52 protein-coding genes (1 of these 52 running past the window's edge) are annotated in these 55643 nt (G+C 67.0%); 23 read left to right on the top strand and 29 right to left on the bottom strand.

Annotation, left to right across the window (positions count from 1 at the left end; all coding sequences use genetic code 11):
• Positions 1–124 precede the first annotated feature (124 nt).
• Positions 125–1288, top strand: a complete 1164-nt coding sequence (locus AC1DZT_RS22735) for a M20 aminoacylase family protein (protein WP_478008938.1) — start codon at positions 125–127, stop codon at positions 1286–1288.
• 114 nt (positions 1289–1402) lie between these two features.
• The gene (locus AC1DZT_RS22740) at positions 1403–1936 is read left to right on the top strand and encodes a hypothetical protein (protein ID WP_478008939.1); all 534 of its coding nucleotides are present in this window, start codon (positions 1403–1405) and stop codon (positions 1934–1936) included.
• A 30-nt stretch (positions 1937–1966) separates the two neighbouring features.
• Here AC1DZT_RS22740 and moaA read toward each other — a convergent pair whose 3' ends face one another.
• Positions 1967–2968 carry a GTP 3',8-cyclase MoaA gene (gene moaA / locus AC1DZT_RS22745; protein ID WP_478009022.1) on the bottom strand — a complete coding sequence of 334 codons (1002 nt, stop codon included), beginning with the start codon at positions 2966–2968 and terminating at the stop codon, positions 1967–1969.
• A gap of 140 nt (positions 2969–3108) precedes the next feature.
• Entirely contained in the window at positions 3109–4047 is a 939-nt protein-coding gene (rocF, locus tag AC1DZT_RS22750) for an arginase (RefSeq protein WP_478008940.1), read from the bottom strand.
• A gap of 208 nt (positions 4048–4255) precedes the next feature.
• Between rocF and AC1DZT_RS22755 the strand changes: the two genes are divergently transcribed.
• On the top strand, positions 4256–6223 hold the full coding sequence (locus tag AC1DZT_RS22755) for a heme lyase CcmF/NrfE family subunit (RefSeq protein ID WP_478008941.1): 1968 nt from the start codon (positions 4256–4258) through the stop codon (positions 6221–6223).
• The gene (locus tag AC1DZT_RS22760; protein ID WP_478008942.1) at positions 6220–6672 is read left to right on the top strand and encodes a cytochrome c-type biogenesis protein; all 453 of its coding nucleotides are present in this window, start codon (positions 6220–6222) and stop codon (positions 6670–6672) included. The genes AC1DZT_RS22755 and AC1DZT_RS22760 overlap by 4 nt, the downstream gene beginning before the upstream one ends.
• Before the next feature lie 163 nt (positions 6673–6835).
• Here the strand turns inward: AC1DZT_RS22760 and ilvN are convergent, their stop codons facing one another.
• Entirely contained in the window at positions 6836–7396 is a 561-nt protein-coding gene (ilvN, locus tag AC1DZT_RS22765; protein ID WP_478001998.1) for an acetolactate synthase small subunit, read from the bottom strand.
• 67 nt (positions 7397–7463) lie between these two features.
• A complete protein-coding gene (locus AC1DZT_RS22770) occupies positions 7464–9236 on the bottom strand; it encodes an acetolactate synthase 3 large subunit (protein ID WP_478008943.1) in 1773 nt (590 codons plus the stop codon).
• 452 nt (positions 9237–9688) lie between these two features.
• Here AC1DZT_RS22770 and AC1DZT_RS22775 point away from each other — a divergent pair, with 452 nt between their 5' ends.
• From AC1DZT_RS22775 to AC1DZT_RS22790, 4 genes are all read left to right on the top strand, one after another.
• Positions 9689–10231 (top strand): DUF2852 domain-containing protein, encoded by a 543-nt coding sequence (locus AC1DZT_RS22775; protein WP_478008944.1) that lies wholly within the window; start codon positions 9689–9691, stop codon positions 10229–10231.
• Between the two features lie 81 nt (positions 10232–10312).
• Positions 10313–10762 (top strand): RDD family protein, encoded by a 450-nt coding sequence (locus AC1DZT_RS22780; protein WP_478008945.1) that lies wholly within the window; start codon positions 10313–10315, stop codon positions 10760–10762.
• 105 nt (positions 10763–10867) lie between these two features.
• Positions 10868–11698: an arginyltransferase gene (locus AC1DZT_RS22785; RefSeq protein WP_478008946.1), complete on the top strand. Its 831-nt coding sequence runs from the start codon at positions 10868–10870 to the stop codon at positions 11696–11698.
• A complete protein-coding gene (locus AC1DZT_RS22790) occupies positions 11699–12079 on the top strand; it encodes a VOC family protein (protein WP_478008947.1) in 381 nt (126 codons plus the stop codon).
• Positions 12080–12191: 112 nt separating this feature from the next.
• Here AC1DZT_RS22790 and pdxA read toward each other — a convergent pair whose 3' ends face one another.
• The 5 genes from pdxA to lptF all read right to left on the bottom strand — a co-directional run bounded on the left by pdxA (position 12192) and on the right by lptF (position 19098).
• Positions 12192–13187 (bottom strand): 4-hydroxythreonine-4-phosphate dehydrogenase PdxA, encoded by a 996-nt coding sequence (pdxA, locus tag AC1DZT_RS22795; RefSeq protein ID WP_478009023.1) that lies wholly within the window; start codon positions 13185–13187, stop codon positions 12192–12194.
• 46 nt (positions 13188–13233) lie between these two features.
• On the bottom strand, positions 13234–14565 hold the full coding sequence (locus tag AC1DZT_RS22800) for a peptidylprolyl isomerase (protein ID WP_478008948.1): 1332 nt from the start codon (positions 14563–14565) through the stop codon (positions 13234–13236).
• 83 nt (positions 14566–14648) lie between these two features.
• The gene (locus AC1DZT_RS22805) at positions 14649–16859 is read right to left on the bottom strand and encodes an LPS-assembly protein LptD (protein WP_478008949.1); all 2211 of its coding nucleotides are present in this window, start codon (positions 16857–16859) and stop codon (positions 14649–14651) included.
• On the bottom strand, positions 16859–17953 hold the full coding sequence (gene lptG / locus AC1DZT_RS22810; protein ID WP_478008950.1) for an LPS export ABC transporter permease LptG: 1095 nt from the start codon (positions 17951–17953) through the stop codon (positions 16859–16861). Before lptG ends, AC1DZT_RS22805 begins: the two co-directional genes overlap by 1 nt.
• Complete coding sequence (gene lptF / locus AC1DZT_RS22815; RefSeq protein WP_478008951.1) at positions 17950–19098, bottom strand: LPS export ABC transporter permease LptF; 1149 nt, start codon at positions 19096–19098, stop codon at positions 17950–17952. Before lptF ends, lptG begins: the two co-directional genes overlap by 4 nt.
• A 273-nt stretch (positions 19099–19371) precedes the next feature.
• On the opposite strand from lptF, the gene AC1DZT_RS22820 reads away from it, so the two are divergent.
• Entirely contained in the window at positions 19372–20844 is a 1473-nt protein-coding gene (locus tag AC1DZT_RS22820) for a leucyl aminopeptidase (protein WP_478008952.1), read from the top strand.
• Positions 20841–21314 (top strand): DNA polymerase III subunit chi, encoded by a 474-nt coding sequence (locus AC1DZT_RS22825; protein ID WP_478008953.1) that lies wholly within the window; start codon positions 20841–20843, stop codon positions 21312–21314. Before AC1DZT_RS22820 ends, AC1DZT_RS22825 begins: the two co-directional genes overlap by 4 nt.
• A 166-nt stretch (positions 21315–21480) precedes the next feature.
• On the opposite strand, the gene eda is transcribed toward AC1DZT_RS22825, so the two are convergent.
• Positions 21481–22122: a bifunctional 4-hydroxy-2-oxoglutarate aldolase/2-dehydro-3-deoxy-phosphogluconate aldolase gene (eda, locus tag AC1DZT_RS22830; protein ID WP_478008954.1), complete on the bottom strand. Its 642-nt coding sequence runs from the start codon at positions 22120–22122 to the stop codon at positions 21481–21483.
• A gap of 260 nt (positions 22123–22382) precedes the next feature.
• A complete protein-coding gene (gene edd, locus AC1DZT_RS22835; RefSeq protein ID WP_478008955.1) occupies positions 22383–24188 on the bottom strand; it encodes a phosphogluconate dehydratase in 1806 nt (601 codons plus the stop codon).
• 305 nt (positions 24189–24493) lie between these two features.
• On the opposite strand from edd, the gene AC1DZT_RS22840 reads away from it, so the two are divergent.
• Together AC1DZT_RS22840 and AC1DZT_RS22845 are read left to right on the top strand one after the other, a co-directional pair.
• A complete protein-coding gene (locus AC1DZT_RS22840; protein ID WP_478008956.1) occupies positions 24494–25759 on the top strand; it encodes an RSP_2647 family RNA methyltransferase in 1266 nt (421 codons plus the stop codon).
• Entirely contained in the window at positions 25759–26304 is a 546-nt protein-coding gene (locus AC1DZT_RS22845) for an RSP_2648 family PIN domain-containing protein (RefSeq protein ID WP_478008957.1), read from the top strand. Before AC1DZT_RS22840 ends, AC1DZT_RS22845 begins: the two co-directional genes overlap by 1 nt.
• A gap of 125 nt (positions 26305–26429) precedes the next feature.
• On the opposite strand, the gene AC1DZT_RS22850 is transcribed toward AC1DZT_RS22845, so the two are convergent.
• From AC1DZT_RS22850 to AC1DZT_RS22865, 4 genes are all read right to left on the bottom strand, one after another.
• A complete protein-coding gene (locus AC1DZT_RS22850) occupies positions 26430–27605 on the bottom strand; it encodes a vWA domain-containing protein (protein WP_478008958.1) in 1176 nt (391 codons plus the stop codon).
• Between the two features lies 1 nt (position 27606).
• Complete coding sequence (locus AC1DZT_RS22855; RefSeq protein ID WP_478008959.1) at positions 27607–27780, bottom strand: hypothetical protein; 174 nt, start codon at positions 27778–27780, stop codon at positions 27607–27609.
• Between the two features lie 31 nt (positions 27781–27811).
• The gene (locus tag AC1DZT_RS22860) at positions 27812–29188 is read right to left on the bottom strand and encodes a DUF2927 domain-containing protein (protein WP_478008960.1); all 1377 of its coding nucleotides are present in this window, start codon (positions 29186–29188) and stop codon (positions 27812–27814) included.
• 407 nt (positions 29189–29595) lie between these two features.
• Positions 29596–30435 (bottom strand): AAA family ATPase, encoded by an 840-nt coding sequence (locus AC1DZT_RS22865; protein WP_478009024.1) that lies wholly within the window; start codon positions 30433–30435, stop codon positions 29596–29598.
• A 201-nt stretch (positions 30436–30636) separates the two neighbouring features.
• Between AC1DZT_RS22865 and dksA the strand changes: the two genes are divergently transcribed.
• Both dksA and AC1DZT_RS22875 read left to right on the top strand, forming a co-directional pair.
• Entirely contained in the window at positions 30637–31059 is a 423-nt protein-coding gene (dksA, locus tag AC1DZT_RS22870) for an RNA polymerase-binding protein DksA (RefSeq protein WP_478008961.1), read from the top strand.
• Between the two features lie 123 nt (positions 31060–31182).
• Positions 31183–32382: an FAD-dependent oxidoreductase gene (locus tag AC1DZT_RS22875; protein WP_478008962.1), complete on the top strand. Its 1200-nt coding sequence runs from the start codon at positions 31183–31185 to the stop codon at positions 32380–32382.
• Positions 32383–32519: 137 nt separating this feature from the next.
• On the opposite strand, the gene AC1DZT_RS22880 is transcribed toward AC1DZT_RS22875, so the two are convergent.
• Positions 32520–32660 (bottom strand): hypothetical protein, encoded by a 141-nt coding sequence (locus AC1DZT_RS22880; protein ID WP_478008963.1) that lies wholly within the window; start codon positions 32658–32660, stop codon positions 32520–32522.
• A 140-nt stretch (positions 32661–32800) separates the two neighbouring features.
• Positions 32801–35545 (bottom strand): aconitate hydratase AcnA, encoded by a 2745-nt coding sequence (gene acnA, locus AC1DZT_RS22885; protein WP_478008964.1) that lies wholly within the window; start codon positions 35543–35545, stop codon positions 32801–32803.
• Positions 35546–35775: 230 nt separating this feature from the next.
• Here acnA and AC1DZT_RS22890 point away from each other — a divergent pair, with 230 nt between their 5' ends.
• Complete coding sequence (locus AC1DZT_RS22890) at positions 35776–36489, top strand: DUF1223 domain-containing protein (protein ID WP_478008965.1); 714 nt, start codon at positions 35776–35778, stop codon at positions 36487–36489.
• Between the two features lie 39 nt (positions 36490–36528).
• Here the strand turns inward: AC1DZT_RS22890 and AC1DZT_RS22895 are convergent, their stop codons facing one another.
• The 4 genes from AC1DZT_RS22895 to purB all read right to left on the bottom strand — a co-directional run bounded on the left by AC1DZT_RS22895 (position 36529) and on the right by purB (position 41217).
• Entirely contained in the window at positions 36529–37401 is an 873-nt protein-coding gene (locus AC1DZT_RS22895; protein ID WP_478008966.1) for a lysophospholipid acyltransferase family protein, read from the bottom strand.
• A gap of 22 nt (positions 37402–37423) precedes the next feature.
• Complete coding sequence (locus AC1DZT_RS22900) at positions 37424–38296, bottom strand: DMT family transporter (RefSeq protein ID WP_478008967.1); 873 nt, start codon at positions 38294–38296, stop codon at positions 37424–37426.
• A gap of 275 nt (positions 38297–38571) precedes the next feature.
• Positions 38572–39594: a flagellar motor switch protein FliG gene (locus AC1DZT_RS22905; protein WP_478009025.1), complete on the bottom strand. Its 1023-nt coding sequence runs from the start codon at positions 39592–39594 to the stop codon at positions 38572–38574.
• Positions 39595–39912: 318 nt separating this feature from the next.
• Positions 39913–41217: an adenylosuccinate lyase gene (purB, locus tag AC1DZT_RS22910; RefSeq protein WP_478008968.1), complete on the bottom strand. Its 1305-nt coding sequence runs from the start codon at positions 41215–41217 to the stop codon at positions 39913–39915.
• 173 nt (positions 41218–41390) lie between these two features.
• On the opposite strand from purB, the gene AC1DZT_RS22915 reads away from it, so the two are divergent.
• Together AC1DZT_RS22915 and AC1DZT_RS22920 are read left to right on the top strand one after the other, a co-directional pair.
• A complete protein-coding gene (locus AC1DZT_RS22915) occupies positions 41391–41720 on the top strand; it encodes a hypothetical protein (RefSeq protein WP_478008969.1) in 330 nt (109 codons plus the stop codon).
• 47 nt (positions 41721–41767) lie between these two features.
• Complete coding sequence (locus AC1DZT_RS22920) at positions 41768–42403, top strand: CDGSH iron-sulfur domain-containing protein (protein ID WP_478008970.1); 636 nt, start codon at positions 41768–41770, stop codon at positions 42401–42403.
• A gap of 95 nt (positions 42404–42498) precedes the next feature.
• On the opposite strand, the gene AC1DZT_RS22925 is transcribed toward AC1DZT_RS22920, so the two are convergent.
• The 3 genes from AC1DZT_RS22925 to AC1DZT_RS22935 form a co-directional block, all read right to left on the bottom strand.
• Positions 42499–42960 (bottom strand): DUF4265 domain-containing protein, encoded by a 462-nt coding sequence (locus AC1DZT_RS22925; RefSeq protein WP_478008971.1) that lies wholly within the window; start codon positions 42958–42960, stop codon positions 42499–42501.
• 8 nt (positions 42961–42968) lie between these two features.
• Complete coding sequence (gene dddP / locus AC1DZT_RS22930; protein WP_478008972.1) at positions 42969–44306, bottom strand: dimethylsulfonioproprionate lyase DddP; 1338 nt, start codon at positions 44304–44306, stop codon at positions 42969–42971.
• Between the two features lie 131 nt (positions 44307–44437).
• Positions 44438–45484 (bottom strand): hypothetical protein, encoded by a 1047-nt coding sequence (locus tag AC1DZT_RS22935; protein ID WP_478008973.1) that lies wholly within the window; start codon positions 45482–45484, stop codon positions 44438–44440.
• Positions 45485–45718: 234 nt separating this feature from the next.
• Here AC1DZT_RS22935 and AC1DZT_RS22940 point away from each other — a divergent pair, with 234 nt between their 5' ends.
• Positions 45719–47056: an ATP-binding protein gene (locus AC1DZT_RS22940; RefSeq protein WP_478008974.1), complete on the top strand. Its 1338-nt coding sequence runs from the start codon at positions 45719–45721 to the stop codon at positions 47054–47056.
• Between the two features lie 87 nt (positions 47057–47143).
• Complete coding sequence (locus AC1DZT_RS22945; protein ID WP_478008975.1) at positions 47144–48238, top strand: ABC transporter ATP-binding protein; 1095 nt, start codon at positions 47144–47146, stop codon at positions 48236–48238.
• 95 nt (positions 48239–48333) lie between these two features.
• On the opposite strand, the gene AC1DZT_RS22950 is transcribed toward AC1DZT_RS22945, so the two are convergent.
• The gene (locus AC1DZT_RS22950; protein WP_478008976.1) at positions 48334–49014 is read right to left on the bottom strand and encodes a helix-turn-helix transcriptional regulator; all 681 of its coding nucleotides are present in this window, start codon (positions 49012–49014) and stop codon (positions 48334–48336) included.
• A 182-nt stretch (positions 49015–49196) separates the two neighbouring features.
• On the opposite strand from AC1DZT_RS22950, the gene AC1DZT_RS22955 reads away from it, so the two are divergent.
• Genes AC1DZT_RS22955 through AC1DZT_RS22970 form a run of 4 tightly spaced genes read left to right on the top strand, consistent with a single transcriptional unit; the run spans position 49197 to position 51951 of the window.
• Positions 49197–49424, top strand: coding sequence for a twin-arginine translocase TatA/TatE family subunit (locus tag AC1DZT_RS22955; RefSeq protein WP_478008977.1), 228 nt, complete (start codon positions 49197–49199; stop codon positions 49422–49424).
• Positions 49425–49442: 18 nt separating this feature from the next.
• Entirely contained in the window at positions 49443–50279 is an 837-nt protein-coding gene (locus AC1DZT_RS22960) for a Sec-independent protein translocase subunit TatA/TatB (protein ID WP_478008978.1), read from the top strand.
• On the top strand, positions 50276–51121 hold the full coding sequence (gene tatC, locus AC1DZT_RS22965) for a twin-arginine translocase subunit TatC (protein WP_478008979.1): 846 nt from the start codon (positions 50276–50278) through the stop codon (positions 51119–51121). The genes AC1DZT_RS22960 and tatC overlap by 4 nt, the downstream gene beginning before the upstream one ends.
• Entirely contained in the window at positions 51118–51951 is an 834-nt protein-coding gene (locus AC1DZT_RS22970; RefSeq protein ID WP_478008980.1) for an ATP-binding protein, read from the top strand. The genes tatC and AC1DZT_RS22970 overlap by 4 nt, the downstream gene beginning before the upstream one ends.
• Before the next feature lie 188 nt (positions 51952–52139).
• Here the strand turns inward: AC1DZT_RS22970 and AC1DZT_RS22975 are convergent, their stop codons facing one another.
• From AC1DZT_RS22975 to AC1DZT_RS22990, 4 genes are all read right to left on the bottom strand, one after another.
• Positions 52140–53384, bottom strand: coding sequence for a peptidoglycan DD-metalloendopeptidase family protein (locus tag AC1DZT_RS22975; RefSeq protein WP_478008981.1), 1245 nt, complete (start codon positions 53382–53384; stop codon positions 52140–52142).
• Positions 53385–53430: 46 nt separating this feature from the next.
• The gene (locus tag AC1DZT_RS22980) at positions 53431–54105 is read right to left on the bottom strand and encodes a protein-L-isoaspartate(D-aspartate) O-methyltransferase (RefSeq protein WP_478008982.1); all 675 of its coding nucleotides are present in this window, start codon (positions 54103–54105) and stop codon (positions 53431–53433) included.
• Complete coding sequence (gene surE / locus AC1DZT_RS22985; RefSeq protein WP_478008983.1) at positions 54102–54887, bottom strand: 5'/3'-nucleotidase SurE; 786 nt, start codon at positions 54885–54887, stop codon at positions 54102–54104. The genes AC1DZT_RS22980 and surE overlap by 4 nt, the downstream gene beginning before the upstream one ends.
• A 156-nt stretch (positions 54888–55043) precedes the next feature.
• A protein-coding gene (locus tag AC1DZT_RS22990; RefSeq protein WP_478008984.1) for a PAS domain-containing protein crosses the window boundary here: on the bottom strand, positions 55044–55643 show its 3' portion. 687 nt of this gene lie beyond the right edge of the window; only the last 600 of its 1287 coding nucleotides appear in the window; its start codon lies beyond the right edge, outside the window; the stop codon is at positions 55044–55046.

A 55643-nucleotide genomic window follows, 5' to 3' on the forward strand; every position in this document is an offset into this window, starting at 1 on the left:
GGGGGCTTTCCGCCCCCTCCCCTCCGGACCGCCCCCGAGGATATTTCTGCCAGTATGAAAGGGGGAAGGGCGGGGGTTGCCGACGGGCGGTGATTGGCGGATCATCGGGCAAAGGAGTCGTCCCATGCCCGTCAAGAACCGATTTGCCGAACTGCTGCCCGAGATCACGGCCTGGCGCCGGGATTTTCACACCCATCCGGAGCTGATGTTCGATGTGCAGCGCACGGCCGGCAAGGTGGCGGATCTGTGCCGCAGTTTCGGCTGTGACGAGGTGGTCGAGGGTATCGGGCGCACCGGCGTCGTGGCGGTGATCAAGGGGCGCAACTCCGGCTCGGGCCGGGTGATCGGCTTGCGCGCCGACATGGATGCCCTGCCGATCCTGGAGAAGACCGGTCTCGCCTATGCCTCTGCCACGCCTGGGAAAATGCATGCCTGCGGCCATGACGGCCATACCGCCATGCTGCTCGGGGCAGCGCGCTATCTGGCCGAGACGCGGAATTTCGACGGCACTGCCGTCTGCATCTTTCAACCCGCCGAAGAGGGTGGCGGCGGCGGGCGCGAGATGGTGGCCGAGGGCATGATGGAGCGTTTCGGCATCCAGGAAGTCTACGGCATGCACAACATGCCGGGCATTCCGGTCGGCACCTTCGCTCTGCGTGAGGGGGCGATGATGGCTGCCGCCGACCAGTTCGACATCGTGATCACCGGGAAGGGTGGTCATGCGGCGAACCCGCATAACGGCGTCGATCCGGTCGTCGTCGCCTCGCACATCATCCTGGCCCTGCAGACCATCGCCAGCCGTAATGTCGACCCGCTGAAACAGGTCGTCGTCTCGGTCTGCGTGGTGGAGACCGACAGCCCGGCGCATAACGTGATCCCGACGACGGTGAAGCTGAAGGGCACCGTGCGGACCATGGATCACGGCGTGCAGGACCTGGTCGAAAAGCGCATCGGCGAGATTGCCGAGGGCACGGCCCTGGCCCTCGGCGCGCGGGCGGATGTCGATTACCAGCGCGGCTATCCGGTGACGATCAACGCCAGCCTGAACACCGGTTTTGCCGCCCAGGTGGCCGAAAGCATCTCGCCCTCGGTCGTCACCAATGTGGCGCCTTTGATGGCGGCGGAGGACTTCAGCTACATGCTCCAGTCCCGCCCCGGCGCCTATATCTTCCTCGGCAATGGCGACACCGCGAGCCTGCATCATGCCGCCTATAACTTCGACGACGATGCCATTCCCTTCGGGTCGAGCTGGTATGCCGGGATGATCGAGGCGCGGATGCCGGTGTGACGGCCAAGGTCCTGCGGGCGCTGGATTAATCCGGAGGCGGAAGGGGGAGGCGCTTGTCTTGCTGGCGTCTTTCTTCCGTCTTCCTTCCGTCTCTACGCGCGGGGCGGAGAGGGCGTGTTAACCATGATTTGGGGAATCGGCCTGGAGGGCACGGCGTTTGATAAAGTCAGCCCGGAAAGGGTCGAAATGAAGGATAGGCTTGAGGCAGGACATGGGTGGGCTCTTGTCATCCTGAGCCTCGTTCAGGTCATCGTCCTGACGTTCATCAATGCTTACTTCGCTGCGATGCTCAGCGAGAATGTCGATTACATTGTAAACTCCGCCGGGAATGTGTCCTGCACCGCTCTGGCCCCGATTTCCCTGCTCGGCCCGGTGCTTCCCTTCGTCTTTCTGGCGCTTGGCGGCGTGGCGGCGGTTCAGATGAGCCTCGGCAAGGGGTACTCCGCGACGGTGATCCTTTGCCTCCTGAGCATCGGACACATGGCGCTCATTGGCGCCTTGTTCGTTTTGGCCGAGACCTCTTGCAGCTTGAGCGGACAAGGCACACTCCGTTCGGAAGACTACGGTCCTCTCGGGTTCGCTGCTTTTTTCATAGCACTGGCGCTGCCCCAGCTGCCAGTCCAGGTGCGTCGGTTGTGGCGGTCGTGATTTGTGAAGGTCGGGCTCGTACCCTGGCCCTCACCCCCCGGTATGGCTCATGTGCCGTGACACCTGACCCGCCACCTTCGCGCGGGAATAGTCGAAGTCATGGCCCTTGGGCTTGCGCAGGATGGCGCTGCGGATGGCGGCCTCGAGGCCCGCGTCGTCGGCACTCGCCCGCAGGGGCGCACGCAGGTCGGCCATGTCTTCCTGGCCGAGGCACATGTAAAGCTCGCCCGTGCAGGTCAGCCGCACGCGGTTGCAGCTTTCGCAGAAGTTATGGGTCAGGGGGGTGATCAGGCCGATCTTCTGGCCGGTCTCCTCCAGCCGCAGATAGCGGGCGGGGCCGCCGGTCTTCTCGGCCAGTTCGGTCAGGGTGTAGCGGCTGGCAAGGCGGGCCTGCAGGTCCTTGAGGCTCCAGTACTGGTCGGCGCGCTCGACCGTGCCCATGTCGCCCATCGGCATGACCTCGATGAAGGTCAGGTCGTGGCCATCGCGGGCGCACCATTCGGCCATCGAAAACAGCTCGTCCTCGTTGAAGCCCTTCAGGGCGACGGCGTTGATCTTGACCTTGAGGCCGGCCTCCTTGGCCGCGGCGATGCCGTCGAGCACCTGGGCCAGGCGGCCCCAACGGGTGATCTCGGCGAATTTCTTGTCGTCCAGCGTATCGACCGAGACATTGATCCGCTTCACCCCGCAATCGGCCAGGGCTTGCGCATATTTGCGCAGCTGCGAGCCGTTGGTGGTGACGGTCAGCTCCTTCAGCCCAGCCCCAAGCTTCAGCCCCATCGCCTCGAAAAACGACATGATGCCCTTGCGGACCAAGGGTTCCCCCCCGGTGATGCGCAACTTTTCCACCCCCATCCGGATGAAGGCGGAACAGACCCGCTCCAGCTCCTCAAGGCTCAGAAGCTCGGCCTTGGGCAGGAAGGTCATGTGTTCGGTCATGCAATAGGCGCAGCGAAAATCGCAGCGATCCGTCACAGAGACGCGCAGGTAGGAAATCGCGCGGGCGAAGGGGTCGATCAGGGGCACGGTCATCAGGTGAAGATAGGCGGAAACCCCGGCCAGTAAAAGCCCAGCCCCTTCATCCAGACAGAAATATCCCACTGGGGGCGGCGGGGGGCGTGAGCCGCCCCCGCCTCGGGGGGTGCGGGGGGTGGAAACCCCCCGCTTCCTCCTCAGAAACTCCGCGTCGGCCGGTCGAAGACCTTGCGCCCCATCAGCGAGCCGACCAGATCCACCATCAGCTTGGCCGTCTTGCCGCGCTCATCCAGGAACGGATTGAGCTCGACCAGATCCAGCGAGGTCACAAGACGCGACTCATGCAGCAGTTCCATCACCAGATGCGCCTCGCGGAAGGTGGTGCCGCCGGGAACGGTGGTGCCGACCGCGGGGGCGATCGACGGGTCGAGGAAATCGACATCGAGCGAGACATGCAGCATGCCGCCCGCCGCCTTCACCGTCTCGAGGAACTCGCGCAAGGGCGCCACGATGCCGCGTTCGTCCAGCACCCGCATGTCGTTGATCGCGATGTCATGGGTCAGAAGAGCCGCATGTTCGGCCGGGTCGACCGAACGGATGCCGTAAAGGCAGATCCGTTCCGCCGGGATCACGCCGGGGAAGGGCGGGAAGGCGTCAAAACCCTCGCGCCCGGCGATATAGGCGACCGGGGTGCCATGCAGGTTGCCCGAGGTCGTGGTCAGGGGCGTGTGGAAATCCGAATGGGCATCCAGCCACAAAAGGAACAGCGGCCGCCCGACCGCAGCCGCATGTTCCGCCGCCCCCGAGACCGAGCCGAGCGCCAGCGAATGGTCGCCGCCCATCACGATGGGCAGGGTGCCCGCCTCCAGCGCCCTGACGACGGCAGAGGCCAGCACCTCGGTCCAGCCGAGGATCTCTGGCAGGGAATGCACCACCGGATTGGCGCAGAGCGCGGGCTTCAGCGCGGGCAGGGTCACATCGCCCCAATCCTCGACCCCATGGCCGAGGTCGCCGATGGCCTGGGCGATCCCGGCCACCCGATAGGCCGCAGGCCCCATCACGCAGCCGGCGCGGCGTTGGCCCGCATCGATCGGCGCCCCGATCAGTGTGGTCCGGGTCAGAGTGGGTGTGGCCATGTGATCCTCCATTTTGCCGCACTATCCCGGCAAGTCGCGCCCCGGTCCATGGCAATTCTGCGCGAAATCCGCCCCGCGCCTCGGCAAAATGCCCAAAACGCCGATCACATCACGCGGCGCACTGCCGCAGGCGGGGCGGGGCCTTGCCGCAGGCCATTGGATCGGCGCGCAATACTGCCTATGATCGCCGCAACAAGAGGAGAGGCCGATGATCGTAGAGCTTGGACATTTTGCCCTGATCCTGGCCTTTGTCGTGGCCTGTCTTCAGGCCGTGCTGCCGCTGATCGGGGCCGAGCGGCGCGATCCGGTGCTGATGGCGCTGGCCGGACCCGCCGCCACCGCGCAATTCCTGCTGATCGCGGTCAGCTTCGGCGCCCTGACCTATGCTTTCGTCACCGATGATTTCAGCCTGAAGCTGGTGGTCGACAATTCGCATACGCTGAAGCCGATGCTGTACAAGGTGGCCGGGGTCTGGGGCAACCACGAGGGCTCGCTGCTGCTTTGGGTGCTGGCGCTCAGCCTTTACGGCGCCTGTGCCCAGTGGTTCGGCGGAAATCTCCCGGTGCGGCTGAAGGCGCGGGTCCTGGCGGTGCAGGGGGCGATCGCGGTGGCCTTTCTGGCCTTCATGCTCTGGACCTCCAACCCCTTCCTGCGGCTGGCTTTTCCGCCGATGAACGGGCATGACATGAACCCCTTGCTGCAGGACCCGGGCCTGGCCTTCCACCCGCCCTTCCTCTACCTCGGCTATGTCGGCCTTTCGATGGCCTTCGCCTTCGCCGTCGCCGCCCTGATCGAGGGCCGTGTCGATGCCGCCTGGGGCCGTTGGGTCAGGCCCTGGACCCTCGCCGCCTGGTTGTTTTTGACCATCGGCATCACGATGGGTTCGCTCTGGGCCTATTATGAACTCGGCTGGGGCGGGTTCTGGTTCTGGGACCCGGTGGAGAATGCCTCCTTCATGCCCTGGCTGATCGCGACGGCGCTCCTTCATTCCGCCATCGTGGTGGAAAAGCGCGAGAGTCTGAAGGCCTGGACCATGCTGCTGGCGATCCTCGCCTTCGGCTTTTCGCTGATCGGCACCTTCATCGTGCGGTCGGGGGTCATCACCTCGGTCCATGCCTTTGCCAGTGATCCGACGCGGGGGATGTTCGTGCTGGCGATCCTTGCGGTCTTTGTCGGCGGGGCGCTGACCCTCTTCGCGCTGCGCGCCGGGGCGCTGGAATCGCGCGGGGTCTTTGCGATGGTCAGCCGGGAAAGCGGGCTGGTCGTGAACAACCTTCTGCTGACGGTGGCCTGTTTCGTGGTCTTCATCGGCACGATCTGGCCCCTGGTGGCCGAGATCCTGTGGGGTCGCGCCCTTTCGGTCGGGGCGCCTTTCTTCAACGCGGCCTTCATGCCCTTCGTGTTGGGCCTCGCGGTGATCCTGCCGGTGGGCGCGGTCCTGCCCTGGAAACGGGCGGAGCTCTCGCGGGCCTTGAAGCCCTTTGCCGGGGCGCTGGCGCTGGCGGTGGCTGCGGCGCTGCTGGCCTATGCACTGACCTCGGGGCGCTCTCCCCTCGGGCCTTTGGGGGTGGCGCTGGCGGTCTGGCTGGTGGCGGGGGCGGCGATCGACCTTTGGCAGCGCGCCGGACGTGGGGCTTTCGGCAACCGGATGGGCCGGCTGACCCGGCTGCCGCGCGCCGATTGGGGCCGCGCCCTGGCCCATGCCGGCTTTGGCGTGGTGATCTTCGGCGTGGTGGCCCTGACCTCCTGGGCGGTCGAGGATATCCGTGTGCTGAAAGTCGGCGAGAGCTATCCGCTCGGGCCCTATGAGGTGCAGCTGAAGGACATCCGCGACGAACCCGGCCCGAACTACACCGCCCGTGTGGCCGAGATGGTGGTGCGCAAGGGCGGCGCCGAGGTCGCGGTGATGCATCCGGCCAAGCGCACCTATCCGGTGGCCGGCATGGCCACGACCGAGGCCGCGATCCGCCCCGGCGTCTTTGGCGACATCTACCTCGTGGTGGGCGACCCGCAGGATGGCGGCGGCTATGCGGTGCGCTCCTACCTCAAACCCTTTGCCGACTGGCTCTGGCTCGGCGGGCTGATGATGGCGGCGGGCGGGGTGATGAGCCTGACCGACCGGCGTTACCGCCTGGCCGCAGGGGCACGCCGCCCGGTGGGAGTGCCCGCGGAATGAGGCGCCTTGGACTGGCCCTTGCCCTTGCGCTGCTCGCTGCCCCCGCCTTCGCGGTCCGCCCCGACGAGATGCTGCCCGATGCGAGCCAGGAGGCCCGGGCGCGCGCGCTGAGCCAGGGGCTGCGCTGCCTCGTCTGCCGCAACGAGAGCATCGACGATTCCGATGCCGATCTGGCGCATGACCTGCGGGTCCTGCTGCGCGACCGGATCAAGGCCGGGGATAGCGATGAACAGGCTGTGGCCTATATCGTCGCCCGCTATGGCGAGTTCGTGCTGTTGAAGCCCACGACCTCGGGCGCGAACCTGATCCTGTGGCTGGCAGGACCAGCGGCCTTGCTGGGTGGTGCTGTGCTGGCCTTCGTCGTCACCCGCAGGCGCGCTTCGGCGCCGGAGGCTGCGGGGTTGAGCGAGGCGGACAAGGCAAGGGTGGCGGAACTGTTGAAGGAGTAGGCGGGGGGCTTCCGCCCCCCGCACCCCCTGACCCAAGGGGGCCGTTGGCCCCTTGGGAAACCCCAAAAAGACGCAGGGGGAGCCGCGGCTCCCCCTCGCTTCGCCGTTTCTTCGCCCTTCGGGCAAACGGCTCGCACCCCAGCGGATATTTGCGTCGGGTGAATCAGGCGCCGCGCGACAGGGCGGCCACGCCAGTGCGGGCGATTTCGCGCAGGCCGAGCGGGCGCATCAGGTCGGCGAAGGCGTCGATCTTTTCCGGGGTGCCGGTCATCTCGAAGACGAAGCTTTCCAGCGTGGAGTCGACCACATTGGCGCGGAAGATCTCGGCCAGGCGCAGCGCCTCGATCCGGGCCTCGCCCTTGCCCGCGACCTTGAAAAGGGCCAGCTCGCGCTGCACGCTCGGGCCCTCGGCGGTCAGGTCATGGACCTCATGCACCACGACCATCCGTTCCAGCTGCGCCTTGATCTGGGCAATGACGGCAGGGGTGCCGCGCGTCACCACGGTGATCCGGCTCAGGTGCCCCTCATGGTCCACCTCGGCCACAGTCAGGCTTTCGATGTTGTAACCGCGGCCCGAGAAGAGCCCGATCACCCGCGCCAGCACGCCGCTTTCGTTGGCGACGACGACGGCGAGCGTATGGCTCTCGATGATCTCGCCATTGGGATCGCGCAGATCATAGGCCGAATGGCTCGACGAGCCGCGTTTGATGTTGAGAGCGTTCATCTCTTCGCCTCTTTCATTGGTCCATAAATATCCCGGGGGTGCGGGGGCTGGCCCCCGCTCCGCCAGATCACACCAGCACCGCGCCGCCGGCCTTGATGGCGCCCTTGGTGTCGGCATCGCCCAGCAGCATCTCGTTATGCGGCTTGCCCGAGGGGATCATCGGGAAACAGTTCTCGTGCTTTTCCACCCGGCAGTCGAAGATGAAGGGGCCGTCGTAGCGGATCATCTCCATGATCGCGTCGTCGAGATCGGCGGGGTCGGAGATCTGGATGCCCTTGCAGCCGAAAGCCTCGGCCAGTTTCACGAAATCCGGCAGGCTTTCCGACCAGCTGTGCGAATAGCGCTCGCCATGCAGCAATTCCTGCCATTGGCGCACCATGCCGAGGCGTTCGTTGTTCAGGATGAACTGCTTGACCGGGGCGCGGAACTGCATCGCGGTGCCCATTTCCTGCATGTTCATCAGCCAGGAGGCCTCACCCGCCACGTTGATCACCAAGGAATCCGGATGCGCCACTTGCACGCCGATGCTTGCCGGCAGGCCGTAGCCCATGGTGCCGAGGCCACCGGAGGTCATCCAGCGGTGCGGCTCCTCAAACCCGAGGAACTGCGCCGCCCACATCTGGTGCTGGCCGACCTCGGTCGTGATGTAGCGGTCCATGCCCTTGGTCAGCGCCTCCAGCCGTTCCAGCGCATATTGCGGCTTGATCGTCTTGGTCGAGGGTTTGTAGGACAGGCTCTTGACAGCGCGCCATTGCTGGATCTGGCTCCACCATTTCGGCAGGGCGGCGCGGTTGGTCTTGGACCCGCGGGCCCGCCACTGGCGCAGCACCTCCTCCAGCACCGAGGCCACGTCGCCCACGATGCCGACATCGACATGCACCACCTTGTTGATCGAGGAGGGGTCGATGTCGATATGCGCCTTCTTCGAATGCGGGCTGAAATCCTTCAGCCGCCCGGTGATCCGGTCGTCGAAGCGGGCGCCGATGTTGATCATCAGGTCGCAGCCATGCATGGCGAGGTTGGCCTCGTAAAGCCCGTGCATCCCCAGCATCCCGAGCCAGTTCTTCCCCGAGGCCGGATAGGCGCCGAGGCCCATCAGCGTCGAGGTGATCGGGAAATCGGTCTCGGCCACCAGCTCGCGCAGGAGGGTCGAGGCCTTGCGGCCGGAGTTGATCACGCCGCCGCCGGTGTAGAAGATCGGCTTCTCGGCCGTCTCCATCATCTCGACCAGACGGGCGATCAGCGCCTCGTCGCCGCGCACGCGGGGCTGGTAATGCGAGATCTTGCTTTCCTCGCGCGGCAGATAGGTGCCGGTGGCGAATTGCACGTCCTTGGGGATGTCCACGAGCACTGGGCCGGGGCGGCCGTGGGTGGCGACATGGAAGGCCTGGTGGATCGTCTCGGCCAGCTTGTCGGTGTCCTTGACCAGCCAGTTCATCTTGGTGCAGGGCCGGGTGATGCCGACGGTATCGGCCTCCTGGAAGCCATCGGTGCCGATCATGAAGGTCGGCACCTGGCCCGAAAGCACGATGATCGGGATCGAATCCATCAGCGCATCGGTCAGCCCGGTCACCGCATTGGTGGCCCCGGGGCCAGAGGTCACCAAGGCCACGCCGGGCTTGCCGGTCGAGCGGGCATAGCCCTCGGCCATATGGACCGCGCCCTGTTCATGGCGCACCAGGATGTGCTTGATGTCGTTCTGCTGGAAAATCTCGTCATAGATCGGAAGAACGGCCCCACCGGGGTAGCCAAAGACCACCTCGACGCCCTGATCCTTGAGCGCCTGCACCACCATCTTCGCACCGGTCATCTGCCGCATCGTCTTATCCTCTTTGGTCAACAAAAAGCCCCCGGGAGTCTTCGCGGGGGCGCATGGATACCTGATCAGGTTGCCGTTACCGGCCCATACGCCAACACCATACTTCTACAAGTGAGAGAACCATGTCCCGCCTCGTTTCCCGTCATTCCGTCTGGAGCGGGACACTATGAGCGGGCCAAGGGGGCGTCAACCGCAAATCGTACAGAATTATGTCGCGGTGGCGTGAATTTTTGTACTTATATTGCGAGTTTCCGGGTCTGCTGCGCAACTAGTGCAAAAATGACCGGGCAGGGGCGGCGCTGCGACCCGGGATTCGGCGGAATCTGGCTCAATGTAAATATCTGTAACATGAAGTCTTGAACGGGGCAGGGACCGGGGCCATCTTGGTCAATGTGAAAGGCATTCACATCGAAGCCGCACCCCGACGCAACCTTCGACCCGCAACCCGCAGCAACTCAAGGAGAGATCTGCCGATGTACAGCCAGCCTCATTCCCCTCCCGCTTCCGGCGGGCCGGGTGGCATCCTTACCATGGCGCGCAATGTGCAGGCCTGGCTTGACGCGCGTGGGCGCGGGGCCTGGATTGCGGCCGTCATCCTCGCCTTCATCTTTGTCTGGCCGATTGGCCTTGGCCTTCTGGCCTATATGATCTGGAGCAAACGCATGTTCAATCGTTCCTGCGGCGAGGGCCGCGACACCCGTGACGGCCGTGACGGTCGGGGCCCCTGGGCCAGCCATTTCGGCAGCCAGTGGGGCAGCCGCTGCGGCCATCGCCACATGGGGGGCTTCCGCTCCTCGGGCAATTCGGCCTTCGACGCCTACAAGGAAGAGACCCTGCGCCGCCTGCAAGAGGAACAGGAAGCCTTCCAGTCCTTCCTGCAGCGCCTGCGCGAGGCCAAGGACAAGACCGAGTTCGACGCCTTCATGGAAGACCGCGCCCGCAGTGCGCGTCCGACGCCCTCGGCCCCTTCGACCGATGTCGATCCTTCCGGCCCGACCCGCGACGGAAACTTCTGATCCGCGCGTACTACTTCTGCAGCCCCGGGTCCGGGGCTGCGGATGCAAGACGTTCCGCCTCTCTTCTGAAGGGAAACCCCGATGTACGCTGATCACCCCCAGACGATCCATGTGATCCCTGAGGACCGTCTGTTTGCCGATGTGGCGCCGCGGCGCGCCATTGCCTGGCTGATCGACACCGTGATGATTGCCGCGATCACGGCGGTGCTGATCCCGCTGACCGGGTTCCTGGCACTGTTCTTTCTGGGCGGGCTGTATCTGGTGGTGAGCTTTCTCTACCGCTGGATGGGCATGGCGCGCGCCTCGGCGACCTTCGGGATGCGGATGGTCGGCCTGACCTTCCGCGACCGGATGGGCTATCCGATCGACGGCGGCACGGCCTTTCTGCACACGCTGTTCTACACGCTGTCGGTCGCCTTCGTCTTTCCGCAGGTGATCTCGGTCCTGATGATGGCCTTCACCCGGGCGCATCAGGGTCTGTCGGATGTCGTGCTGGGCACCGCCCTGGTCAATCGAAGCGCCTTTCGCTGAAGGGCGCCTGTCCGGCGCGATCCTGTCACAATATCCTTACACAAGGCTCTTGGCGGCAGGCGCGGGCCTTGCTAACCTCCCGGCATTCCTCACCCGAAGGCCATCATGCGCCACACCTTGCCGATCGCCCCGCAGTTCTATGTGACGGCCCCGCAACCATGCCCCTATCTGGAGGGGCGGATGGAGCGCAAGCTGTTCACGGCCCTGCAGGGCGAACATGCGCAGCGGCTGAATGACTCGCTGTCCAAGCAGGGCTTCCGCCGCTCGCAGAACGTGCTCTATCGGCCGTCCTGCGCAGAATGCTCGGCCTGCCTGTCGGCGCGGATCCGGGTGGCGGATTTCGAACCCTCGCGCACACACAAGCGGGTCCTGAAGGCGGCCAGCCACCTGCGCCGGAATGCGACCAGCCCCTGGGCGACCGAGGATCAGTTCGCCCTCTTCCGCCGCTATCTGGACGAGCGCCACGCCGATGGCGGCATGGCCGACATGGATGTCTTCGAATTCTCCGCGATGATCGAAGAGACCCCGATCAAGAGCCGGGTGATCGAATACACCCGTCCCGCCGGCCCGGGCGAGCGGGGGCGCCCGCTGGCCTGCGTCAGCCTCACGGATGTCTTCGATGACGGGCTGTCGATGGTCTACAGCTTCTACGACCCCGACCTGCAGCATCTGAGCCTTGGCACTTTCGCCATCCTCGACCATATCGCCATCGCGCGCGAGGCGGGGCTGCCCTATGTCTACCTCGGCTACTGGGTGCCGGGCAGCCGCAAGATGGGCTACAAGGCGAATTTCTCGGCGCTGGAGATCTACAAATCCGGGCAATGGGTGCCGATCGGCGACCCGGCCGCCCATGTGGCCGAACTTCACCCGCTGTCGGTAGAACCGATCGCCGAACAGGTCGCCAGGATCGCGCTGCCCGAAGCACGCGGGCTCTGAGTGCGGCTTTCCGCCTTCTCGCTGCTGGTGCCGGATTATGACGCGGGCATCGCCTTCTTTTGCCACGGCCTCGGCTTCACCCTGACTGAAGACATAGATCAGGGCCGCAAACGCTGGGTCACCGTCACCCCGCCCGAGGGCGGCATCCGCCTCGTCCTCGCCCGCGCCGAGGATGACGCGCAACGCGCCGCCTTGGGCAACCAGGCCGGCGGCCGCGTCTGGCTTTTCCTGCAATCGGATGATTTCGCCACCGACCACGCCCGCATCCGCGCCGCCGGCGGCATCTTCGAGGAAGACCCCCGCCACGAACCCTATGGCACCGTCGCCGTCTGGCGCGACCCTTTCGGCAACCGCTGGGACCTAATCCAACCCAAAAGCTGACGGCCCGCCTTCCCCTTTCATTGGTCCATAAATATCCCACGGGGGGTGCGGGGGGTGTGAAACCCCCCGCTTCCGACGGCGGGGTGCGGGGGGTGTGACCCCCCCCCCGCTTCTACGCCTGTGCCAAGCGCGCCGCCGCCATCCTGGCCGCCATCCGCAAAGCCGCCACCGTGCTGTCCGGCCGCGCGATCCCCTTGCCCGCAATGTCGAACCCGGTGCCATGGTCGGGCGAGGTGCGGATGAAGGGCAGGCCGAGGGTGACATTCACCCCGCCATCGAAATCCAGCGTCTTGATCGGGATCAGCGCCTGGTCGTGATACATGCAGATCGCGGCGTCATAGCCCGCGCGGGCGCGGGCGTGGAACATCGTGTCGGCCGAAAGGGGCCCGCGCAGGTCCAGCCCCTCGGCGCGCAGGCGGGTCAGGAGGGGGGCGATCATCTCGACCTCCTCGCAGCCCATCGCCCCGCCTTCGCCGGCATGGGGGTTCAGCCCTGCGATGGCCAGACGCGGCTGCGCGATGCCGAAATCGCGGCGCAGCCCCGCCTCGGTCAGGCGGATCACTTCCTCCAGCAGGGAAGGCGTCAGGCTGCGCGGCACGTCGGACAGGGGGATGTGGATGGTGGCGGGCACCACGCGCAGGACCTCCGAGGCGAGCATCATCACCACCGGCACGCCGCCCGCCAGATGGGCGAGAAATTCGGTATGGCCGGGAAAGCCAAAGCCCGCGCCATCCTTCAGCGCCTTCTTGTGGATCGGCAGGGTGCAGACGGCGGCGGCCTCGCCGGCCTGAACCAGCGCCACGGCGCGGGCGATCACCTCGATCACGCCCCTGGCATTCTCGGGGCTGGGGCTGCCGGGAATGGCGGGGCCGGCAAAGGCATGGCGCAGGACCGGCAGCAGACCGGGCGCGACCGAGGCCGCCTCGACCGGGCTGGAGATCTCGGCAAAGAGGGTGCCTTCGGGCAGGTGGCGCGGGTCGCCGATCCAGAAGAAGGGCAGGTCGGGCAGGGCGGCACGGGCCAGGACCGCGATTTCGGCCCCGATGCCCGCAGGCTCGCCACAGGTGAGGGCGACCGGCGCGCCGGGCGCTGCGTTGTGCCAGCGCATCTGGGTCTTGCCCGTTGGTCCGGCCTTGCCCGTCATGTCCGCCACCTCAGTTCTCGGTGATGATGGCGCCGGAACGCAGCTCCTCCAGATAGGCGGCGGCAAGCAGGCCGATCTTCTGGCTGAGCAGGGTGGCGCGCACATCATCCCGGGCGAGGGATTGCACCGGCAACCGGCTGCACAGCATCAGAAGCGCCGGGGTTCCGGCCGGTCCGGTCACGACGGTGCTTTCGCCGGCGTCGAGCGCGGCGAGCGCGCCGCGCAGGCCGGCGGGCACGGCGCCCTCGGCCACGGTCTGGCGCTGCAGCGCGGTCGCGGGCAGACCACGCGCGGTGACGTACAGCCCGTCACAGCCCGAGAGGCTGGCCTGCAACCGGCCAAGGTCGGTGCCCGACGGCGGCTGATACAGCGCATAATCGACCTGCATCGCGCCCTTGCCATTGCTGGCCTCGCCGGCATCGCGCAGGAAATAGAAGGTCAGCGCACCTTCCTGGCGCACCGGTTTCGACATCTCGCCGGGCTTGAGGCCCGACAGCGCCGAAGCCACCGTCGGGGGCAGGTCGCTGGCGCTCATCCAGCCGATCGAGCCGCCGGAACTGGCCGATCCGACCTTGGAGTAAAGCTGCGCCATGGCGGCGAAGTCCTTGGCGGATTTGACCTTCTTGACGATGCGTTCCGAGACGAGGCCCAGATCCATCTTGCCATCATCCGGCACGACGATTTCCGACAGCAGCAGGCGGCGCCCGGTGCCCGGCATCTTCGGCGATCCGGTGGCGAGGGCGCGGTCGATCTCGGCCTCGCTCACCGACACGCGGCCGACGAACTTGGTCCGCACGGCAGAGCGCCAGAGAATCCCGGCGGTGATGAAATCGCGGAAGGTCTGCGGCGAGATGCCCGCCTCGCCCAGGGTCTGCAGGAACTGCTCGGTGGTCAGCTTGCCGCGTGCGGCGAACTCGGCCATGCCTTGTGAGATCTCGTTGGGGCCGACGCTGGCACCAAGCGACTTTGCCGCCGCCGTCTCCAGCCGTTCCGAGATCAGGCTTTCACGCGCGGTGGCGACAAGATCGCCCTGCTGGTTCAAGAGCTGCAGGAAAAGCAGCCGCTGGCGCAGCTCGAAGGGGGTGATGACGCTGCCGTTCACCGTGATGGCGGGGGTGATCGTGCCGACCGGTTCGGAGGGGGCGACCGGGGCCTGCGGGGCCATCGCCGCGTCAGGCGCCTGCGAGAGGTCCTGGGTCTGGTACTGGTCCTGTGCCAGGGCCGTGCCCGGCCCGAAGGCCGCGCCAAGGACCGGCAGAACCAGTGCCGCCGACAGGGACATGTTCCGCGCCAGTTTCAGCACCACCCGCCGCTCGATCCCCCAACCTGCCATCCGCTTCATCCGCCTGTTCCTGTCCGCCACTGCTTTCGTTCCTGCTTCGTCACGCCTTCCGCCACCGCCCGCGCCCCGTCCAGACATCCCGCTCACCTGCGGCACATCTGCTGCGCGCCCTGTCGGGGCGTGCCGCCAAAGCCCAGAAGTTCGACCGAGACGCCGAAATTCGTGCTGGGCCTCACACTAGTCGAGGACGTGTACCGGCGCGAGATGGAAAGATCGACCGACAGGCACTCGTTCTGGTAGTTCAGCTTCACACCCGCCTTGGCCATCCGCTGCGAGACCATGTCATAGCGGTTGGTCAGCGCCGCCGTCCAGTTGGGTGTCAGATTGTAGCTGCCGTCCAGCACGACTTCGCGCACCGGAATCGGGCGGTCCTCGCTCGGGTCGGCCAGCAAGTATTCATAGCCGGTGGCGAGGCTGAGGTTCGGGCGGTTGAGGTCGAGCCGCACTTCGCCCTTGGTCAGGCTCAACCCGTTGCCGATCAGGGCGCGGCTGGTCAGGCTCAGCCCGCTGGCATCGGCCACCGACCAGGACAGGAGCCAGTCCGAGTTCTTGCCCTGCAGCCCCGAGGCCGTGCTGAACTGGCCCTGATCCTCGAACCGCATCACGCGGCCCGCGGTGACGCCGAGGGTCCAGCCCTGGGCCGCGGTGCGCAGGTAGTTCACGCCCAGATTGATCCGGCTGCCGCCCTCGAAGGCATCGGCGCCGGGGAAACGGTCCAGCGCGAAGAGATTGCTTTCGTCGAATTCGACCAGGGTCGAATCCTCGTTCGGAATCCGGTTGTCGTTGCGCGGGGCCACGACCAGTTGCAGCACCGGCTCGACCAGCTGGCTCGCCCCGCTCTTCTCGCCGCGCACCCAGGGCCAGCGCAGTTCGACCCCGCCGATCGCCGTGCTGCGATAGGGGTAGCCCTCATAGACCGAATCCTGCTGGATCGAGTAGAAATCCGCCTCGGTCTGCGCCTCGGTCGACAGGACCATGCCGTTGTTGAAGGTCCAGTTGCGCCGCCAGCTGCCCTTGAAGGTCACGCGGCCCATGTCGCGGCCATCGGCCACGCCATCGCCATTGGTGTCGAACGGGTCCGAGGAGGGGCGGTAGACGCTTTGGGTCTGCCACTCGAACTCGCCCTCGCCGCCGAGGATCGCGGGCAGGAAGCGGCGGTGAAAGTCGAAGGAGGTGATATAGGAGGGCTGGGTCGCGTTGTCGTCGCCTTCGCGCAGCGAGCGCAACCCGGTGACCGAGGCCGAGAGGAACAGGTTGCGCTGCACCCGGGTGACGCCGATCACGCTTTCCAGCCGGTCGTCGTCCGAGATGTCGTAGTCCGACAGATAGGACGGGTCGCTGACCAGGATGCCGTGGAAGGCCAGCTGATAGCCGCGGCCGAGGTCGAAATTGCCGGTGGTCTGCAGATAGCCGCGGCTGGAGCCGGGCATGATGCTGTCCTTGGTGCCGGCGCCCTCGATCTCGAGCGTGCCCGAGGTGAAGGCCTGGCGGTAGCGCAGGTTCAGCGTGCGGTCGCCCTGCGTCGTAAGGTAAGGCGTCAGCAGGATGTCGCGGCTTGGGCCGAGGGTGATGAAATAGGGCACCATCAGCCCCGGTCCCAATTGCGAGGTGCTGCGGAATTTCGGGATCAGGAAGCCGGTGGCGCGGGTCAGCGTCGGGTCGGGCACGCGCAGCGTCGGCAGGAACAGCACCGGCACGCCGCCAAAGCGCAGGGTGGCATCGCTGAACCAGATCTGCTGGGCCACGGAATCATGCAGGACCTCGCGGGCGCGGATCTCCCACAGGGGGGTGCTGGAGCCGGCGCAGATCGTGCAGGTCGAGGCCGCCACCCGGCGCATCGACGTATAGCGCCCGCCATCGGCGCGCAGCACCTCGCCCGCGGCCATCTGCAGGCGCTGGTCCAGCACGATCCGGGCCGAGGTCAGGATGCCCTCGGTCAGGTCGGTGGACAGGTTCGCCTGTTCGGCCAGAAAGATGTTGCCCTTGCCATCCTCGACGCGGATCGGCCCGGTGATCAGCATCTTGTCGGTGCTGCGGTCATAGGTGATGGCCTGGGCGGTCAGATGCTGGCCCTTGTAGAAGACCTCGACATGGCCCTTGGCGATCAACACATCCTGGCTTTGCACGGTGACGGCATCGGCCACCAGCGTGGTGCGCGGCGCCTCGGCGGGAGCCTGGGTCGGGGCCTGGGTGGTGGCCTGGCCCGCCGAGGTTTGCGCAAAGGCAAGCGGCGCCGGCGCCAGCAGGGCCGCCGCCGTCAGCACACCGCGGGTCAAGGGCAGCAGCCGACGCATCAGCCATCCTCCAGATGCAGCAAAAGTCCAAGCGCCAGCATCGTGGCGGCAGCGGGCGGGGCCCAGGCCGCCATCAACACCGGAATCTGGCCGTTGTCACCGAGGATCTGGCCGAAATTGCGCAGAAAGAACACGACGAACCCGGCGAGCAGGGCAAAAAGCACCAGGGTCCCGGTCCGCGCCATCCTGGCGTGGCGCATGGTGAAGCCGGCGGCGATCAGCACCATCGAGGCCAGAAGCAGCGGCTGGGCCAGTTCGATCTGGAACCAGACCTGATGGCTGCGCGCCGAAAAGCCCGCCCGCTCCAGATCGCGGATATAGGCGGGAAGCTTCCAGATGCTCACCGCGCTCGGCGTGCCGAAACTGTCGTGGATCCGCTCGCGCGTCAGGTCGGTGGCAAGCTTGGTGCCCTCGGCCACCGGCGCCGCGGTCCGTTCCGGGTTGTCCTGGTCGAGCGGCCAGGATTTGGCGCGCGACACCTGCCAGTAGCCGGGGATCAGCGTCGCATTGGCCGCCTCGATCCGCTGCAGCGGGGTGCCATCGGGGCCGAAGGTCAGGAAGGTCGCATCGTAAAGCTCGGTCCCGTCCAGATTGGCGCGCTCGGCCTGGATCACGGTCTGCCCGGTGTCGCTGCCCTGGCGCAGCCAGAGCCCGCTGTCCGAGACCGACAGCACCGATCCACCCCGGGCATGTCCGGCCGAGAGCGTGTCATAGCGGCGCTGGGTGGCGGCCACCAAGGGGTCCAGCACCGCCACGGCGACAAAGCCGATGCCAAGCGCCGTCAGCACCGGCGCGCGCAGGAAGGACAGGCCCGACCGCCCCGCCGCCCGCACCACCACCAGCTCGGACGAGCGCGACAGGCCGAGGAACAGCGCGATGGCCGAAAGGGCGAGGATCAGCGGCAGGATGCGGTAGATCGTCTCCGGCACATTCATCAGGGACAGCTGCAAGGCCTCGCCCAGGGTCAGCCCGGGGTTGGAAAAGCGGCGCATCTCGTCGATGAGGTCGATCATCACCATGAGCAGGAAGAAGCCGAGGAAGATCCGGATGAAGAGCCACAGGAAGCGCCGGGCGATGTAGAGGTTCAGGATCATGCCGCACCCCCGGCGAGATCGCCCGCCTCGGGCAGGCCGGTGGCGGGCACCGGACGCGGGCGGCAGGTCCAGGCCAGAAGTGCGCCGGCGATGGTCAGGCCCAGAACCGGCGCGGCATAAAGCAGCACCCAGCCGCGCGGCATCTCTGCCCCCATGCCGGAGATCGCCGTGGCCAGACCCTGGACCAGCACCAGAAGCGCAATCGCAACCCCGATCTGAAACCAGAGGCCAAAGCGGCTGAACCCGCCGACGATCAGGCTGGCAAAGCCGACCAGCGTGACCGACAGTGCAAGCAGGGGATCGGCGAGGCGGCTGTGCGCCTCGAAGAGGAGGGCGTCGGCGCTGTCGCCGGTCTCGACCAGCAGGGCCGGGGTCGGAAAGAAGAGATTGGCGGTCGAAAGCTCGGAGGCGCCGCGGCCCGGGCGGGAGGAAGCGGTCAGCAGGGCCCCGATATCAAAGGTGAAATCGGCGAATCGCGTCACCGACAGATGCTGCGTCGCATGGTCGAGCACCTGCGCCATGCCGTCGAACATGATCAGCTTCGGCCCGGCATCGCCGCGCACGAACAGCGCCTTGCGCGCGGTATAGGTCGTGGATTCCACCGGGTTGCGGTCATCGGCGAGGAAGAGGTCCAGAAGCTCGCCCTTGGCCGAGATCTCGCGGATGTAAAGCGTGGTGTCGGGCGAGGGATGGGTGAAGGTGCCCTCGGTCAGATAGCGCGCGGTGATGTTTTCGGACATGGCGGCGCGGGCCGAGACCAGGGCCGAGCGGCTGGCGGGTACGAGGACATTGTCCATGATCCCCATCATCAGGGCGACGCAAAGCCCGAAATAGAGGACTGGCCGCGCCAGGCGCCAGGCCGAAAAGCCGGTGGCCTGCATGACGACCATCTCGCTTTCCGTGAGCATCCGGTTGGTGCCATAGACCGTGGCGATGAAGGCTGCGACCGGCATCACCAGCTTGATCACCGTGGGCAGGGTGAGGACCGAGAACTTGAGGAAAACCAGCGCCGTCTGCCCGTCGCCGATCAGCTGATCGAACAGACCCACGGCCTTGTTGATCCAATAGACTCCGACCAGGACCAGCGCAAAAAACCCGAAGAGCTGCAGGTATTGCGACAGAAGATAGCGGTCGATCCGTGGCAAATTCCAACCTCACAGGCGGCCTCGCAGGTGGGCCTTCCGACGGACCCTAAACCGAAAGCGGACAAACGGAAAGACGGGCGAAACCGAAAGCGCCGGTAATCCGCGCAAGGGGGCTGCGGCGGGGGCTGCGGCGGGGGCTGCGGCGGTGGGTTCGGCCGCCGGTCCGGCCACGTCGCATCTGGCCATTTCCGCCCCCCGGGTCTAGCCTGACCGCCGTCCCTGCCAGTCCCCGCCGCCATACGGCCTCGGGACGGCGTTTTGCCGGAGCTTCTGATGACCGACGTTCTTGTTCCTGAATTGCTGCCCTTCGATCCCGAAGCCCTGGCTGCCCAGACCGCGCGGATCGTGCTTCTGGTCGATGGCGAAGAGCCCTCCTCGCCCGGCGCGCGCCGGATCGACCGGCTGACCCGCGGTGCCCTGCGCCGGCTGATGGCCTCGGAGGGCTGGAAGAAGGTCAAACCGGGCGAGTCGGTCGACCTGGTCTTCCCGCTCGGCCTGGCCAGCGAGGCGGTGCAGGTGCTGCGCCTGCCGCGCAAGTCGGATGTCGCGACCGCCCGCAAGGCTGGCGGGGCGATTGCCCGCGCCCGTGGCCCGCAAGGCGCGCTGGTCCTGGCCGAGGGCCACCCGCGTCTGGCCGAGTTGCTCTTGGGCCTCACCCTGCGCGCCTATGACTTCGACCTCTACAAGACCGGCGAGAAGACGCCGCTTGGCGGGATCAGCGTGATGGTCGGCAATCTCGAGATGGCGGCTGCGGCGCTGGCCAGCGCCAAGGCCCTGGCCGAGGGCATCTTCTTCACCCGCGATCTGGTGAACGAGCCGGCCAATGTGCTGACCACGGTGGAATTTGCCGAGCGTCTGACCGGCCTGCGCGATCTGGGCGTGCATGTCGAGGTCTTTGACGAGGAGGAGCTGGAACGTCTGGGGATGCGGCTGCTGCTCGGCGTCGGCATCGGCTCGGAATGCCCGACCAAGATGGTGGTGATGCGCTGGAATGGCGGGGTCGAGGGCGAGGCGCCCTTCGCGCTGGTCGGCAAGGGGGTCTGCTTTGACACCGGCGGCATCTCGATCAAGCCGGCCGGTGGCATGGAAGAGATGACGATGGACATGGGCGGCGCGGGCGTCGTGGCCGGGGTGATGAAGACCCTGGCCCTGCGCGGCGCCAAGGCCAATGTCGTGGGTCTGGTGGGTCTGGTCGAGAACATGCCCGATGGCCGCGCCCAGCGTCCCGGCGATATCGTGAAGTCGATGAAGGGCGACACGGTGGAGGTGATCAACACCGACGCCGAAGGCCGCCTCGTGCTTGCCGATGTGCTCTGGTACGCGCAGGAGACCTTCCATCCCAAGGGGATCATCAACCTCGCCACCCTGACCGGGGCGATCATCGTGGCGCTGGGGGCCGAACATGCCGGGGTCTTCTCCAACGACGACGCGCTCTGCAACGCGTTCCTGAAAGCCGCGGGCGCCGAGGGCGAGGGCGCCTGGCGGATGCCCTTGGCGCAGGGCCATGACGACAAGCTGAAATCGCGGCTGGCCGACATGATGAACGTCGGCGGACGCGAGGGGGGGGCCACGATCGCGGCGCATTTCCTCAAGCGCTTCATCAAGGAGGGGATGCCTTGGGTCCACCTCGACATCGCGGGGGTGACGCTGGCCAAGTCCGACACGGGCCTCGCCCCCAAGGGCGCCACGGGTTGGGGCGTTCTGGCGCTGAACCGTCTGATCGCTGACGCCTACGAGACGAAATGAGCGCCACGGCGGTCTTTTACCACCTGATCCATGCGGGCCTTGACGAGACGGTCATGACGACCGTCTCGCGCGCCCGCAAGGCCGGGTGGCGGGTGATGATCCGCGCCCCGCTGCCCCGGCTTCTGACCCATCTGGAGGCCAAGCTCTGGCTCGGGCCGGAGGAGGAGTTTCTGGCCCATGGGCTGGAGGGCGGGGCGCAGGACGCCGACCAGCCGGTGCTGCTGGGCGCGGGGGCGATCGGCAACGGCGCCAAGGGGCTGATGCTTCTGGCCGGCGCCGAGGCGCTGCGCGAGGAGGTGGCGGGGCTGGAGCGGATCTGGGTCTTCTTCGACGGCGCCGATCCCGAAGCGGTGGCCGCGGCCCGGCAGCGCTGGACCACCTTCACCGGCTGGGGCCTTGGCGCGCAATATTGGAGCGACGAGGACGGCACCTGGGTGAAGAAAACCGAGCGCCCGGCGGCAGCGGGGTAGGGTGGTGGCTGACCGGAAGAATTTGGGCCTCCGGCCGGGGGGCGGCGCGCGATAAATCGCGACGCCGGGGGCCTGCGGCCCGAAAGAAGGGGCCTCCGGCCGGGGGAGGCCGCGCGCGATAAATCGCGACGCGGCTTGGGGATAGGGGTCCGGCGGCGGGACGGGATCAGGCGCGCAGGGCCTTGGCCTCGGCGGCGAGGGCGGTGATCTTGGCCCAGTCGCCCTTGGCCAGGGCCTCTTTCGGGGCGACCCAGCTGCCGCCGACGCAGATGATATTGGGCAGGGCCAGGTAGTCGCGGGCGTTCTTCAGGCTGATGCCGCCGGTCGGACAGAACTTGACCTGGGGGATCGGCGAGCCGATCGACTTAAGGTAGGGCATGCCGCCGGCCTGTTCGGCGGGGAAGAACTTCTGCACGGTATAGCCCATTTCCAAGAGTGCCATGATCTCCGACGCGGTGGCAGCGCCGGGCAGGAGCGGCAGGTCATATTCGCTGCAGGCGTCGATGATCCGCTGGGTGGCGCCCGGCGAGACGCCGAATTTCGCGCCCGCGGCCTTGGCGGCCTTCACATCGGCCGGTGTCAGCAGCGTGCCGGCGCCGACGACACCGCCCGGCACCTCGGCCATGGCGCGAATGGCGTCGAGCGCCACCGGCGTGCGCAGCGTCACCTCCAGCGCGGGCAGGCCGCCGGCCACCAGCGCCTCGGCGAGCTTCTTGGCATGGGCGAGGTCGTCGACCACGATCACCGGGACCACTGGGGCCAGGCGGCAGATCTCGGCGGCTTTGATTGATTGTTCGGCGGGGGTCATCGTGAGGCTCCTTCTGGCCCCGCTGCGGGGCTTGGTTCGGGCAGGAGCCTCCGGCGGGGATATTTGGGCCAAAATGAAAGGGGATCGGCGAGCGCTGACCCCCTGCCTCGGGCCGGTTTCCCGGGGGAGGCAGGGGGCCTTTCACTCTGGGCGGTCATCGGCGTCCCCGCCTGTACCGCCCTCTCTGACTACCCCTGATTCCTTTCATTTTGGTAAAAATATCCCCGCCGGAGGCGCAGGGTTCAGCATGTGGTCACGTGTCAGTAAAGGCTCGACGCCCCTTCTGTCGAGGGGCCGACCTGGGCGCGGAAGGCGGCGAAGAGCTCGCGGCCGAGGCCCCAGGCGTTGTGGGAGAGGTCGGCGGTGGCCGGCGGGCGGGACTCGAAGCCCTCCGTCAGGACGGCGAGGGTGCCCTTGTCGGCATCGAGGCGGACGATGTCGCCGTCGCGCAGGCGGGCGATCGGGCCGCCGGCGGCGGCCTCGGGCGAGACATGGATCGCGGCGGGGACTTTGCCGGAGGCGCCGGACATGCGGCCATCGGTCACCAGCGCCACCCGCAGCCCGCGTTCCTGCAGGATCGACAGGGTCGGCGTCAGCGAGTGGAGTTCCGGCATGCCATTGGCTTGCGGCCCCTGGAAGCGGACGACGACGATCGTGTCCGAGGTGAACTCGCCGTGCTTGAAGGCCAGTTTCACATCGGCCTGGTCGTGGAAGATGCGGACCGGGGCTTCGATCACATGGCGCTCGGGCGCCACGGCGGAGACCTTGATCACGCCGCGGCCGAGGTTGCCGGAGAGCTGGGTCAGGCCGCCGGTTGCCGCGAAGGGGGTGGCGACCGGGCGGACGATCTTGTCGTTCAAGCTCTCTTTCGCGCCATCCTCCCAGACGAGGCGGCCCATGTGGAGCTTGGGTTCCTTGCGGTAGGCGGCGAGGCCCTCGCCGAGGATGGTCTTGGCATCCTCGTGCAGAAGGCCCGCATCCATCAGCTCGCGCATCAGGAACCCGAGGCCACCGGCGGCGTGGAAGGCGTTCACGTCGGCCATGCCATTGGGATAGACCTTGGCCATCAGGGGCACGGTCTGGCTGATCTCGGCAAAGTCCTGCAGGTCGAGGAGCACGCCCGAGGCGCGGGCCATGGCGGGCAGGTGCAGGACGAGGTTGGTCGAGCCACCCGTCGCCATCAGCCCGACGATGCCGTTGACGTAAGCCCGCTCGTCGAGGATCTCGCCCGCCGGGCGGTAGTCGTTGCCAAGCGCGGTGATGCTGGCGGCGCGTTCGATGGCGGCGATGGTCAGCGCCTCGCGCAGCGGCGTGCCGGGGTTGACGAAGGAGGAGCCGGGCAGGTGCAGGCCCATGAACTCCATCAGCATCTGGTTGGTGTTGGCGGTGCCGTAGAAGGTGCAGGTGCCGATGCCGTGATACGAGGCCATCTCGGCCGCCATCAGCGCGTCGCGGCCGACCTCACCGGCGGCAAAGGCGTTGCGGACGCGGGACTTCTCTTCGTTGGGCAGGCCGGTGGACATGGGGCCTGCCGGCACGAAGACCGCCGGCAGGTGGCCGAAGGTGGCGGCGGCGATCACGAGGCCGGGCACGATCTTGTCGCAGACGCCGAGGAACATCGCGGAATCGAAGGTGTTGTGCGACAGGGCAATCCCCGCCGCCATCGCGATCACATCGCGGGAGAAGAGCGACATCTCCATCCCCGGCTGGCCTTGCGTGACGCCATCACACATGGCCGGCACGCCGCCGGCCACCTGCGCCGTGGCGCCCAGCCGGCGGGCGGTCGAACGGATCAGCTCGGGGTAATGTTCATAGGGCTGGTGGGCCGAGAGCATGTCGTTATAGGCCGTCACGATCCCGATATTGGGCGCGCGGCCCTCGGCCAGGGCCGCCTTGTCCTGGGTCATCGCCGCATAGGCATGGGCCTGGTTGCCGCAGGAGAGATGGGCGCGCACCGGACCGGCGCTCGCCGCCCCTGCCATCCGCGCCAGATACTGGCCCCGGGTCTGGAGCGAGCGTTCGCGGATCCGGTCGGTGATGCGGGCGATGGTGGGATGGAGGGCCATGGTAACCTCAACTGCTTGCGGCGGGATGGCGCCATGTTATCAAGTTGCGTTAGCGCTAACAACCAAAATGCGCCCTTGGGGCCGCTGCTGCGCGATGGGGCGCCGGGGGCAGCAATCCGACCGGGAGAGATTAGCAGAGGCGGAGGGCTTCTCACCGGTTTTCTTGCGGGCGGGGCGATTATTTCACCGGGCGGGCCGAGGCGCGGGCGGCGAATCACGGCTTTGGCGCGGGAATGGGCGCGGGCGCGGGGCAGGGCGAGACGGCGGGCCTTTCCAGAAGGGGCGGAACACCGTAAAGGAGGCCCATGTGCCCCCCTTCGCAACTCTCTGACGAGCCCGACCTCACCCCGACTTCTGAGACGCAATCTCAGGCGCGGACCCATAACCGTCCCGTGGTGCGCCTGCGCCCCAAGGCCGAGGCCCGCGCCGTGCGGCTGGGCTTTCCCTGGGTCTATGCCGATGAGCTGGTGACCGACCGGCGCACCTCGGCCCTGGCGCCCGGCGCGCTGGCGGTGTTGGAGGATGGCGACCGGCGGCAGATCGGCCTCGTCACCGTCAACACCAAGTCCAAGATCATCGCCCGGATGCTCGACCGCGACGTGACGGCCGAGATCGACGAAGACTGGTTCGCGGCCCGGCTGTCGCTGGCGCTGGAGATGCGCACGCGCATGTATGACGCGCCCTTCTACCGGCTGATCCATGCCGAGGCCGATGGAATGCCCGGCGTCATCATCGACCGCTTTGGCGATGCGGCGGTGATCCAGCCCAATGCCGCCTGGGCCGAGGCGCATATCGGCGCCCTCGCCGCTGCCCTGCGCCGGGTGACGGGTGTGACCACGGTGATCAAGAACGGCACCGGCCGCGCAAGGGGTCTGGAGGGGCTGAAGGAAGAGACGGAAGTGCTCTCCGGTGCTCTGGAGGGCCCGATCCCGGTGCCGATGAATGGCGCCGTCTATATGGCGGACCTGGAGGGCGGGCAGAAGACCGGGCTGTTCTTCGACCAGCGGCCGAACCATGCCTTTGCCGCCCGTCTGGCCAAGGGGGCCCGGGTGCTGGATGTGTTCAGCCATGTCGGCGGCTTTGGCCTTGCCGCCCTGGCGGGCGGGGCTGCGAGCGCCCTGGCCGTCGATGCCTCGGCTGCGGCCCTGGGCCTTGCCACCAAGGGGGCGGAGGCTTCGGGCTTTGGCGCGCAGTTTGCGACCCGGCAGGGCGATGCCTTTGCCGTGCTGGAGGCTTTGGCCGCCGAGGGGGCGAAGTTCGACATGGTGGTCTGCGACCCGCCGGCCTTTGCGCCGAACAAGAACGCGCTGGAGGCCGGGTTGCGCGCCTATGAACGGGTGGCGAAATATGCGGCCGGGCTGGTGGCGCCGGGGGGCTATCTGGTTCTGTGTTCCTGCAGCCATGCGGCGGATCTGACCGCCTTCCGCAACGCCTGTGCCCGCGGCATCGGGCGCGGCGGGCGCAAGGGGCAGTTGATCTATACCGGCTTTGCCGGGGCGGATCACCCGATGCTGCCGGTGCTGGCGGAAAGCGCCTACCTCAAATCGCTGTTCTTCCGCCTGGTCGACTGATGCGGGCGGTTCTGGACGCCTGCGTGCTCTATCCCACCGTGTTGCGGGAGATCCTGCTCGGGGTGGCGGCGCGCGGGTTGTTCGAGCCGCAGTGGTCGGACCGCATCCTGCGCGAATGGGTTCTGGCCACGGCCAAGCTGGGGCCGGTGGCGCAGGCCATGGCCGAGGGCGATGCGGCGCTGGCCCGCGCGGCCTTTCCCCGGGCTTCGGTGCGCGAGCAGCCCAGCATCGAGGCGCGGCTGTCTTTGCCCGACCCGAATGACGTGCATGTGCTGGCGGTGGCGATCGCGGGCCACGCCGATGCGATCGTGACCTTCAACGCGGCGGATTTCCCGCGCCCTGTGCTGGCCGACGAAGGGATCGAGCGGCGCGACCCGGATGGGTTTCTCTGGGAGCTTTGGTCGCGCAACCCGGCCGAAGTGGGGGCGGTGGTGGCCGCCGTTCATGCGCGGGCCGAGGAGATGGCAGGCAAGCCTTTGGCCTTGCGGGCGTTTCTGAAGAAGGCGCAGCTATGGCGGCTGGGCAAGGCGATCGAGTCGGCGTGAGGGCTTCGTCCCGATCCGGATGAGCGCCTGCGGCGCATTGGTGGTCCTCGCCTCTGGCCTGCGGCCAACCGGCTCAGGCGAAGGGCCTCCGGCGGGAGTATTTGGGCAAAGAGCAAATAGGGGCTTCAGCGCAGGGTGCGGATGCCTTCGGCGAGGCCTGCGAGGGTCAGGGGGACCATCTTGCCTTCGAAGAGGCTGCGGATCATTGCGGTGGAGCGGTTGTAGGCCCAGGTCGGTTCCGGCGCGGGGTTGATCCAGAGGTGGCGTGGCCAGTGCTGGCAGGCACGGGTCAGCCAGGTGCGGCCGGGCTCGGGGTTCCAGTGTTCGACCGAGCCGCCGGGGGCGTCGATCTCGTAGGGGCTCATCGCGGCGTCGCCCACGAAGATCGCGCGGTAGTCGGGGCCGTAGCGGCGCAGCACGTCCCAGGTCGGGATCTGGTGGACGCGGCGGCGGGAATTGTCCTGCCAGACCGCCTCATACAGGCAATTGTGGAAATAGAACGAGGTCAGTTGGCGGAACTCGGCCTTGGCGGCGGCGAAGAGGGCCTCGGCCTGCAGCACATGGTCGTCCATCGAGCCGCCGATGTCGAGAAAGAGCAGGACCTTGACCGCGTTGCGCCGCTCGGGGCGTTCCTGCACGTCGAGCCAGCCCTGCCGCGCCGTGGCCTGGATCGTGGCGTCGAGGTCGAAGCGGCTTTGGCCCTCGCGCGCCCAGCGGCGCAGGGCGCGCAGGGCGAGTTTGAGGGAGCGCGGGCCGAGGTCGGCGTCTTCGTCGAGGTTGCGGAACTCGCGCTGCTCCCAGACCTTGACGGCGCGGCGGTGGGTGCTGTCGCCGCCGATCCGCACGCCTTCGGGGTTGTAACCGCTGTTGCCGAAGGGTGAGGTGCCGCCGGTGCCGACCCATTTGTTGCCGCCCTGATGGCGGCCCTGCTGTTCGGCCAGCCGCTGGCGCAGCGCCTCCATCAGCTTGTCGAGCCCGCCGAGGGCCTGAACGGCGGCGCGCTCCTCGGGGCTGAGGTACCTTGTCAGCTGCGCATCGAGCCAGTCGGGCGGCAGGTCGAGCGCCTGGAGCACCGCCTCGGGCGTCAGGGCGTCAAGTCCATGAAAGGCCTCGGCAAAGGCGCGGTCGAAGCGGTCGTAGAAGCGTTCGTCCTTGACCAGTGACAGCCGCGCCAGATGGTAGAAGCCGGTCGGATCATGGGTCACGAGGCCGGTGTCGAGCGTGGCTAGAAAGGCCAGATATTCGCTGAGCGACACTGGCACCCCCGTCTTCCGCAAGGTGAGGAAGAAGGGCTGGAACATCTCAATGCGTCAGTTTGCCGAGGATGATATAGGCCAGAACACCGATCAGGCCGAGCGCAATGGCATAGACCGCGCCATATTGCAGCGCGTCCAGCCGCCGCCCGCCGCGTTTCAGCGCCGTCATGGCGCCCCAGAAGGCGCCGATCAGCATTGCCGGCAGCACGAACACGATCATCCCGATAACCCCTTGCACAAGACCCAAAGGGTCAGCCTTTGCGATCCAGCCGGGCGAGGACGGCGATTTCCGCCGCATGGGCCCGCACCTCTGGCTCTGGGCCGAAGCCATAGCGCGCGGCGGGCAGGCTGTCGAGACGCAGCGCCGCGGCCTCGGCGTCATGACCCTGGGTGGCGAGCGCCGCGGCCTTGATCAGCTGCAACGTGGCCAGCAGGGCCGCGTTCTGCGAGGCGCGGGCGGCGGGCAGGCCGCGGTCGGCGAGGGTGATCGCCTCGGCGGGCTGACGGTTGGCCAGGGCCAGGGCCGCAAGCTGCATCAGCGCATGGGCAAGGTGGACGCCCTCGTCGGGCAGGGTCGCATAGACATGGGCGGCGGCGATATAGGCGGTGACGGCGGCGGCGGGGTCGCGCGGGGCGAGCAGGCGACCGAGGATGAAATAGGCAAAGCCGAGGCGGTTGTCCTGCCAGCCCGCCTGCTGCGCGATCTCGAGCGCGCGGGTGGCCGCGGCCATCCGCGGGCCGGGCCGTGCGGCGGGGTTGACCGCCAGCGCCACCGCATCGCGCCAGTCGCGCGGCGTCTCTGGCGCGCTCCACCCGCCGGGTTTCTGACCTGCCGGGTTCAGCCGCGCCAGAAGCGCCGGCAGGCGCGCCGCGACCTCGGCCGGCCCCATGCCCGAAGCAAGCTCGGGCGCATAGTGCAGCCGCAGCATCAGCATGTCGAACCCGGTCAGCACGGTCTGGAAATTGTCGTCGTTGAAGACGGAATCGGGTAGCCGGTAGAGGTCATTGACCGGGCCGAGCGCCTGGGCCGTCTCCTCATGCAGGCAGTCGCGCAGCTCTTGCGGGCTGGCATCGGCGGGCAGGAAGAGCGTGGCGCGCGTCCTTTGCCGCATCTGCGCCCAGTCGAGGTCGGGCGTGCCGCGCTTGGCGCGAAACTCGTCCAGCGAGGAGACATTGGGCACCACGAAACAGGCCGCCGCGGCGTCGATCCGGTGCAGGGTGGACGTGGGCGCGAAGGCCAGGGTCAGGTTGGCCGGGGTATCGTCGGGCAGCAGCGTCAGGCTGAGGCCGGCCTCGGCGCGCAGCCGGGTCAGGAGGGCCGCGAGATCGGCCCTTGCGGTGGGGGGCACCGGTCCCGTCATCGACAGGGTCACCGGCCCCTCGAACCGGGTCAGGACGGGCAGGGCCAGACCGCTTTCGAGGTGAAATTCAAGGTCGAGGAAATCCTGCGCCAGTTCGGCATTCGAGCGGTGCACCCGCTGCCCCTTCATCGGGGGAAACTGCAGGACCGGGCCACCCAGTTCGACCGCATCGGGATCATGGCCCGCCTTGCTGATCCCCAAAGGCGCAGGCCCGCAGGCGGCAAGGGCCAGCACAAGACATGCGGCGACGGCTTTGGCACAGCGCATGGCTACCCCCCGGTGCGGGGCATCGCACCATCGCGGCCCCGGTCAGACCGGATCATCGGTCCCTGTCGCAGGCTTGTACAGCTTTGCCGGTGATGCAACCCGCCCGTCCCGACCACCCCCGCGAGCAGGAAGGGGCCGACCTTACGCCGCGCCGGGCCGGACGGGTCGCAACCACAGACAACATGGGCCAGATGGCGCAACCGGGGCAAGGCTGTGGCGCGCAAAAGACTTTGCGAAAGGGGCTTGCCAACCAGAGATGGCCCCAGCCGCCGCGCCGCCCGCCAGATATGGCGCGGGGCGATCACGCGATGTTGCAATGGATGACACAAAGGTGAGCGCCGCGTGAGAGAACACTTTAAGAACGGCCCGCAAACCGTTGTCACAGCGTCCGAATCGCCCTCACGGCGCTAACGGTCGCGCCGCGCCATGAAGGCGAGCTTCTCGAACAGCTGCACATCCTGTTCATTCTTCAGCAGCGCGCCATACAGCTTCGGCAGGCTGGTCTTGGCGTCGCGCTTCAGATCCTCGGGCGTCAGATCCTCGGCCAGGAGCAGCTTCAGCCAATCCAGCACTTCCGAGGTCGAGGGCTTTTTCTTCAACCCCGGCGCCTCGCGAATCTCGAAGAACTGGGTCAGGGCGGCGGCGAGCAGGCTTTCCTTCAGGCCGGGAAAATGCAGCCGTACGATGGCGGCCAGACCCTCGGGCGAGGGGAAGCGGATGAAGTGAAAGAAGCAGCGGCGCAGGAAGGCGTCGGGCAGCTCCTTTTCATTGTTCGAGGTGATGATGACCACAGGGCGATGGCGGGCGCGGATCGTCTCGCCGGTCTCGTAGACGTGGAACTCCATCCGGTCGAGCTCTTGCAACAGGTCGTTTGGGAACTCGATATCGGCCTTGTCGATCTCGTCGATCAGAAGAACGACTCGCTCCGGCGCGTCAAAAGCCTGCCACAATTTGCCCGGGCGGATGTAATTGGCGACCTCATGCACCCGCGCCTCGCCCAGCTGGCCATCGCGCAGGCGGGCCACGGCGTCATATTCGTAAAGCCCCTGCTGCGCCTTGGTGGTCGATTTCACATGCCATTCGATCAGATCCATGCCCAGCGAGGCCGCAACCTGCCGCGCCAGTTCGGTCTTGCCGGTGCCCGGTTCGCCCTTGACCAGCAGGGGCCGCCCCAGCGCCACCGCGGCATTCACCGCCAGCGCCAGATCCTCCGGCACGACGTAACCTGCGGTTGTGGCGAATTTCACTGTCATCTCAAGCCCCTGCGCTCAGCGTTAACGAAACCCTAAAGCCGCCTCGAAAAAGTCGCAACGGCTAGTGACAATCTCCGGCAGTTCCGTTAGACGGGCGCCGAACAGGATTGCCCATTTGAATTTACGGGCAAAGCCCCTGTGGCCCGCCCGCTGCGGCCAGCCCATCGGCGCCGCCTGCAAAAGGAAAGTGCTAAGATGAAAGCCGAAACCTTCCTGCCTGAAGATTACCGCCCGGCCGAAGACGAGCCTTTCATGAATGATCGGCAGTTGGAGTATTTCCGCCGCAAGCTGATCGTCTGGAAGCAGGAACTCTTGGACCAGAGCGCCGAGACGATCGACAATCTGCAGGATTCCGCCCGCGCCGTCCCCGACCTCGCCGACCGTGCCTCAGAAGAGACCGACCGTGCCCTGGAACTGCGCACCCGTGACCGCCAGCGCAAGCTGGTCGCCAAGATCGACGCGGCGCTGCGCCGGATCGAGAATGGCGAATACGGCTATTGCGAAGTCTCGGGCGAGCCGATCAGCCTGAAGCGTCTGGACGCGCGCCCGATCGCCACCATGACGCTGGAAGCTCAGGAAAAGCATGAGCGGCGCGAGAAGGTCCATCGCGACGAGTGACGCCTTGCGGGGCGAAGAGTGCCAGACCAGAACAATGCCGGGCGGCAGAGGCCCGGCATTTCTTTTTCGGCAGGGCGCGCGGAGCGGACGGTCCGCCGCCGCCATCGAGGGAAGGGTGCGCAGATGAGTCTGATTGGCCAGCCGGTGACGATCCTCGGGGCCGGGGTGGCGGGCCTGGCCACGGCGCTGGCCCTCGCCCTGCGCGGGGCGCAGGTCACCGTTCTGGAACAGGCCGATGCGATCCGCGAGGTCGGCGCCGGATTGCAGATCTCGCCCAATGGCGCGGCGGTGCTGAAGGCGCTTGGCCTTGGCCCGGCGCTTGAGGCGGTCTCGACCCGCGCCCAGGCGGTGGAACTGCGCGACGGGCTGACCGGCGATGTCGTCCTGCGGCTGGATGTGGCGCGGCTGCGGCCAGCGCAGGGCTACCATTTCGTCCATCGCGCCGATCTGATCGCCCTTCTGCGCCAGGGGGCGGAGGCTGCGGGCGTGACGCTGCGGCTTCTGACCCGGGCCGTCTCGGTCAACCTCGACGGCGCGCGCCCGGTCATGATGCTCGATACCGGTCCCGAGGAGGCCGAGCTGCTGATCGGCGCCGATGGGCTGCATTCGCCGACCCGCGCCGCGCTGAACGGCGCCAGCGCGCCCTTCTTCACCCAGCAGATTGCCTGGCGCGCCCTGATTCCCGGCGATGGCGGCGCCAATGTCGCCGAGGTCCATATGGGGCCCGGCCGCCATCTGGTGAGCTACCCCCTGCGCGGCGGCGCCCTGCGCAACATCGTCGCGGTCGAGGAGCGCCAGCACTGGGTCGAGGAGGGTTGGTCCCTGCGCGACGACCCGATGGACCTGCGCCTCGCCTTCCAGCGCTTCTCGCCCCGGGTGCGCGGCTGGCTGGAGCGGGTCGAGGATGTCTGGCTCTGGGGGCTCTTCCGCCACGAGGTGGCCGCGGTCTGGCAGCGGCCGATGGGCGCGGGCGGCGTGGCGATTCTCGGCGATGCCGCGCATCCGACCTTGCCCTTCCTGGCCCAGGGCGCCTGCATGGCGCTGGAGGATGCCTGGGTCCTGGCCGAAAGCCTGGCGCAGACCGACAGCCCGGCCGCGGGCCTTGCCGCCTTTGAGGCTGCGCGCAAATCGCGCTGCACCCGGATCGTCGCCGCCGCCACCGCCAATGCAAGCCTCTATCACCTGCGCGGGCCAAAGCGCGTCGCAGCCCACCTGGGCCTGCGCCTGGCCAGCGCCGCAGCCCCGCGGCTTGCCCCCGCCCTTGCCCTGTCCCGCTACGACTGGCTCTACGGCATGGATGTGACGAAACCCGCCCCGCGCTGACCTGCCGCCGCAGGAATGCCGGCAAAGCCCCCCCTTCATTGGTCGCTGAATATCCCACGGGGTACGGGCAATTTGCCCGAAGGGCGAAGAAATTGCGAAGTGGGGGGGACCCCCGCTGCAACGACAGGGGCAGCGCCTCAGAACAACCGGACCAGCGCTACAAGAACCCCGAAAAGCAGCACATCCAGAAGTGCGATGCTCGGCGCGGGCCTGGCCTTGGCCAGGGCTGTCGTGCGGATTTTCTCTTGCGGGGCGAGGGGTGGGAAACGGTCGGCCATCTGGGTCCTCCTGGGTTCAGGTCAGAATGGCAGGGAGAGGTAAAGAAGAACCTAAGGAGAACAAGGCAGTTGAGCCGCATATTTGCCAAAGCAAAAGCGCGCGCCGGTGAGGGCGCGCGCTCGATTGTTTCAGACCGATCTCAGGCCTTGGCCAGGTCGCGCAGCACATAGTGCAGCACGCCGCCGTGTTCGACATATTCGATCTCGATCTCGGTATCGATCCGGCACTTGATGTCGATCGTGACCACTTTGCCATCGGCATAGGTGATGGTGCAGGGCACGATGGACAGGGGCTTCAGGTCGCCGTCCAGCCCGGCGATCGAGACGATCTCGTCGCCTTCCAGCCCCAGGCTCTTGCGGGTCACGCCATTGGTGAACTCGAAGGGGATGACGCCCATGCCGACGAGGTTGGAGCGGTGGATCCGCTCGAAGGACTCGGCGATCACCGCCTTGACGCCCAGCAGCGCCGTGCCCTTGGCGGCCCAGTCGCGCGACGAGCCTGCGCCGTATTCGATGCCGCCGAAGATCACCAGCGGCGTGCCGGCGTCCTGATAGGCCATCGACGCGTCGAAGATCGAGGTCTGCACGCCATCCGGCCCCTTGGTATAGCCGCCCTCGACGCCATCCAGCATCTCGTTCTTGATGCGGATATTGGCGAAGGTGCCGCGCATCATCACCTCATGGTTGCCGCGACGGGAACCGTAGGAGTTGAACTCGCTGACCGGAACCTGCCGTTCGGCCAGATACTTGCCCGCCGGGGTCGAGGCCTTGAAGGACCCCGCCGGAGAGATGTGGTCGGTGGTGATCATGTCGCCCAGAACCGCGAGGATGCGCGCGCCGTCGATGTTCTTGATGACGCCCGGGGTCTTGGACATGCCGCGGAAATAGGGCGGGTTCTGGATATAGGTCGAGGAGGCCGGCCAGTCATAGACCTCCGAGTCGGTGATCTTGACGGCCTGCCACTTGGCGTCGCCCTTGAAGACATCGGCGTATTTCTTCTGGAAGGCGGCGCGGGTCACGGTGGATTCGACCAGATCCGCGACTTCCTTGGTCGTGGGCCAGATGTCTTTCAGGTAGACCGGGCCATCGGTGCCCATGCCCAGAGGCTCGGTCGTCAGGTCGATGTTCATGTCACCGGCCAGCGCATAGGCCACGACCAGGGGCGGCGAGGCGAGGTAGTTCGCCCGCACGTCGGGCGAGATCCGGCCTTCGAAGTTGCGGTTGCCCGAGAGAACCGCGGTGGCAACCAGATCGCCCTCGCCAATCGCGGAGGAGATCGCGGGGTCCAGCGGGCCCGAGTTGCCGATGCAGGTGGTGCAGCCGTAACCGACGAGGTTGAAGCCCACGGCGTCCAGGTCTTCCTGCAGGCCGGCGGCCTCGAGATATTCCGACACGACCTGCGATCCGGGGGCGAGCGAGGTCTTCACCCAAGGCTTGGACTTCAGACCCAGGGCGCGGGCCTTGCGCGCCACCAGACCGGCGCCGATCATCACATAGGGGTTCGAGGTGTTGGTGCAGGAGGTGATCGAGGCGATCACCACCGAGCCATCGCGCAGGGCATAGTCCTTGCCCGCGACGGCGGCGGTCTTGCGCACATCGGTCGAGGGCGCCAGCGGCGCGCCTTCCGAGGCCATTTCCTTGGCGGCCGACGAGGCATCGACGCCGCGGAAGTCCGACACGGTCTTGTAGAAACCGGCGGCGGCCTTGGTCAGCGGGGTATAGTCCTGCGGACGCTTCGGGCCAGAGATGGCGGGCACGATCTCGCCCATGTCGAGGTGCAGGGTCGAGGTATAGACCGGCGCGTAATCGGCCCCGCGCCACATGCCGTTGGCCTTGGCATAGGCCTCGACCAGGGCGATCCGGCCCTCGTCACGGCCGGTGTTGCGCAGGTAGCGCAGGGTCTCGCTGTCGATCGGGAAGAAGCCGCAGGTGGCGCCATATTCCGGCGCCATGTTGGCGATGGTCGCCCGGTCGGCCAGCGGCAGATGGTCGAGACCCTCGCCGTAGAACTCGACGAACTTGTTGACCACGCCATGCTTGCGCAGCATCTGCACGACCTTCAGCACGAGGTCGGTGGCGGTGGTGCCTTCGACCATCTGGCCGGTCAGCTTGAAGCCGACGACTTCGGGGATCAGCATGGACACCGGCTGGCCCAGCATCGCGGCCTCGGCCTCGATGCCGCCGACGCCCCAGCCCAGAACGGCCAGACCGTTGACCATGGTCGTGTGGCTGTCGGTGCCGACGAGGGTATCCGGGTAGGCGACCTCGACCCCGTTCTGGTCCTTGTCGGTCCAGACGGTCTGGGCAAGGTATTCGAGGTTGACCTGGTGGCAGATCCCGGTGCCCGGCGGCACGACGCGGAAGTTGTTGAAGGCCTTCTGGCCCCATTTCAGGAAGACATAGCGCTCCATGTTGCGCTCGTATTCGCGGTCCACGTTGGCCTGGAAGGCGCGCGGGGTGCCGAATTCGTCGATCATCACCGAGTGGTCGATGACCAGATCGACCGGAACCAGCGGGTTGATCTTGGCGGCCGAGCCCTTGAGGCCCAGGATCCCGTCGCGCATCGCGGCAAGGTCCACGACCGCAGGAACCCCGGTGAAATCCTGCATCAGCACGCGGGCCGGGCGATAGGCGATCTCGCGCGGGTTCTTGCCGCCCAGGGTCGCCCATTCGGCGAAGGCCTTGATGTCCTCGACCGTGACGGTCTTGCCATCCTCAAAGCGCAGCATGTTCTCCAGCACCACCTTCAGCGAGGCGGGCAGTTTGGAGAAGTCGCCAAGCCCGGCGGCCTGGGCGGCCGGGATCGAGTAATAATCCATCGTGGTGCCGCCAGCCGTCAGGCTGGTGCGGGTTTTTGCGCTGTCGTGTCCGACGGTGACGGTCATAGCTGGCCTCCTGGGGGTCGTTTGATGCTTTTTGCCGCAATGCGGCACATCCGGCAAGGAATCATTCTGGCTTCTGCCGCATTGTATGCAATGGTATGCCGAAAATCCAGCGCTAATCCGCTGCGGCAGAGCTGCCACTGTGGCGAGGCCAGCGAAATTCCTCGCAAAACCTTGATTGGCCATCCCCAGGGCTTTTCACTAGATGTTGCCGGGCAAAGGGGATGTTTGCCATGAACAAATCGGTCATCGGCGCTTTGGCGGGCCTGTGGGTCGCCGGCGGCACGGCGGGATATGCCGAAGATCAGGGCAGCGCTGTGGGCACGGTGGTCGAGCTTTACACCTCGCAGGGCTGTTCCTCCTGCCCGCCGGCCGATGAATATTTGCGCAGACTTGCGCAAGAGCCGGGCGTGATCGCCCTGGCCCTGCATGTCGATTACTGGGATTACATCGGCTGGACCGACAAGTTCGGCAGCCAGAAATTCACCCAGCGCCAGAAGGCCTATGCCCATGCCGAAGGCGCCAATGCGATCTACACGCCGCAGATGATCGTCAGTGGCGTCGACCGGGTCGAGGGCACCGATCCGGCAAGGGTCGAGGATGCGATCCGCCGCCATCAGGCGGTGGCCAAGGGCGTCACCCTGCGCCTCGTCCGTCACGGCGGGCAGGTGGCGATCCAGGCCGAGGCGGACCCGGCCCTCGAGGCGCCGCTGCATGTGCAGCTGGTGCGCTATCACCCCAATGCCAGGGTCGAGATCGAATATGGCGAGAATGCCGGCCGGGTGCAGGACTATGCCAATGTGGTGACGGCCTGGTCCTCGCTGGGGCTTTGGGATGGGAAAGAGGCGCTGAACCTCTCGGCCCCGGCGCCGGGCGATGACCCGGTCGTGGTGATCCTGCAGGCCGACGGGCCGGGCCGGATCTTTGCCGCCGCGATCCTGAAATAGGCGCCCGCAAACCCGCGCGTCACTCTACTTCCAGCGCCCCTACTTCCAGCGTCTGTGCACCCAGAACCATTGCTCCGGCCGCAGCCGGACCTGGGCGGCCAGGCTGTCGTTCAGCGCCTGGGTCATGGTGACGGCATCGCTATGGGGGATCGGCGCCTCGACCAGAAGGTCGAAGTGCAGGCCATCCTCCAGCCGGATGCCATAGACCGGCACCAGAAGGCAGTTGTATTTCAGCGCCATCTCCGCCGCCGACAGCGAGGTGCGCGCCGGATGGCCGAGGAAATCCAGCGGCGTGCCCTTGTTGAAATGCTGGTCGATCAGCATCCCCACCATGCCGCCCTTGCGCAGATGGGTCACAAGCTCGGCCAGACCGCGGCGGCCGCGGGCGAAAAGGGGCTCGGCCACGGCGCGGATCGCGGCGGCGAAATGGCGGTCGAAATAGGGGTTGGTCTGCGGCCGGTAGAGCGCCGCGACCGGCAGGCCCCGCGACGCCAGAACCGCGCGGGCGATGTCGTGATTGCCGAAATGGCCCGAGATCAGCAGGACCCCGCGCCCCTGGGCCTGGGCCTCCAGGATCGGCTCCAGCCCGTTGCCGCGCACCTGGGCATCGGCGACCAGCGCCTTGAACTCGCGCGCCGAGTAAAGCTCGGCCAGGGTGCGGCCCATGTTGTCGCAGACGCCGGCCACGATTTCGGCCACCCGCGCTTGGGGCAGATCGGGCCAGATCAGGCCGAGGTTGACCCGCGCCCTGCGGCCATAACCGGCCAGCGGTGCGATCACCCGCCGCATCAGCCAGCCGCCGAAGGGGATGCGCCAGGCATAGGGCAGGGCCAGCATCACGCCGATCAGACCCATCAGGGCCAGATTCTGCGTCCAGGCGATGATCTTGAACAGCCTCGAGTTGGGGGTCACGCTTTTGCCCTGGCCCCCGGCCTTACGCCCGGGACACGGTCCTTTCTTGCCGCCAGACATAGAGACCCGCCGCCGCGATCACAAGCGCACCCATGATGGTCAGAAGATCGGGCAATTGCCCGAAGGCCGCGACCGACCAGAAGAGGGCGAAGACCATGTCGAGATAGCCGAAGGGCGCGAGAACCGAGGCCTCCGCCGCCGAATAGGCGCGGATGGTGAAAAGCTGCGCCACGGCGCCGAGGCCGGCCAGAAGGCCGAAGGCCGGAATGTCCTTTACCGCGATCGGGGTCCATTGGAAGGGCAGCAGCACCGAGGTGACGATCGCCCCGAAGAAGGCCGCGTAGAACATGGCGGCCCAGGGGCTTTCCTGCGCGCCGACATAGCGGGTCAGCAGCATGCTCGCGGCATAGCCAAAGGCGCAGAGGAGGGCGAGCAGCGCCTCGGGCTTGAAGACGCCGAGGCCGGGGCGGGTGATGATCAGCGCGCCGATCATCGCGATGGCGACACCGATCAGCCGGGCACGACCCAGCCGCTCGCCAAGGAACAGCGCCGCGCCGAGGGTGATGAGCACCGGGTTGATGTCGGCCAGCGCCGTCGCCTCGGCGAGGCCGATCTGGCCGAGGGCGAGGAAGAAGGCCGCCGTGGTGGTCAGCTGCGCCAGCGCGCGCAGGAAATGCCAGCCCGGCAGCCGGGTCCGGATTGCCGCGCGCAGGCGCGGGCCCAGCAGGAGCAGGACAAAGCCAAGCTGCCCGACATTGCGCGCCCAGACCACCTCGACCGCCGGGTAGAGCCCGACGAGATGCTTGGCCACCGCATCCATCGCGGTGAAGCAGAAGATGCTGATGGCCAGAAAGAAGATGCCCCGGCTGGCGGGGGCGGCGGCGGTCTGGATCACGTCGGGCACCGATCGGGGTTTTGGGCTTTTGGACGCGTCCCGGGAGGGGCTGTTCCGGGAGGGCGTTTTGGGAAAGGGCGTTCACGGGCCGGCCCCTGCGGCCAACCCGGGCGCAACCTAGGTGGCAGATCAGGCCGCGGCAAGGGGGAAAGACGGGGCCGGGTCGGCCTGTAAGGAGCGCCAGGCCGCCTGCCGGAAGGCTTGCGCGATCCCTCCGTGTATCGCGCGAGGCATCGCCATCGGTGCCGCGAGCGGCCGGGGCGGCGTGCCTTGGGCTATTCCTCGGCCTGAACCAAAGCGATCTCGCCGGTGCCTTCCAGCTGGCGGATCGCCATGACGATGGTGCCCATCGCCTCGTCGGCGTCCTTCTCCTTGATCTTGCCGCGCCCGGCGATCTCTTCGCGCAGGCCCTGGGTCATCCGCTGCGACAGGTTGGCCAGGATATGTTCGGCAGAAGGCTCCAGATCCGGGATCGACAGGGCATGGGTGAGGGCGGTGACCAGGGCTGCCTGGTCGACGATGCGGATCACCTTGGGCACATCGCGCGGCGCGAGCTTGGCCTTGATATGTTCGAAGGTGAAGATGTTCTTCTTCACGATCTGGGCAAATTCGGCATCCGCCTCCAGCAATCCACGCAGCACGTCGTCACGGGTCGAGGCGGCGGCGATGTTCAGGATGGCGCCCACCCTCTCGCCCGGCCCGGCCTCGAAAGCCTTGAGCGGCTGGCTGTCGAGCTGCACGGCCAGCGCCATGCCGATCCGGTGCACCGTGTCGGGATCGACATTGCCGGTGAGCGAGACCGCGTAAGCGACCTGCCGCGCCCGGTCGCCCGGCAGTTTCGACAAAAGCTCCGCCGCGCGCGGCACCGGGAGTTTCGACAGGACCACGGCGCAGACCTCGATGCTTTCCTCGGCCAGGACCGGCAGGATGCGGTCGAGCGACAGGGCATTGATCCGTTCCCAGGGATCGACCGAGGAATTGCCCCCCGACATCCGCCGCAACCGACTGGCGGCATTGGCCGACAGATGCCCGTCCATGATGGTCAGCGCCCCTTCAAGCCCGCCGGGGAAGGAGAGGCCGACCTGCTCCAGCTCGAAGAGGAATTCGTCGATCACCAGCCGCAAAGTCTCGCGGCTGACCCGGCGCATCTGGCCCATCTGCTGGGCGAGGGCGGTCTGCATCTCCTCCGGCAGGGCGGTCAGCTTGATCGGCGCGCCCTCGGCCAGCAGAAGCCGCACGATGATCGCCGCCTTCTCGCGCGAGGTGATCGCCGGCGGTGGCGGCTGTTCGGACAGCATCGGCGGGTTGAATGCGTCCGGATTGGTCAAACTGGCCAACATTGCAGGATTGAACGCCATCATGCCCCCGATTCTTCAGATGAGGCCAGACTGCCGCCATCGGGGTTAAATCGGGGTGAAGAGGGGTTCCGTCCCGGCCCGGCGGGGGGCCAGCCCCCCGCACCCCCCGGGATATTTGGATCTGGATGAAAAGGTCTGGCGCGCGCTTCCGTTTCATCCAGACGGAAATATCCCACGGGGGTGCGGGGGTGTGAAACCCCCGCTTTTTTGGCGGGTGCGGGGGTGTGAAACCCCCGCTCCTGTCAGCCAGCGCGGCGGTCAGGCGCCGAAGACCCGGGCGAAGATCGTGTCGACGTGCTTGGTGTGGTAGCCGAGGTCGAATTTCTCCTCGATCTCAGCGGGCGAGAGGGCGGCGGTCACTTCGGGGTCGGCCAGAAGCTCGGTCTTGAAATCGGCGCCCTTCTCCCAGACCTTCATCGCGTTCCTTTGCACAAGGCGGTAGCTGTCCTCACGGGAGACCCCAGCCTGGGTCAGCGCCAGCAGAACGCGCTGCGACATGACCAGGCCTTTGAACTTGTTCATGTTCTTGAGCATGTTTTCAGGGTAGACCACCAGCTTTTCCACCACGCCCGCCAGGCGGTGCAGCGCGAAGTCGAGGGTGATCGTGGTGTCCGGCCCGATCGCGCGCTCCACCGAGGAATGCGAGATGTCGCGTTCGTGCCAGAGCGCGACATTCTCCAGGGCCGGGGTGACGGCCGAGCGCACGAGGCGGGCGAGGCCGGTCAGGTTCTCGGTCAGGACCGGGTTCCTCTTGTGCGGCATGGCCGAAGAGCCCTTCTGGCCGGGCGAGAAGAACTCTTCCGCCTCCAGCACCTCGGTGCGCTGCATGTGGCGGATCTCGATCGCGAGGTTCTCGATCGAGGAGGCGATCACGCCGAGCGTGGCGAAGAACATCGCGTGGCGGTCGCGCGGGATGACCTGGGTCGAGATCGGCTCGGGGGTCAGGCCCATCATCTTGCAGACATGTTCTTCGACCGAAGGGTCGATATTGGCGAAGGTGCCGACCGCACCGGAGATGGCGCCGGTCGAAACTTCGGCGCGGGCGTTGATCAGCCGGGCGCGGCCCCGCGCCATTTCGGCGTAGAAGCGGGCGAAGGTCAGGCCCATCGTGGTCGGCTCGGCATGGATACCATGCGAACGGCCGATGCGGACGGTGTCCTTGTGCTCGTAGGCGCGGGCCTTCAGCGCCGCGAGCACCCGGTCAAGTCCGGCCAGAAGCAGGTCCGAGGCGCGGCAGAGCTGGATGTTGAAGGTGGTGTCGAGCACATCCGAGGAGGTCATGCCCTGGTGGACGAAGCGCGCCTCGTCGGCGCCCACGATCTCGGCCAGGTGGGTGAGGAAGGCGATCACGTCATGCTTGGTCACCGCCTCGATCTCGTCGATGCGGGCGACGTTGAATTCGGCGTCCTTGGCCTTCCAGACACCCTCGGCATGGGATTTCGGGATCACGCCGAGTGCTGCCTGGGCATCCATCGCATGGGCTTCGATCTCGAACCAGATCTTGAAGCGGGCTTCGGGCGACCAGAGGGCGACCATGTCGGGGCGGGAATAGCGCGGGATCATCGGGTGAGCCTTTCAGCGGAAGTTTCGCGGGAGCCTTGGCGGAGTTTGGGCGCGGGATGCGCCCCCTTAAGCCGCATGGGCTTTGGGTGCAAGATCGGCAGCCCGCTTTGGCGTTGAGCGCCGGGGGCAGGGGTGTAATCTGGGCCGGTACGAGGACTGTCCGGGGGAAGATGATGCGGTGGGTTCTGATCCTGGCCTGTCTGGCCACGCCGGTTCGGGCGGAGGAGAAGCTTGACGGTGCCGCGATCACAGCGGCGCTCAGCGGCCAGGCGCTGCACTTCGACGACGGCGCCGCGCAAAGCTTCAAGGCGGATGGCGAGACGGTCTATACCATGGGCAAGGAGAGCATCGGCCATTGGCAGGTGCAGGGTGACCGCTATTGCTCGGTCTGGCCGCCCTCGGACCATTGGGCCTGCTACGCGGTCAGCCGGGAGGGCGACAGCATCCGCTTTACCGCCGAGGATGGCAGTGCCAGTGTGGGCCATCTCGCGCCCCCGCCATGAGCCGGGCGCGGCGAAGGATCTGATGGAATTTGCGAGGAGGTGAGGCGATGGAAGTGGTCAGGGGCAAGGAGGTGACGATCACCTTCGACGGGTCGCGCTGCGTGCATTCGCGCAACTGCGTGCTGAGCCATCCGGAGGTTTTCGTGCCCAATGTCAAAGGCGAGTGGATCTATCCCGATGCCGCGCGGGCCGATGTGGTGCTGGCCTTGGGCGTCAACTGCCCCTCGGGGGCGATCAGGGTGGCGCGCAACGACGGCGGCGAAAGCTCGGATGCGGCGCCGGTGGTCAACCTGCTGCGGATCCGCGAGAACGGCCCCCTGGCCTTCGAGGCGCCCCTCTTGATGCGCGGCGTGGCGGAACCCGGGCCGCGGGCGACGCTCTGCCGCTGCGGCGCCTCGGCCAACAAGCCCTATTGCGACGGCAGCCACAATGGCGCGGGCTTCACCGCCACGGGCGAACCTGCGGTGAAGGAGGCGGCGGCCCTGGAGGTGCGCAATGGCGAGGTGGCGGTGACGCCCTTGCCCAACGGCCCCCTGAAGGTCACCGGCAACCTCGAGATCGTCTCGGGCACCGGCCATACGATCAACAAGGTCACCCAGACCTTCCTCTGCCGCTGTGGCCACAGCCAGAACAAGCCCTATTGCGACGGCAGCCACAAGGCGGCGGGGTTCGTGGCAGACTAACCTGTCCGGTAGGATGGGCGATGCGCCCATCTTCGGGGCTTTCGGAAGATGGGCAGATTGCCCATCCTACCTTGGGGCGTCTGAGCGCCCTTGGGCTAAACCTGATGGCCGCAATGGCCCTCTTCAAACTCCCAGACACCCTCCGCCTCGGCTGCTTGCATCAGGTGAAAGACCTTTTGAATGTCGGCATCCGGGGGAACATCGACGGCAAACAAATGGGATTTTCCGTGGGAATGGCCCTCGTAGGTGCAGCCCAGAAGGAAGAGCGGCTCCCAGGCCGCCTCGAACGCTGAAGAGGGCCATGGCACCCGCAACCGATAGGTCGAATGACCTGCGGAAAGGGCCAGGCTTGTGAAAAATAACCTGCCATCTTCCTCTTGGGCGCGGACCAGATCGCAAAAGCTGACCCCAAAGGCGTAGAAGGGCGAGTTGTCGAGCTCGAACACATTGGCCCCGGTGTCGGTCGCCACTCGCTTTGCCCAGAGGGATTCCACGGCAGCGCCATGCCAGGCGTCCGGGTCGAGGTGAAAATGCAGCTTGATCAGAGGGTCATCCACAGCGCGCCTTACCCCAGAAGACGCGGGTCGAAGGGGTAGGTCGTCAGCGTCTCGTAGCCGGCCTCGGTGATCAGCACCTGATCCTCCAGCTTGATCGAGAAATCGCCGCCCTCGGGCGAGACCAGCGCCTCCACACAGATCGTCATGCCGGCTTCCAGCGCATGGTCGAAGGAGCCTTCGACCCAGGCATCGGGATAGGGCACATAGGGCCATTCGTCGCATAGCCCGACGCCATGCATCTTGCAGGAATATTTCTGCTTCCAGTACTGCTCCTCCAGCTGGTGGCCGGAATGGACGATGTCGCGGATGCGGGCGCCGGGTTTCAGAAGCTCGCGGTTGACCTCGATATGGTCCAGCGCGTGCTGCATGGCCGAGATCATCGCATTGGAGGGCCGCGCATCGCCCACCCACCAGGTGCGCGAGATGTCGATGCAGATGCCATAGGCGCCGATGAGGTCGGTGTCGAAGGCCACGATCTCGTTGTTCTGCACGATTCGCGGCCCGCATTCCTGGAACCACGGATTGGTGCGCTTGCCCGAGGCGAGGAGCCGGGTCTCGATCCATTCCCCGCCGCGCTTGATGTTGCCCTTGTGGAGTTCCGCCCAGATCGCATCCTCGGACATGCCGCCCAGCGGCACGCCAAGGCGGGTCGCCTCCTCCATCTCGGCGATCGCGGCTTCGCAGGCGTGGTGGGCGCAGCGCATCGCGCGGATCTCGTCCGGGCCCTTGATCGCGCGGGTGCGCTCGGTGACCTCTTCGCCCTCCATCACCTCGAACCCGGCGCGTTCCAGCGCGCGCAGGCCGTGGATCATGATCTTGTCCACCGCCAGCCTGCGGTTGGTGCCGGCATGGGCGCGCATCACCTCGTCCACCTGGGCGGCAAAGTTTCTCGCGTCATTGGCCGAGGTGTCGCCGGTCACCGAATAGAAGAAGGACGCGCCGGAGCGGAGTTCCTTGACCAGGGGATTGAAGGTCACGAGGAAGGGCGAGTTCTTGTATTCCCACATCACCATGTGGCCATCGGCGCAGATCAGGCAGGCGCGGAACGGGTTGTGGCTGTTCCAGAGCTGCATGTTGGTGGTGTCGGTGGCGTAACGGATGTTCATCGGGTCGAACATCAAGAGCCCGCCATAGTCGCGTTCGACCAGCGCCGCCGTTAGCCGCTTCCAGCGGAACTCGCGCATCCGGGCGAGGTTGGGCAGCTCCAGCCCCGCCGCTTCCCATTCGCGAAAGGCGAGCTGGGTCGGGCCGATCTCGATCCGGTCATTGTCGTTGGGGGTCCCGTCCCCCAGCGTGGCCCCGCGCGAGGGGTCGATCTTGCGGCGGTCGGAATAGGCTTCGGCCATCGGGCGCTCCTGATGCGGCTGCGGAGCCGGAGAGACCGGTTCCGCCGCTCAGTCTGCGTCAGCGTGCGCCACAGGCTTTGCCGCAGCCGACGCCCCATGTCGCAAACGGGGGGCGCCCGGCCGATCGCCGGTCAGTGCCAGCCGCGGACCGAAGCCATGGCCTTGACCGTCTGGCCCAGCGGCGTCTGGGCCAGCCCGACCACGGTGCCCACGACCGCCATCATCCGCGCCGAAAAGCGGATATCCTCGCCCTTCAGCAGCGCATAGGTCATCACCGCAGCCCCCAGCGGCGCATAGACGAGGATCAGCGTCGCGTTCAGGCAATGCGCGGCAAGGCGGATCTGGGTGCTCGGGCGCTGCTCCTCCTCAACCTCTTCCGCGGCGGGGTAAAGCGCCCCGCGCAGACGCTGCAGCGCCTGGTCCTGCGGCAGCGGCAGATCGGGGACATCATTGGCCACGGAGGGCAGGGCTTCGGCATGTTTCTGCGCGCCAGAGGCGAAAAGCCCCATGCCGGCGCGCTTGGGCGGCGCGGCGGTCATCGGCGCGGCGGGCACGGCGGCGATCGGGGCCGCGAGGACCGGCGCAGCCACAGCCGGGCGCGGGGCTTGTGGCGCCGGAGCTTGGTCCGAGGTGTGGACCAGCGCCGGAGCCTTCACCGAGGCCCGCTGCCGGGGCGCCGATCTGTCGGTGGCAGGGGCGCCATCCTTCGGCACGACGCGCAGGTTGGGCAGTTCGGCGTTCAGGCTTTCGACGAGGTCGCTGTCCACCAGCGCCTCGATCTCTTGCCAGAGGATCGCGGCCGGAACGAAGCGGCCCTGCACCCTCTCGACCAGACGGGAGCACAGCGTGGCATGATCCATCCCGCCAAGCGCGCTCAGCGCCGAAAAGCGGTCCGGGGCGGCAGGGGTCTCGCCGTCCTGCGGCGTGGTCGAAGGGCCGACCGAGACGGTCAGGCAATTGCCCTGCGACGACCGGCCGAACTCGGCCGTGGCCAGCAGGATATGCGCCTCCGGCAGGTCGAAGGTCACAAGGTCTTCGGTATCCCAATGCAGCTGCGCGTCGCAGCCGCCCAGCCGGGTCAGCACCGTTTCCAGTTCTGAGACGATGCGGGCGAAGTCGAGCTCAAGTTCGTTGGGGTACAACACTTGGGCAATCGTGCTTGGAACGCGGTCCGTCATGGCGTTTCTCCACTTGGCATTTGGCAAGGGTACGGGACGATTGTGATCTAACCGCGCAACAATTGAGGTAATTGCAAGAAATTTAGTCAACTTGAGGTCGTGTTTTCGACACAAAGACAATGGCGATGGATGCGCGGGATTGTTCGCGGAACTTCGCCGGATCGCGCGGGGGAGGGCGCGCGCCCTGCCGCACAGGGGCTTTGCAAGCCTCGGGCAAGGCGGCTAGGATGCGGCATGGAACTTCGCCTCAAGTCCTTGTTGCCGCGCAGCCTTTACGGGCGGGCCGCCCTGATCCTCGTCCTGCCGGTCGTGGTGATCCAGCTTGTGGTCTCGGTCATCTTCATCCAGCGCCATTTCGATGGGGTCACCCGGCAGATGTCGCGGGACGTGGCGCTGGAGGCGCAATATCTGCTGGCCCAAGTGGAGGCGGCCCGCGACCGGCCCGCCGCAGAGGCCGCGGCCGAGGCGGTGGGGGCGGGGCTGGTGATGTCGGTCGATCTGCCGGCGATGGGGGTGCCGCCGGGCACCGACCAGCGCGACTGGCTGGATCTGTCGGGGCGCGAGGTCGGCTCGATCCTGCACGAGGCGCTGCCGGGGCTTGCCGCGGTCGATCTGACCGCCAACCCGCGGGAGGTGGTCCTGTGGATCGACACGCGCTTTGGCCTGATGCAGGTGCGGGTGCCGCGGGCAAGGGTCTCGGCCAGCAATCCGCACCAGCTTCTGGTCGTGATGCTGCTGGCCTCGGTCCTGATGACGGCGGTGGCCTTCGCCTTCCTGCGCAACCAGCTGGTGCCGATCACCCGGCTGGCCCAGGCAGCCGAGGCCTTCGGGCGCGGCCAGACCCTGCGCTACAAGCCGCGCGGCGCCATCGAGGTGCGGGCGGCGGGCATGGCCTTTCTGGACATGCGCGCCCGGATCGAGCGCCAGATCGAACAGCGCACGCTGATGCTGTCGGGGGTCAGCCATGATTTGCGCGGGCCGCTGACCCGGCTGAAGCTGGGCCTTGCCCTGCTGCCCGAGGATGAGGAGACCGAAGCGCTGCTCGGCGATGTCGAGGATATGGAGCGGCTGGTCGAAGAGTTCCTGTCCTTCGCCCGCGGCGATGCGATGGACGAAAGCGCGCTGATCGATCCGGCCGATCTGGTGCAGGAGGTGGTCGAAAAGGCCCGGCGCGGCGGCCTTGCGGTGACGGTGGCCCCCGCGCCGCAGGCGGGCGCCATGGCCAACACCCGGGTCCGGATGCGGCCCAAGGCGGTGGCGCGGGCGCTTGACAACCTTCTGGGCAATGCGACGCGCTACGGCACCCGTGGCGTGCTGAGCTATGTCCTGACCGAGCGTAGCCTGAAACTGGTGGTCGAGGATGACGGGCCGGGCATCCCCGAGGCGCGGCGCGAAGAGGCGATGCTGCCCTTCACCCGGCTGGATGCCGCCCGCGACCCCAACCGGGGCGGCGGCGTCGGCCTCGGCCTGTCGATCGCCGCCGACATCGCGCGCAACCACGGCGGCACGCTGCTTCTGGGCCGCAGCGAGGCGCTTGGCGGGCTGAAGGCAGAGCTGATCCTCGCCCGGTGAGCGGCTTTGCCGGGGGCGGGCGCTGCCTTGCGGGGCCGGGCCGGGGCTGCTAGGGCTTTGCTGATCAAAACCCTTGGGAATTGGCCCGTGACCGATACGCCGCACCAGACCTCCTCCGCGCGCCTCGTCGTGCAATCGCTGAGCCGCGCTTTCGGCGGGCGCAAGGTGGTGGCCGATCTGTCGCTGGTGGTGGAGGCGGGGCAGGTGACCTGCCTGCTCGGCCCCTCGGGCTGTGGCAAATCGACGACGCTGCGGATGATCGCCGGGGTGGAAACGCCCGACAGCGGCCGCATCCTGATCGACGGGGCCGAGGTCTTCGGCCCCGGGCGCAACCTGCCGCCCGAGGCGCGGGGCGTCGGGCTGATGTTCCAGGATTTCGCGCTGTTTCCGCATCTGACGGTGGCGGGCAATGTGGCCTTCGGTCTGGCCCGCGACGCCGCGCATCGCCAGCGCCGGGTCGACGAACTGCTGGAGAAGGTCAATCTCGCCGGCTTCGGCCCCAAGCACCCGCATGAGCTTTCGGGCGGGGAACAGCAGCGCGTGGCTCTCGCGCGGGCCCTGGCGCCGCGTCCGCGGGTCATGCTGATGGACGAGCCCTTCTCCGGCCTCGACAACCGGCTGCGCGACGGGATCCGCGATGCGACGCTCGACATCCTGAAGGAAGAGGGGGCGGCGGTGCTTCTGGTGACGCATGAGCCGGAAGAGGCGATGCGGATGGCCGACGAGATCGCCCTGATGCGCGCCGGCCTGATCATGCAACGCGGCGCGCCCTATAACATCTACAATGCGCCGGTCGACCGGGCGGCGGCAGCGTTTTTCAGCGATATCAACGTGATCCGTGGGATTTCCCGCGGCGCCTTGACCGAAACGCCCTTTGGCGCCTTCCTGACGCCGGGGCAGGTCGATGGCGCGGCGGTGGATATCGTGATCCGGCCGCAGCATCTGAAGATCGACTTCGACCGCGCCGGACGCGGCCCGAACCCGACACCGACCGAGGGCACGGCCGCCCGCGGCACCGTGACCCGCGCGCGGTTCCTCGGCCATGAAAGCCTGGTCGAGTTCCGGATGGAGTTCGACGGTTCTACCCTGACCGCCGCCGTGCCGGGGGTATTCCTGCCCAAGCCGGGCCTCGCGCTTTGGCTGATGATCCGGCGCGACCGCTGTTTCGTCTTTCCGGCCTGAGCCTCCGCTATAGGCGGGACCTGCTCAAGGCCGCGAATTTTCCGCGAAAATTCAAAAAGGAAGGGCGCTGAATTTTCGCAGAAAATTCGGGCGCGTCAGGCCTGGGCGCCTTGCCATTTGCGATAATCGGCCAGGCGTTTGCCGGCCTCGCGCGGGAAGATCTCGCCGCGCGGCACGATGTCGAGCAGCCGGTCCAAGCCGAAATCCTCGAACCGCGCCCTGGTCTCGCACCAGGCGCCGAGGGTCCAGCTCATGTCCGCAAGGGACAGGACCAGCGGGCGGATGTCGCGCTGGGTCAGCTTGCCCTCGGCGTCGAGGATCGCCACGGTCAGCCGCTCGCCTTGGCGGATCGCCTTGCGCAGGAGGGGAAGCTGCGGGCTCGTCCGCAGCGGTTCGGCGCTGCGGCTGGCGAAGAGGTCTTCGCCCTCGCCCTCCTCCCTTGGCCCTGGGGCCGCGGTGGCAATCTTGGTGGCAAGGCTGCGCGCGGCGGCGGCAAGGCCTGCATCGCTGCCCTCGGCCACCAGCCTCACGCCCTGGCGCAACGCCAGCATCTCGGCCGGGGTCAGGAGCATCGGCGGCAGGGTCAGGGGCGCGCGCAGGATGTAGCCCACGCCACGCTCGCCCTCGACCGGCATGCCCGAGGCCGCCAGCACCCCCATGTCGCGCCAGATCGAGCGGACCGAGACCCCCAGCCGCGCCGCGAGATCCGTCGCCCGGTGCAAGCGCCCGTCGCGCAGGATCTGGATCAGGTCGAACAGGCGGTCGGAACGCGGCATGGCAGGGTCTCGAAGGGCAGCCTCGGGCAGGCCCCAATGGCTTACTGACAGAATTATGTCAGTAAGGCCCCGCTTTCGCAAGCCGCCGCCGATTTTTGCCCCGCTTGACGCTTGCTCTCTCAGGCCCCAGGCGCAGAGTGTGCGCCAGCAGGGCCGCATGCCGCGGCCACAGGAGGTTTCCCATGCACATGTCTTCGCCGCTCGGCATTCTCGTCATCGCCATTGTCGTCCTTGTCCTCTTCGGCAAGGGCAAGGTTTCGTCCCTGATGGGCGAAGTGGGCAAGGGCATCAACGCCTTCAAGAAGGGCATCGATGAAGGCAAGGCCGAAATGGCCAATGAAGAGACCACGACCACCACGACGACCGTCGTCGCCAAGGACGTGACCCCCATCGAAAAAGACCAGGCCTGAAGGCCGGATTGACAGATCATGTTCGGATTCGATTGGCCTGAGCTTATCATCATCGGCATCGTGGCGCTGATCTTCATTGGCCCTGAAGACCTGCCCGATATGTTCCGCCAGCTGGGGCGTTTCACCGCCAAGCTGCGCCAGATGAGCCGCGAGTTCTCGCGCGCGATGGAGCAGGCCGCCAAGGATACCGGCGTGAGCGACGTGGCGCGCGACCTCAAGACTTCGACCTCGACCAAGTCGCTTGGCCTCGACAAGGTCCGCGAGGCCGCCGACAAGTTCGAAAAGTGGGACCCGATGAAGCACACGGCCAATCCCACGGTCAACCCGACGATGCCGGCGCGCAGCCTGACCCCGCCGCCCTTGCCCGCGACCCCGCCGACCGCCCTTGCGGCTGCGGTGGAAGCGGCACCCGTGGTGCCGGAAGTCACCATCACTGAGGCGGCGATCGCCGAAGAGATGGACGACGATCTGGCCGCGATTGCCGAGCATGAAGAGTTCGAGGCGGCGCAGGCCTCCCCGGCCACCACCTCGGCCGTCGTTGTTGCAGAACCCGCGCGCGGCCCGGTGCCAGACCCGGCCAAGGAGGCCTTCTACGACAAGCTGGCCCTGCGCAGCCAGGTCCTGAAGGAACAGACCGAAAAGCTGAAGGCGATCGAGGCGGGGACCTATGTGCCCGAACCCGCAGCGCCGCCGGTCGCGCCGCCCGCCCCGGTTGAGGTCGCGGCCAAGGCCAAGCCCGCGGCCAAGCGGACGGCCAAGCCCAAGGCCGCTGCCGCCGAAAAGACCGGGGCCACGGCAGACACCGCCGAGACGCCGAAGAAAAGCCCGCGCAAGAAGAAGGCGGACAACGCATGAGCCAGACCGAAGACCTCGACGGCAGCGCAGCCCCGCTGATCGAACACCTCAAAGAGCTGCGCAACCGGATCATCATCTCGATCGGCGCCTATGTCGCCGCCTTCATGATCTGCTATGTGGCCTGGAGCTATGTCTTCGCCTTCCTGTCGCGCCCGATGTGCCAGGCCCTGGCCGCGCGCGGGCAGGAATGCGAATTCGTGCTGATCAAGGTGCAGGAAGGCTTCTTCGTCACCCTCAAGATCGCGATGTGGGGCGGCTTCGTCCTGGCCTTCCCGGTCATCGCCTTCCAGCTCTGGCGCTTCGTGGCGCCGGGCCTTTACAAGAACGAGCGGCATGCTTTCCTGCCCTTCCTCCTCGCCTCGCCGATCATGTTCGTCCTCGGCGCGGGCTTTGCCTATCTGGTGGTGCTGCCCTTCGCCTTCGACTTTTTCCTGAGCTACCAGGACAGTTTCAAGGCGGCGATGCAAAGCACCAATCCGCTGGCGAATGTGCCCAAGGGCGTGGTTTTCCAGGGTTCGGTCGAGGCGTTCTTCGCGCTGACCATGCAGTTCCTGATGGCCTTCGGCCTGTGCTTCCAGCTGCCGGTGCTGCTGACGCTGATGGGCAAGGCCGGGCTGATCGGCTCCAAGGGGCTGAAATCGACGCGGAAATATGCGGTGGTGGCGATCCTGATCGTCTCCTCGATGATCGCGCCGCCCGATGTCACCTCGATGCTGATCCTGTTTGCGGTGATCTATCCGCTCTACGAAGTCTCGATCTGGATCATCGTCTACTTTGAAAAGCAGGCCGAAAAGCAAGCCAAGCTCGACGGGACCTGGGAAGAGCCGGACGAGGACGAATGACTGAGTTGGAACGGATCGCGGCGGCGCTGGAACGTCTGGCGCCGCAGCCCTTGCCCGCCCCGGATTTCGCGGCGGCCGAGGCTTTCGTCTGGCACACCGGCCCCGACCGGCTGGAGCCGGTGGCGCGGGTGTCGCGGGTGGATGTGGGGCTTCTGGTCGGCATCGACCGTTCGCGCGACACGCTGTGGGAAAACACCCGCCATTTCGCCCGTGGTCTGCCCGCCAACAACGCGCTCCTCTGGGGCGCAAGGGGGATGGGGAAAAGCTCGCTCGTCAAGGCGATCCATGCCTCGGTGCGGGCCGAGGGACATGATCTGAAGATCGTGGAACTCAGCCGCGAAGATCTGCCCTCGGTCCAGCGCCTCTTGAGCCATCTGCGGGCGGCGCCCTGCCGCTTCATCCTCTTCTGCGACGATCTGTCGTTTTCCAGCGATGACCAGCATTACAAGTCGCTGAAGGCGGTGCTCGATGGCGGGATCGAGGGGCGGCCGGAGAATGTGCTCTTCTACGCCACCTCGAACCGCCGCCACCTGATGCCGCGCGAGATGATCGAGAACGAACGCTCGACCGCGATCACCCCCGGCGAGGCGGTGGAGGAGAAGGTCTCGCTCTCCGACCGCTTCGGCCTCTGGCTCGGCTTCCACCCCTGCACGCAGGACGATTACCTCGCCATGATCCGCGGCTACTGCGCGGCGCATGGTCTGGTGATCCCGGAAGAACGGCTCTGGGCGGAAGCGATCGAATGGCAGGCGACGCGCGGATCGCGCTCGGGCCGGGTGGCCTGGCAGTTCTTCTGCGACCTCGCCGCCCGCGAGGGCGTGGCGCTCTGACCTGAACCCAAGCCGCTCTGCGGACCCGGCTGGGAGGGCTTACCACCCTCCCAGACCCACCCCGTGGATATTTATGGACCGATGAAAAGGGTTAACAGAACCTTTATTTCATTGGTCCATAAATATCCCACGGAGGGGTCCGGGGAGGTGTGAAACCTCCCCGGCGCCTGCCAAGGGCGCGCGCTGTCCTATTGCAGGTAGGTCAGCGGGTTGACCGATTTCTGGCCCTGACGGACCTCGAAATGCAGCTGGGCCGGGTTGCCGCTGCGCACGGTGCCGAGGGTCTGGCCGCGCTTGATGGTGGCATCCTTGGCAACACTGGCGGAATCGAGCCCGGCGTAGACGGTCAGCAATCCATCGGCATGGCGCAGGATGACGATCAGCGCCCCCGAGGAGGAATCGTGGGTGATCACCGCCACGCTGCCATCCTGGGCGGCATGGACCGCGCTGCCGGCGGAGGAAGCGATGTCGATGCCCTGGTTGGTCTTGCCGTCATAGCTGCGGATGATCTTGCCATCGACCGGCATCGCCATCGCCGCGGCCGAGGCCTTTGTGCGCTGGCCGCCGAGATCCGGGGCGGGCGGGGCGGTGCGGGCGGCTTCGGCGGCGCTCACGGTCTTTTCGGTCGGCAAGGGCAGGCTGGCCGAGGGCGGCTCGGGCGTGGGCGAGCCTTCGCCGGGCAGTGTCGTCTCGACGGCGGCGGCGGAAGCGCCCGGCAGGCGCGAGATGTCGGTCGGGGTCGGGATGATCAGATACTGGCCCTCTCGCACCGAGAGGTCGGGGCCGAGCCCGTTCCAGTCGGCCAGCGCCTTGGCCGAGATGTTGAACTGGCGCGCGATGGTGAAGGCGGTCTCGCCGCGCTTGACCTGATAGCGCACCGGCACCGGGCCCGAGCCCGTGGTCGAGAAGGGCGTGCCGTTGCTCTTGGGCGTCGTGGTGCCGCTGGCGGTGGGCGTGCCCGAGGCCGGGCCGACGCGGTCCAGCGCGGTGGTCGCGATCGCCGCCACGTCGATGCCGCCCGCCGTGCCCTGGTCGGGCATCACCGTACCGGGCAGGGCGGCGGGATTGGCGGCGATCCGGACTGGCAGGGCCAGGATCTCGCCCTGGCGCAGCGTGTCGCCGACCTGCAGCGCGTTATACGAGGCAAGCTGCCCCGCCGGAATGTTCAGCCGCGCCGCGACCGAGGCCACGGTATCGCCGCGCCGGGCCGCCACGACCTGATAGCCGGGATAGGAGATCACCCCGTTGCTGTCCGCCGCCGGCCGCGCCGCCGTGCTGTTCTCGGCCGCCGAAGAGGTGCCGCCGCCATTGTTGCGCAGATCCCAGTCGAGATTGCCACTGTTGGCACAGGCCGACAGGAGCAGCGCCGCCATCAGAGGCAGTGCCTTGCCACGCCCGATCATCCCCAAAATCCTGTCGTCGCTCATCGCCATCCCAACCCTCTGGCCCCGCCTTGCGCCCGTTCCTTCCGGGCTGTGCTTATTCCGTTCCCAGACCCTCGACCAGCGGCACGAACCGCACCGGGCGAAGCTCTTCGTAATCGTAGCCGCTTTGCAGCCGCGTCACCTTGATCAGGCTTTGCACTGTATCGGACTGTCCCACCGGCAATACCATGATACCGCCGATCTTCAACTGCGCCAAGAGAGGGCCCGGCGGGTCCTCGGCCGCGGCGGTCACCAGAATCCGGTCGAATGGCGCCTGATCGGGCAGGCCAAAGCTGCCATCGGCGGCAAATGCCGTGATATTGACCAGACCGAGGTTGCGAAACACCTCCTGCGCCTCGCGCACCAGGCGGCGGTGGCGGTCCACGGTATAGACCCTGCGGCAGAGGAGGCTGAGGATCGCGGCCTGGTAGCCCGAGCCGGTGCCGACCTCCAGCACCTTGTCGCGCGCCTGCACGTCCAGCGCCTGGGTCATCAGCCCCACGACCGAGGGCTGCGAGATGGTCTGGCCGCAGGAGATCGGCAAAGGCATGTCCTCGTAGGCGCGGCTGGCGAAAAGGCCGCGCACGAAGGCGCCGCGGTCGATCCGCTCCATCGCCTGCATGACGCGGGCATCGGTCACGCCATGGCTGCGCAGCGCGTAGATGAAGCGCATCTGCCGCTCGGCCACCTCGCGGGCAGGATCGTCAGATGGCGCGTCGGGGTCGCTCATGCGAGGGCTGCCGAAAGGTCCGCCAGAAGGTCATGCGCGGTCAGGTCGGCGCGCAGGGGCGTGACCGAGATATAGCCTTCCACATTGGCGGTGATGTCCGAACCGGGCAGGGTGGCGCGGCCCTGTTCGCCGCCCTTGATCCAGAGGAACTGCCGCCCGGTCGGCGAGACATGCGGCTCCAGCGAGAAGGAGGAGTAGCGGCGGAAGCCCTGGTCGGCCACGCGCAGGCCCTTGACCTCGGCGGCGGGCAGGGCGGGGAAGTTCACGTTGTAGAAGACCCGGTAATCGGCCTCGTCCCAATGGCCCCGGTCCAGAAGCTTGCGCACCAGCGCCGCGCCATGCTGGACGGCGGCCTCGAAAGGTTCGTCCAGCTGGGCATTCTTCGGGCCGAAGAACTGCGACATCGCAATGGATTTCACCCCCTGCAGGGCGGCTTCCATCGCGCCGCCGATCGTGCCGGAGTAGAGCACATTCTCGCCCGAATTGTTGCCACGGTTGACGCCGGACAGGACGAGATCGGGCCGCGCATCCTTCATCACATAGTACAGCCCCGCCAGCACGCAATCGGCGGGCGAGCCTTCGGCGGCATAGCGGCGCGGCCCAAGCTCGGCGATCATCGTCGGATGGGTGTAGCTGATGCAATGGCCGACGCCGGATTGTTCGAAGGCCGGCGCCACGACCCAGACCTCGCCGTCGGGGCCTGCAATCTCGGCCGCGATCTGCTCCAGCACCTTCAGGCCGGGCGCGTTGATTCCGTCGTCGTTGGTGATGAGAATGCGCATGAAATCCCCTTTTCTCCCTGATAGACGAGGGGGGGCGAGGGGGCAAGCGCAGGCCACGCCTCTGGCAGCAATGGCTGTGGATAGAGGAAATTTGGCGGCTTTTGCCACACAGGTCGGGGCCGGGGTGCCCGATCCGGGGCGCAGGCTGTGGATCCGTTAAGCCGCGCTCTGGGCGCCGGAGTCGGGGCCTGCGGTCAGGGTGGCGAGATAGCCGGTCTGGATCAGTTCCATCCCCTCGGCCAGGTTATGCGCCATCTGGTCGATGGCGGCGAGGCTGCGGGCGATGATCATGTTGCGGTCATGCAGCTGGTTGATCGTCGCATTGATCCGCATCCCCTCGGCCCCGATGCGGGCGCTTTCGACGCGGCCCATGACGGTGATGGTTTCGAGGCTCAGCATGGCGCGGCGCAGGTCGGTGCTGGCGATGTGGATCTTGCCGCCAAGCGCCACCGCCTCGGCCAGGGCCGCGGTCGCGCTCTGGCGCAGCTGGGCGTCGAGGGCGGCGAGATGGCGTGCCTCCTCTGCCATGGCGATGCCCGATCCGGTCATGTCCTCACTCGTGGTGGCGGCGATCATTTCGGTCATCAGGCAGGAACAGGTCATCGCGAACATAGCGCCTTCGAAGCGGTCGGCCATCCGCCGGCAAAGCGAGGCCTCGCCCAGCAGGAAGGAGCCGACCTTGGCGAAGATATCGGCGGACATCATCAGGTAAATGTCCGAGATCGCCCCGACCGGCCCGCCGGTCGGTTCCAGCCG

Source organism: Rhodobacter sp. P1_C2 (assembly GCF_056406375.1).

Bases quoted from the DNA above. Each gene is read 5' to 3' on its own strand.
- AC1DZT_RS22735 (WP_478008938.1), top strand. From the start codon at position 125: ATGCCCGTCAAGAACCGATTTGCCGAACTGCTGCCCGAGATCACGGCC.
- moaA (WP_478009022.1), bottom strand. From the start codon at position 2,968: ATGACCGTGCCCCTGATCGACCCCTTCGCCCGCGCGATTTCCTACCTG.
- rocF (WP_478008940.1), bottom strand. From the start codon at position 4,047: ATGGCCACACCCACTCTGACCCGGACCACACTGATCGGGGCGCCGATC.
- AC1DZT_RS22755 (WP_478008941.1), top strand. From the start codon at position 4,256: ATGATCGTAGAGCTTGGACATTTTGCCCTGATCCTGGCCTTTGTCGTG.
- AC1DZT_RS22760 (WP_478008942.1), top strand. From the start codon at position 6,220: ATGAGGCGCCTTGGACTGGCCCTTGCCCTTGCGCTGCTCGCTGCCCCC.
- ilvN (WP_478001998.1), bottom strand. From the start codon at position 7,396: ATGAACGCTCTCAACATCAAACGCGGCTCGTCGAGCCATTCGGCCTAT.
- AC1DZT_RS22775 (WP_478008944.1), top strand. From the start codon at position 9,689: ATGTACAGCCAGCCTCATTCCCCTCCCGCTTCCGGCGGGCCGGGTGGC.
- AC1DZT_RS22780 (WP_478008945.1), top strand. From the start codon at position 10,313: ATGTACGCTGATCACCCCCAGACGATCCATGTGATCCCTGAGGACCGT.
- AC1DZT_RS22785 (WP_478008946.1), top strand. From the start codon at position 10,868: ATGCGCCACACCTTGCCGATCGCCCCGCAGTTCTATGTGACGGCCCCG.
- pdxA (WP_478009023.1), bottom strand. From the start codon at position 13,187: ATGCGCTGGCACAACGCAGCGCCCGGCGCGCCGGTCGCCCTCACCTGT.
- AC1DZT_RS22800 (WP_478008948.1), bottom strand. From the start codon at position 14,565: ATGAAGCGGATGGCAGGTTGGGGGATCGAGCGGCGGGTGGTGCTGAAA.
- AC1DZT_RS22805 (WP_478008949.1), bottom strand. From the start codon at position 16,859: ATGCGTCGGCTGCTGCCCTTGACCCGCGGTGTGCTGACGGCGGCGGCC.
- lptG (WP_478008950.1), bottom strand. From the start codon at position 17,953: ATGATCCTGAACCTCTACATCGCCCGGCGCTTCCTGTGGCTCTTCATC.
- AC1DZT_RS22820 (WP_478008952.1), top strand. From the start codon at position 19,372: ATGACCGACGTTCTTGTTCCTGAATTGCTGCCCTTCGATCCCGAAGCC.
- AC1DZT_RS22825 (WP_478008953.1), top strand. From the start codon at position 20,841: ATGAGCGCCACGGCGGTCTTTTACCACCTGATCCATGCGGGCCTTGAC.
- eda (WP_478008954.1), bottom strand. From the start codon at position 22,122: ATGACCCCCGCCGAACAATCAATCAAAGCCGCCGAGATCTGCCGCCTG.
- edd (WP_478008955.1), bottom strand. From the start codon at position 24,188: ATGGCCCTCCATCCCACCATCGCCCGCATCACCGACCGGATCCGCGAA.
- AC1DZT_RS22840 (WP_478008956.1), top strand. From the start codon at position 24,494: ATGTGCCCCCCTTCGCAACTCTCTGACGAGCCCGACCTCACCCCGACT.
- AC1DZT_RS22845 (WP_478008957.1), top strand. From the start codon at position 25,759: ATGCGGGCGGTTCTGGACGCCTGCGTGCTCTATCCCACCGTGTTGCGG.
- AC1DZT_RS22850 (WP_478008958.1), bottom strand. From the start codon at position 27,605: ATGTTCCAGCCCTTCTTCCTCACCTTGCGGAAGACGGGGGTGCCAGTG.
- AC1DZT_RS22855 (WP_478008959.1), bottom strand. From the start codon at position 27,780: ATGATCGTGTTCGTGCTGCCGGCAATGCTGATCGGCGCCTTCTGGGGC.
- AC1DZT_RS22860 (WP_478008960.1), bottom strand. From the start codon at position 29,188: ATGCGCTGTGCCAAAGCCGTCGCCGCATGTCTTGTGCTGGCCCTTGCC.
- dksA (WP_478008961.1), top strand. From the start codon at position 30,637: ATGAAAGCCGAAACCTTCCTGCCTGAAGATTACCGCCCGGCCGAAGAC.
- AC1DZT_RS22875 (WP_478008962.1), top strand. From the start codon at position 31,183: ATGAGTCTGATTGGCCAGCCGGTGACGATCCTCGGGGCCGGGGTGGCG.
- AC1DZT_RS22880 (WP_478008963.1), bottom strand. From the start codon at position 32,660: ATGGCCGACCGTTTCCCACCCCTCGCCCCGCAAGAGAAAATCCGCACG.
- acnA (WP_478008964.1), bottom strand. From the start codon at position 35,545: ATGACCGTCACCGTCGGACACGACAGCGCAAAAACCCGCACCAGCCTG.
- AC1DZT_RS22890 (WP_478008965.1), top strand. From the start codon at position 35,776: ATGAACAAATCGGTCATCGGCGCTTTGGCGGGCCTGTGGGTCGCCGGC.
- AC1DZT_RS22905 (WP_478009025.1), bottom strand. From the start codon at position 39,594: ATGCTGTCCGAACAGCCGCCACCGCCGGCGATCACCTCGCGCGAGAAG.
- purB (WP_478008968.1), bottom strand. From the start codon at position 41,217: ATGATCCCGCGCTATTCCCGCCCCGACATGGTCGCCCTCTGGTCGCCC.
- AC1DZT_RS22915 (WP_478008969.1), top strand. From the start codon at position 41,391: ATGCGGTGGGTTCTGATCCTGGCCTGTCTGGCCACGCCGGTTCGGGCG.
- AC1DZT_RS22920 (WP_478008970.1), top strand. From the start codon at position 41,768: ATGGAAGTGGTCAGGGGCAAGGAGGTGACGATCACCTTCGACGGGTCG.
- dddP (WP_478008972.1), bottom strand. From the start codon at position 44,306: ATGGCCGAAGCCTATTCCGACCGCCGCAAGATCGACCCCTCGCGCGGG.
- AC1DZT_RS22935 (WP_478008973.1), bottom strand. From the start codon at position 45,484: ATGACGGACCGCGTTCCAAGCACGATTGCCCAAGTGTTGTACCCCAAC.
- AC1DZT_RS22940 (WP_478008974.1), top strand. From the start codon at position 45,719: ATGGAACTTCGCCTCAAGTCCTTGTTGCCGCGCAGCCTTTACGGGCGG.
- AC1DZT_RS22950 (WP_478008976.1), bottom strand. From the start codon at position 49,014: ATGCCGCGTTCCGACCGCCTGTTCGACCTGATCCAGATCCTGCGCGAC.
- AC1DZT_RS22955 (WP_478008977.1), top strand. From the start codon at position 49,197: ATGCACATGTCTTCGCCGCTCGGCATTCTCGTCATCGCCATTGTCGTC.
- AC1DZT_RS22960 (WP_478008978.1), top strand. From the start codon at position 49,443: ATGTTCGGATTCGATTGGCCTGAGCTTATCATCATCGGCATCGTGGCG.
- tatC (WP_478008979.1), top strand. From the start codon at position 50,276: ATGAGCCAGACCGAAGACCTCGACGGCAGCGCAGCCCCGCTGATCGAA.
- AC1DZT_RS22970 (WP_478008980.1), top strand. From the start codon at position 51,118: ATGACTGAGTTGGAACGGATCGCGGCGGCGCTGGAACGTCTGGCGCCG.
- AC1DZT_RS22975 (WP_478008981.1), bottom strand. From the start codon at position 53,384: ATGGCGATGAGCGACGACAGGATTTTGGGGATGATCGGGCGTGGCAAG.
- AC1DZT_RS22980 (WP_478008982.1), bottom strand. From the start codon at position 54,105: ATGAGCGACCCCGACGCGCCATCTGACGATCCTGCCCGCGAGGTGGCC.
- surE (WP_478008983.1), bottom strand. From the start codon at position 54,887: ATGCGCATTCTCATCACCAACGACGACGGAATCAACGCGCCCGGCCTG.